This is a genomic window from Citrobacter sp. 172116965, assembly GCF_013458095.1.
Classification (GTDB): domain Bacteria; phylum Pseudomonadota; class Gammaproteobacteria; order Enterobacterales; family Enterobacteriaceae; genus Citrobacter; species Citrobacter braakii.
Genome location: NZ_CP046673.1, coordinates 3,094,415 through 3,152,085 on the forward strand (window position 1 = coordinate 3,094,415; position 57,671 = coordinate 3,152,085).

Here is a 57,671-nt window from a genome sequence, read left to right on the forward strand (position 1 = left end):
TGGCTGGCAGCTTGCCAATCGCCACTGCTGGTTGGCATTGGCTGCAGTCGCGAAAAACTGGTCGTGCACTATAAAAACTTACCCACATCAGCGCCACTATTTACGCTGACGTATCAACAAGATAACCATGCCCGACGCAGCATTGGTAATAACGCTGCGCGGCTGGTTAAAGGCATTCCGTTTCGGGAATGCCACTCATAACCCACAGGAGAAAAGCAGTATGAATAACGCACTGGGACTGGTTGAAACAAAAGGGCTCGTCGGCGCTATTGAAGCCGCTGATGCCATGGTGAAATCCGCAAATGTGCAGTTGGTTGGTTACGAAAAAATCGGCTCAGGCCTTATCACCGTTATGGTTCGCGGCGATGTCGGCGCAGTGAAAGCTGCCGTAGATGCAGGAAGCGCTGCAGCAAGCGCCGTTGGCGAGGTGAAATCCTGCCACGTTATCCCGCGTCCGCACAGCGACGTTGAAGCCATTTTACCTAAATCCGCATAAATCGTTGCAACCAAGGAGCACAGCGTGAAGCAATCACTGGGATTACTTGAAGTTAGTGGTCTGGCATTAGCCATCAGTTGCGCGGACGTCATGGCGAAAGCCGCCTCCATCACGCTGGTGGGCCTCGAAAAAACCAACGGTTCAGGCTGGATGGTGATCAAGATAATCGGGGATGTGGCCTCCGTCCAGGCGGCCATTTCCACCGGTGTCAGTTTCGCTGACCAGCGAGATGGACTGGTGGCTCACAAAGTCATATCCAGACCAGGGGATGGCATTCTGTCACATAGCGTCACCCCGGAGTCTGAGTCTGAGCCAGCGCCCGCCCCGACACCGGTCGTACCACATGAAGAGATCCCTGAGGACCATGCAGCGCCCGAAGCGCCACAAGATGCAGAGTTGATTAGCTGCAATCTGTGTCTTGACCCTGCCTGCCCCCGTCAAAAGGGCGAGCCGCGCTCTCTTTGTCTGCACTCAGGCAAACGAGGTGAAGCGTGATGGATAAACAGCAACTGGAGACAACGGTCACCAAAGTTCTGGATGAAATGCGTGAGCGCCCTATTCCGCTAGGGATCTCTAATCGTCATATTCATCTATGCGCTGAAGATTACGACCGCTTGTTTCCCAATCACCCTATTAGTGAGAAAAAAGAGCTGCTGCAGCCCGGACAATATGCAGCAGACCAGACCGTCACGCTGGTGGGACCAAAAGGTCAGTTAAAAAATGTGCGCTTACTCGGCCCACTGCGTAGCACCAGTCAGGTCGAAATTTCTCGTACCGACGCTCGTACGTTGGGAATTGCTGCTCCACTACGGATGTCAGGCAGTATCGAGGGCACGCCAGGCGTTCGCCTTATCAGTCCATTTGCTGAACTGGACTTAGCATCCGGGGTAATCGTCGCCCAACGCCATATCCATATGTCGCCGCTCGATGCCCTAATCCTGCGCGTTTCCCATGGCGATAAAGTCTCTGTTGCCATTAATGGCGATGAACGTCGACTGATTTTCGATAACGTCGCCGTACGCGTTTCGCCGGATATGCGCCTTGAGATGCATATCGATACCGACGAAGCCAATGCTGCGGGCGCAGATAATCCGCAGGCATTTGCCACACTGGTGAGCCCACGATGAACAACGAACTGCTGCAACGCATTATCGAGGAGGTTGTTTCCCGATTAAAAAAACGCGCGGAAAGCACGCTCTCGCTTAGCGTCGCGCAGTTACGAGAAATCGAACCACGGACATTGTGCTGCCAGTACTCGTCGCTCCACCTCCTGCAGGCGGACCTGCCATTGCTGGAGCAAATTGCCGAGGGCTGCGCAGACAACATATCGGTGGTAACGATCCACGAAGCGCTGGCATGCGGAGTCCGCGTGAAAATTTCACTACAACACCGATTGTTACCCGCAATCCCCGTTAGAAAACTTGCGCGTCTGCCTCTGGAGTTCAGCGACGAGCTGGGGCGAATCATCGTTTTGCATCCTGACAAACTTCTCAGCTATGCCGACGTCGCCCAACTGAAGGGGGGCGTTCTGGTGCTACGTCGTCGATGTGTCGTGACGGCTCTGGCTCAGGACGCCGTCGGTACGCGAAATGTCCAATTAATTAAGCAGGAGTGAGCTATGCATCTGGCACGGGTTACAGGCGTTGTGGTTTCCACGCAAAAATCTCCATCACTGGTGGGGAAGAAACTGTTGCTGGTACGTCGGGTGAGTGCGGACGGAGAACTTCCCGCGTCCCCTGTGAGTGGAGATGAAGTCGCAGTTGATTCTGTCGGCGCTGGAACTGGAGAACTGGTATTACTCAGCAGTGGCTCCAGCGCCAGACACGTTTTTTCCGGCCCTAATGAGGCCATCGATCTGGCTATCGTCGGCATTGTCGACACGCTTTCTCGTTAGGAGGAACTATGGCGATTTATACCCGCACTGGCGATGCTGGCACAACGGCCCTCTTTACCGGGCAACGCGTGAGCAAAACGCACCCGCGAGTCGAGGCTTACGGCACGCTGGACGAACTTAATGCGGCGCTTAGCCTGTGTGTTTGCGCAGCGAAAAACCCGCAGCACCGCCAGTTACTCGAAAACATTCAACTGCAGCTTTTTTGGTTCAGCGCCGAGCTGGCAAGCGAAAGCGAACAGCCAGCGCCAGAGCAGCGCTACATCAGCTCAGAAGAAATTGCCGCGCTGGAGGCCGCCATTGATACCGCGATGGGGAGAGTGCCCCCCCTACGCAGCTTTATTTTACCTGGCCGCAGCGAAGCCGCCAGCCGTCTGCACTTTGCCCGCACGCTGGCCCGCCGCGCAGAGAGGCGACTGGTCGAACTCTCCACCGAGATTTCCGTCAGACACGTGCTGATGCGTTATATCAATCGCCTCTCCGACTGCTTATATGCGCTTGCACGAGCAGAAGATCATGACGCCCATCAAAACAACATTATTCAGAAAGTGGCGGAGCGTTATCTCGCAGCCATCCGTACATCAGCCACCAGGGAGCCGGCTATGTCTCTGTCTTTTCAGGAACTCCACCAACTCACTCGCGCTGCGGTAACGAGAGCAGAAGAACTTCAGGTTCCGGTCGTCATCAGCATTGTTGATGCGAATGGGACCCAAACGGTGACCTGGCGCATGCCTGACGCATTACTCGTCAGTAGCGAACTGGCACCGAAAAAAGCCTGGACCGCCGTGGCAATGAAAACCGCCACGCACGAGCTGACATCGGCAGTGCAGCCAGGTGCCGCGCTTTACGGTCTGGAAAGCCATATGCAGGGAAAAGTCGTCACCTTCGGTGGCGGGTACGCATTATGGCGTGAGGGGTTACTCCTTGGGGGTCTTGGCATCAGCGGGGGAAGCGTTGAGCAGGATATGGACATTGCAGAAACGGCCATTGCGGCAATTAACGTGAGAACACATCAATGAACACTTCAGAACTTGAAACCCTTATTCGTAACATTTTGAGTGAGCAACTTGCCCCGGCAAAAACAGAAGTTAAGGGTAATGGTATTTTTCCGTCCGTTAGCGAAGCGATCGATGCCGCTCATCAGGCTTTTCTGCGTTTTCAGCAATGTCCATTGAAAACCCGCAGCGCCATCATTAACGCCCTGCGAGAAGAGCTGACGCCTCACCTTGCTTCATTGGCTGCTGAAAGCGCTGCCGAAACGGGAATGGGCAACAAAGAGGATAAGTTCCTTAAAAATAAAGCTGCGTTGGACAATACCCCGGGTATCGAAGATCTCACCACCACGGCGCTTACCGGCGACGGCGGCATGGTGTTATTCGAGTATTCACCCTTTGGCGTGATTGGTTCCGTCGCCCCCAGCACCAACCCGACGGAAACCATTATTAACAACAGCATCAGTATGCTGGCTGCGGGAAATAGCGTTTATTTTAGCCCACATCCAGGTGCAAAAGCGGTCTCACTGAAGCTGATTACCATGATTGAAGATATTGCTTTTCGCTGCTGCGGGATTCGGAATCTTGTCGTCACGGTCACAGAACCCACTTTTGAGGCTACCCAGCAGATGATGGCGCACCCTAAAATCGCAGTTCTGGCGATTACCGGTGGTCCAGGCATTGTTGCTATGGGCATGAAAAGCGGGAAAAAAGTCATTGGCGCAGGCGCAGGCAATCCTCCCTGCATTGTTGATGAAACAGCCGACCTGGTTAAGGCGGCGGAAGATATCATCAATGGCGCATCCTTTGATTACAACCTCCCCTGCATTGCTGAGAAGAGCCTGATTGTTGTTGATGTCGTTGCCGAACGACTGGTTCAACAAATGCAGTCTTTTGGCGCGATGCGACTCAATAGCGAAGAGACAGACAAACTGCGCGCAGTTTGTCTGCCAGAAGGAATAGCCAATAAACAACTGGTAGGGAAAAGCCCGGCAACCTTACTGGAAGCCGCGGGAATACCGGTTCCGGCAAAAGCACCTCGATTACTGATAGGTATCGTCAAGGCTGACGACCCATGGGTTACCAGCGAGCAACTGATGCCAATGCTCCCCATCGTAACGGTGAGCGATTTTGACAGCGCGTTAACGTTGGCCCTGAAGGTTGAAGAGGGATTGCATCACACCGCCATTATGCATTCGCAAAATGTGTCACGTCTGAACCTTGCCGCGCGCACGCTTCAGACCTCCATTTTTGTGAAAAATGGCCCCTCTTATGCTGGGATTGGCGTTGGTGGTGAAGGCTTTACCACCTTCACCATCGCAACGCCGACCGGCGAAGGAACGACATCTGCGCGCACTTTCGCACGCTCTCGTCGTTGCGTGCTGACAAACGGTTTTTCTATTCGCTAATGGGGCCGTTATGAAAAGCTTTTCACTGCAAACTCGATTGTACAGCGGCCAGGGAAGCCTGGATGTGCTTAAGCGCTTCACGAATAAGCATATCTGGATTATCTGCGATGGTTTTCTCGCGCGTTCTCCCCTGATTGAAAAGCTGCGCGACGCGCTGCCAGCGGATAACCGCATCAGCATTTTCAGCGATATCACCCCCGATCCCACCATTAGCACGGTAGTACAAGGGATTGCGCAAATGCAGTCCCTACGACCGGACGTCGTAATTGGTTTTGGCGGTGGCTCTGCACTGGACGCCGCAAAAGCCATCGTCTGGTTCAGCCGACAGTTCGGTATTGAGATTGAAACCTGCGTTGCAATTCCCACCACCAGCGGCACGGGATCGGAGGTGACCAGCGCCTGCGTGATTAGCGATCCGGATAAAGGCATTAAGTATCCATTATTTAATAATGCGCTTTATCCGGACATGGCCATCCTTGATCCGACGCTGGTCGTCAGCGTTCCGCCAGCCATAACCGCGAATACCGGCATGGACGTATTAACGCATGCGCTGGAGGCTTACGTATCCACGAAGGCCAGCGACTTCACCGATGCGCTGGCTGAAAAAGCGGCACAAATCGTCTTCCAGTACCTGCCTGTCGCCGTCAGCAAAGGCGACTGCCTGGCAACCAGAGGAAAAATGCACAACGCGTCAACGCTCGCGGGAATGGCATTCAGTCAGGCTGGTCTGGGTATCAATCATGCGATTGCCCATCAGTTAGGCGGCCAGTTTCATCTGCCCCACGGACTTGCCAATGCGCTGCTGCTGACCCATGTCATTCATTTTAATGCCCGCGATCCGCGGGCTGCGAAGCGCTACGCCCGTTTCGCTAAAGCCTGCCACCTATGCCCGGATAACGCGAACGATACGGCGGCACTGAATGCGCTAATTCGTCATATAGAGCTACTCAAAAAACAGTGTGCGTTACCTTCTTTTGCTGACGCGCTTAAAGACGGAAAGCAAGCCTGGTCACAACGTATACCGTCGATGGTTCAGGCCGCGCTGGCTGATGTCACGCTGCAAACCAATCCTCGTGTTGCCGACGCCAGCGCCATGCAGGAACTGCTTGAGGAATTATTATGAAGACAGCCATGACGGCAGAGTCCACGCTTTATGATGCGCAGACAATTCGCGAACGCGTTCGCGCAGCGGGTGTTGTCGGGGCCGGAGGCGCAGGCTTTCCTGCTCACGTAAAATTACAGGCGCAGGTCGATACGTTTCTGGTCAATGCGGCAGAATGTGAGCCGATGCTGAAAGTTGACCAGCAATTGATGGCCGTTCAGGCTGAGCGACTTATCCGCGGCGTTCAATATGCCATGACGGCTACCGGGGCCAGGGCCGGTATTATTGCGCTGAAAGAGAAATATCAAAGGGCTATCAATGCATTAACGCCCCTTTTACCTACCGGGATCCGCTTACATATTTTGCCTGATGTCTACCCGGCTGGTGACGAGGTTTTGACCATCTGGATGGCAACGGGCCGGAGAGTTCCGCCTGCCGCGCTGCCGGTCAGCGTCGGCGTGGTGGTCAATAACGTCCAGACGGTGCTCAACATCGCCAGAGCCGTTGAGCAGCAGTATCCGGTTACGCGTCGTACCCTGACCGTTAATGGCGCGGTCGCCAGACCAATCACTCTGACCGTCCCTATCGGAATGTCTTTACGTGAGGTTCTGGCGTTGGCAGGTGGTGCTACCGTTGACGAGCCCGCTTTTATTAACGGTGGTCCGATGATGGGCGGCCTGATTACCTCACTGGATACCCCAGTCAGCAAGACCACCGGGGGACTGCTGGTTTTACCAAAGTCTCATGCGTTGATTCAGCGGCGGATGCAGGATGAACGCACCGTGCTTTCCGTCGCAAAAACCGTTTGCGAGCAGTGTCGTTTGTGTACGGATTTGTGCCCAAGGCATTTGATCGGCCATGAATTATCGCCGCACCTGCTGGTTCGCGCGGTTAATTATCAGCAGGCGGCCACACCGCAGTTACTGCTCACGGCCCTGACCTGTTCAGAATGCAATGTATGTGAAAGCGTAGCCTGTCCGGTTGGGATTTCACCGATGCGAATTAACCGCATGCTTAAACGCGAGCTACGGGCGCTCAACCATCGTTATGAAGGGCCGTTAAATCCTGAGGATGAAATGGCGAAGTATCGGCTTATTCCGGTGAAGCGCCTTATTACCAAACTGGGCCTTAGCGACTGGTATCACGATGCGCCACTGACTGAGACTGATTATCCCACGGATAAAACGACGCTGTTGCTACGCCAGCATATTGGTGCCAGCGCCATCCCATGTGTACTGCAGGGCGAACACGTTGTTCGCGGTCAATGCGTTGCCGATGTGCCGTCCGGTGCATTAGGCGCACCTGTCCACGCCAGTATTGACGGTATTGTCAGCGAAATTACTGAGCAATCCATCACGGTAATAAGAGGTTAATCATGTCTCAGGCTATAGGGATTTTAGAACTCACCAGCATTGCCAAAGGAATGGAAGCGGGCGATGCCATGTTAAAAAGCGCGAATGTGAATTTACTGGTCAGCAAGACCATCTGCCCGGGCAAATTTCTGCTCATGCTCGGTGGTGACGTAGGCGCAGTACAACAGGCGATCGCCACCGGAACTTCTCTTGCTGGCGATATGCTCGTTGATAGTCTGGTACTACCCAACATTCACGCCAGCGTACTTCCTGCGATCAGTGGACTTAACAGCGTGGATAAGCGTCAGGCCGTTGGCATTGTTGAAACATGGAGCGTTGCGGCCTGCATCTGCGCCGCCGACCGTGCGGTTAAAGCCTCCAATGTCACGCTGGTACGCGTCCATATGGCATTTGGTATCGGTGGCAAGTGCTACATGGTTGTCGCTGGCGATGTGTCTGATGTGAATAACGCAGTGACAGTTGCCAGTGAAAGTGCGGGTGAAAAAGGTCTGTTGGTTTACCGTTCGGTCATCCCTCGTCCGCATGAAAGCATGTGGCGACAGATGGTGGAGGGATAATGGAAAGACAACCCACCACGGATCGTATGATTCAGGAATATGTTCCTGGCAAGCAGGTTACGCTGGCGCATCTTATCGCTAATCCAGGTAAAGATTTGTTCAAGAAACTGGGATTACCAGAGTCGGTTTCCGCAATCGGTATTCTGACGATTACCCCCAGCGAAGCCTCAATCATCGCCTGTGATATCGCCACGAAATCCGGGGCGGTAGAGATTGGTTTTCTCGACCGTTTTACCGGCGCAGTGGTACTGACAGGCGATGTTTCCGCTGTTGAGTACGCGCTGAAACAGGTAACCCGGACGCTGGGCGAAATGATGCGTTTTACCGCCTGTCCCATCACCCGGACATAATCTCATGAAACGCATAATGCTAATTGGCCCCAGCCAGTGCGGTAAAACGTCACTCACGCAGTGCATGCGGGGAGAGGCGCTTCACTATCAGAAGACCCAGGCCATTGTCTGGTCTCCCACAACGATAGACACACCGGGTGAATATCTCGAAAACCGCTGCCTGTACAGCGCGCTGCTGGCCAGCGCCTGTGAAGCAGACATCATCGCGCTGGTTCTCAATGCTGACGCGCCGTGGTCACCTTTTTCTCCAGGTTTTACTGGCCCGATGAACCGACCCGTTATCGGCCTCGTCACCAAAGCCGATTTAGCCATCCCGCAGCGTATTTCTCTCGTGGAGAGTTGGTTAGTTCAGGCTGGCGCGCAACAAGTATTTGTCACCAGCGCGCTGGAGAATACCGGGGTCGATGAGATGTTCATTTTTCTGAATGCAAAGGAATCTTCATGTCTCACAAAATAATGGCCATTAATGCAGGCAGTTCCTCGCTTAAGTTTCAGCTTCTGGCGATGCCGCAGGGTGAAATGATTTGCCAGGGACTGATCGAGCGTATCGGTATGTCTGATGCGCAAGTCTCCCTAAAAACACCAGCGCAAAAATGGCAGGAGACTTTGCCCGTAGCCGATCACCGTGAAGCAGTAACGCTGCTACTGGAAAAACTGCTCAGTCACAATATTATCAGCAGTCTGGAAGAGATCGACGGCGTAGGCCATCGAGTCGCACACGGTGGAGAATCCTTCAAAGATTCCGCACGGGTAACCGATGAAACACTGGCGGAAATCGAACGCCTTGCGGAACTGGCACCGCTTCATAACCCGGTTAATGCGTTGGGGATTGCGATATTTCGCCAGCTACTGCCGAAAACGCCAGCCGTTGCGGTTTTTGACACGGCTTTTCATCAGACCCTTGATGAGCCTTCTTTCATTTATCCCCTGCCCTGGCGCTACTACTCAGAGCTCGGTATTCGTCGTTATGGTTTTCATGGTACCAGCCACAAGTATGTCAGCGCTCAGCTTGCTGAAAAGCTGGGCGTGCCGCTCAGCGCCCTGCGGGTTGTTTGTTGTCATCTGGGCAACGGCAGCAGCATCTGCGCTATCAAAGGCGGACATTCGGTGAATACCTCCATGGGTTTTACGCCGCAGTCTGGCGTAATGATGGGCACGCGAAGTGGCGATATTGATCCATCCATTCTGCCGTGGATTGCCCTGCGTGAAGGCAAAACCCCGCAGCAGCTCAACCAATTGCTCAACAATGAGTCCGGATTACTCGGAGTTTCTGGTGTTTCACCCGACTACCGGGACGTTGAACATGCCGCAGATACGGGCAATCACCAGGCAGCACTGGCGTTGACGCTTTTTGCCGAGCGGATTCGCGCCACTATTGGCAGCTATATTATGCAGATGGGCGGTCTGGATGCGCTGGTGTTTACCGGGGGAATTGGTGAAAATTCAGCGCGTGCTCGCGCCGCGATTTGCCACAACCTGAATTTCTTAGGCCTGGCCGTTGATGAAGAAAAAAATCAGCGTAACGCCACCTTTATTCAGACGGAAAATGCGGTAGTTAAAGTGGCGGTGATTAATACCAATGAAGAGCTGATGATAGCCCAGGACGTTATGCGTTTAGCGATATCAGAAACTGTGACATTGGGCATTCCCGCCTGATATTGCCGAACCGCAAATTGCGGCAAATCATGGTAATAGCGCGATCGCCATGACACTATGCGCCGAGGATTGCTGAACACAAAGGTGAAGACGTGGCTGTTGCGCAATGTCCCGCATCGTGCGGAGAACTTATCCAGGGCTGGATTCTGGGGAGTGAGAAACTGGTCTCCTGCCCGGTCGAATGGTATAGCACCGTTGAGGTCACTTCAGGCTCACCGCTGACAGATGAACGTCCACTTTCTCGGGCAATGGTTAACAGGTTATTACAGCACTGGCAGTACCCGGCGCATCTCAGTCAGGATATCCGGATAGATGTTCAGTCAACCATTCCTATCGCGAAAGGAATGGCCAGCAGCACTGCGGATATTGCCGCCACGGCCATCGCCGCAGCGCATTATCTGGGCCATCAACTGGATGAGCCAACACTGGCACAGCTTTGCGTTTCTCTGGAGCCAACCGACAGCACCGTTTTTCGTAAGCTAACCCTTTTCGATCATAACAACGCTTCCACGCAAATAGGTTGTGAAGCTCAGCCTCAACTCGATCTGCTGGTTCTCGAAAGCCCTGAAACATTGCGTACCGCGGATTATCACCGTATTCCACGTCATTCCGGCTTGCAGGCGGGAGCTGCGGCCCTCCAACGGGCATGGGAAAAAGTACAGGAAGCCTGTATTAGCCAAAATCCTTACCGGTTGGGAGAAGCGGCTACGCTTAGCGCAATCGCCAGCCAACTGCTGTTACCAAAACCGGATTTTGATTCACTATTAGCACTGGTGGAAGAATGTGATTTATACGGCGTCAACGTCGCGCACAGCGGCAGCGTAGTCGGACTGATGCTGGACAGAAATCGTCATGATGTGGATTACATTAAATGGATGCTGACGCAGAAAAAACTTACGATTCACTGGCCGGAACAGCATTTGTTACGCATGGTGACGGGCGGGGTCGAACTGCAATAAGGGTCGCCGCACGGCAGCGACCCGGACAAGCATAAAATCGTTACTCGGCTTTCGCTTCGCCGTTTTTCACTTCGCCCATGGCTTTCAGCTTTTTAGAGATATCGCGGCGTTCTTTAGAGATCTCGGCGTTTTTGATGATGTAGTCATCAACACGATCTTCATAATCGCTTTTCATGCTGGCAATGATGCCCTGAATCGCTTCCACGCTCATACCAGGCTTGATGTAATCGCTCAGGTTGTCCAACAGCAGAACGCGTTTCTGGTTGTCACGGATCTTTTTCTCAACGTCCTGGATTTCACGTTGCAGTTTGTTTTTACGACGGAACAGACGAACAAATTCCAGCACGTCCTGGAAAGAAGGCTTGGTAGTTTCCATTTTTACACCCCTGATAATGTGAGATTCGGATTCGTTAAAACAACGGCTAAAGTGGGTCAACATTACTTTCATGCCCGCCATACTTCAAGTTGCATCTGCATCGACAATGCATGGTTGAAACCTGAGTTATCGAGGGTAAAGCCATTGCAGTTACCAATGGTTTTAGCCTTTTTCAGTATCATACCTCTAATCTTTGCTGAATCGAAGCAGCAGTAGAACCAATCCCCTCATCTGCTCTTTATTTGCGCAGTGCGCGACAGATTAAATGTGACAGTAACTCCAGCTGTCGAGCCATCTCCATGTTCAACCAAACGTAGCCGTGAATGGGCGTTTCTGCGACATTATCGCCTTTATGCTCAGCAATAAGCTGACGCAGCTCTGCTACGGTGTCATTGAGCTTTTCCGTATTGGCAAGCACCGGCTGCGGATTACCTTCATACAAGGCGTGGGTTATTGTCAGTAGTGCATGCTGGGTCCTGAGCTGAGTTTCACGCAGAGTATGCGCATTCAACATGACAAAGTGGCTGGTACGGCTGGCCCACAGCGCATTAATTTGCAGCTCGAGCATGCAGACCAGATTGCGATTCACCGTCTGAATAGCCTCAAAGATCGATTTTTGAATGCGGGTTTCCTTGCTGGCAGGAGCGATGAGCCCACGCATTTTGACAACGTCGCTCAACAGTTGTTGTAAATGTTTTTCCAGCCGCGGTTGCTCGAGCAGATTGGGGGATAGCGCGGCCTGATACACCCGATTGTACCCCGTGACACAATGCGCCAGTTGGATACGCCAGTGTATAAATGCCCGCTGCGGCCAGATGCCGGTAAACAGCATCGCCAGTAACGACCCCAGAATAACATCACCACCGCGCCATAACGCGGTGTTCATATCTCCGGCAGGCGCACCCACGACCACGGCAAGCGTTATGCCAATCAGCAGCGCCTGATACGGCCTTTTACCCAGCGCCAACCAGCCGCAGAGAAACATCGCTACCGCGCACCATATCAGCATTAACGGCAGCGAGAAGAGTTCCAGACGCAGGGCAACCAGTCCCAGGACCGAGCCCAGGATCGTGCCACCTATACGTTCAAAGGCCCTGGGAACAACGTTACCCCAAAAAGATATTGGCCCCATAATCACCACCAGCGTGATCAGAGGCCATGTACCTTCGGGAATGTTTAACAGGCGCACCAACAGAAAAGTAAGGAGAAACGCCAGCGCAATGCGAATACCATGCACCACACGATAATGACGATACAAACGAATTTCAAAAGGACTCAGCGATTTGTCTGCACGCACTCATGCACTCCGTCAGGGAATAGCAAAGAAGCGAATTGTACCTGTTTTTAGCGTGAAAAGATCATCCTGATTTACACCCCAAACAGTTACTTCGTCTGCACTGGCACGTACATTTCAATGTCCCAGTAACCGTCCTCCATGCCATTGTTCATATAAACTTCAAAGCAGGGTTTAGCGGCTATCGCATAAGTCGTATCCTGCAACAGGCGCTCAAAGAACTGATACCAAGGCGTCGCAAAATCGTGATTCTCAACGCGCGCAACGGCGACAGCATAGTCGCCACCCGCCAGTTCGGTGAGGATCACCCCTTCGCTATTTTCCGGGATTTCAAAACCTTCAGGCACAGAAACCACGGTATCACAGCGCAGTTTTTCCGCAGGAACAACATCAGGGTTGTCGTAATAAACAGCAATCCATTCCAACGGCACAATCTGTTTACCGTCGACCCACTTCATTAATTGCTCAAACCCCTGCTTCACCGTTTGTTCCCACGGTCCAACCATATGGAAACCGGCAATCATGCGTTTTTCGACCAGCTTTATCTCGTACTCCATACAACCTCCACGGTTACACTGTATTTATATACAGTGTAATTTCTGGCTATGTCGGCCACAAGGAAATAGTGATTATTATGTGAGCAGATTCGCACTCTTGCCAGTCAGACGCATCAGGAAAAACTACGCCTTGTGGTGGAAATAGTCGCTCAGGCGCGAGAAAACGCCGCCTTCGCCGACGGATTCCAGCGTAACCAGAGGCCAATGTGCCACCAGCTTATCCCGATCGTAGAGTTCAATTTCCCCCACACGTTGATGCGCAGCGATGGGAGCAACCAGCTCTTTCTTATCAAGGATATATTTTGCTTTGATGTTAGGGACTTCTGCTTTAGGCAGGGCCATCCAGAAATCCTGCTCGGTTCCGAGGCTGATTTTTTCTTTATCGCCATACCAGATCCGTTCAGTGCCAACCTGCTTACCGCTACGCAAAACCTGTACTGTATCGAAGTTGTGTTGCCCCCATTGCAGCAGTTTACGCGCCTGATCTTCGCGCCCTTTCGCACTCTCCGCGCCCATCACCACCGCAATCAGGCGGCGCTGACCATCGACGGCGGAAGCAATCAGGTTAAATCCGGCACCGGACGTATGCCCTGTCTTCAGGCCATCTACGTTCATGGTTTTATCCCACAACAAACCGTTACGGTTTTGCTGTGTGATGCCGTTCCAGGTAAGGCTTTTCTCACTGTACATATGGTAGAAATCCGGTTCTCCGTGGATGATAGCGCGGGACAGCACGGCCAGGTCGTACGCCGAGCTATGCTGACCCGGCGCATCCAGACCATGTACCGTTTCAAAATGGGTGTCCTGCAGGTTCAGCTTTTGCGCATAGTTGTTCATCATCGCGACAAACTGCGGCTGCCCTCCGGCGATGTAATCCGCCAGTGCCACGCAGGCATCATTACCGGAATCAACAATTAACCCACGGCTGAGGTCGCGTACCGAAACGCGATCCCCTTCTTTCAGGAACATCAAGGATGAACCGACAAATACCGGATTATCTTTTGCCCATGCATCGCGCCCGACGGTCACAATATCTGTCGGACTAATACGCTTGCTGTCAATTGCGCGATCGACAACATAGCCAGTCATCAGTTTCGTCAGGCTGGCAGGATTGCGCTGCTGGTGTTCATTACCGGCTGTCAGGATTTGGCCCGTGGTGTAATCCATTAACACCCATGCCCCGGCAGTAATCGCAGGAGGTTGTGGGGCGAAGCTCACGGCATCGCTCGCCCAGGCGGGCGAAAAACTCATCGTTAATAGTGAAGCGGCAATAAACAAACGGCGTTTCAACAGCATGTCTTCAGGAAAGGGAGAAATAGCCGTTCTTTTTACGGAAGTTCTGTCGAACAAACATGGATAAATTGCAAGAAAATGTGACATAAGGCACATTTTCTTGCTATCAGGAAAGGGTTTCAGAGACAAACCTCGCCGGAGCTACCCTTTACGCGGCGCGGTCTCTGCATGATGACTGCGATGGCGGTGATAACCATCGATCATACTGCGAAAAATTTGCCCCGGTGTGTCACCCAGCGTGCACAGGTAAATATGCGCGCAGATGAACAGTAAGCCCACAATCGCTAACGCCATATGCAGCACCAGCATCACCGGCCCCGCCCCTACCACCTGCGGGTAGAGACATAGCAACCCGGTGATGATCAGTAGTGGAACCAGTGCGTACATGATGGCCAGGTAGGCCAGCTGTTGCAGCGGGTTAAATTTGTCCTCTGCTGTTGCGGCAAACGGGTGCGGCTCACCTTTCATAATGCCATACAGATAAAAGCGTGTTTGCAGCAGGCAGCGTGATATCAACCCGCTAAATTTCACGCGATAATGGCAGCCGTTGCCGCTGGTTGCGTTTATTAACACAAAGCCAATCCAGAAGGCCAGCAATGCGAAGCCACACCAGGTATGTACCTGCACCATTAAGGCCACCGGTCCGACAGAAAAGTGGCCAAACAGGCCGCTCAGCAGAAGCAGGATAAAGAGCAGCGCATTACCCCAGTGCCAGCGGCGGACCGCCAGCGAATAAAGGTAGTCCCGATGCTCTTCGCCGGTTGCCGTTTTGGGCGCCAGCATCCGACGTAACAGCGCGTGCGTGACCAGGCCCGCAATCATCAGCACAATAATAACGCCTGCATAAATGAGCCACAGCGGCCAGTAGTCCGGCGCATAGTTAAGCTCTGCTCCCCAGATAGAATTCATACATTACCCTCCTGATGGATCTCTTTACGCCGATAGACACTTACCGGGCCGCTACGCGTATCCTGCTGGCGATAAACCTCTTTTTGATTAATCCAGTGCTGAATTTCCGGGTCATCGCGACGTCCAAACTTCAGCGCATCCGTCGGACAAACGGAAACGCAGGCTGGCGATTGTCCGACCTCCAGGCGAGTATCGGCGCAGAAGTTACATTTGTCGGCAATCCCCGTTTGTGGGTTGAGGTAGCGGACATGGAACGGGCAAGCGGCAACGCAGTAGTCACAACCAATACAGCGAGACTTATCCACTTGCACAATGCCATTTTCGTCACGAAATGAAGCGCCGGTAGGACAGACGCTGACGCACGGCGCATCTTCACAATGCTGACAGGAAACGCGAACAAACTGGAAGTGGGACAGCACCTCGGGTTCATGTTCGGGTGAACGGATCTGCACTTGTAGGCGACTAAATCCCTCCGGCACGTCATTCAGTACCTTGCAGGCAACCGTACACGCCTGACAGCCAATACAGCGTTTCTCGTCATGCAGCATGACATAAGGGTTTGTTGATTGATTCATGATGTTCTCCTTTCTCATGCCCGACGAAGCGTGACGCCAGCGGTGTGCACCACCGTACCGGAAACCGGACTGGTAACATGCGGAAGCAAATTACCGCAGTGAATACCGTGCGTCGTCGCCGCGGTTTTAGCTCCCGCCTTGGCGCCAAATCCCATATAAACGAACAGCGTATCGGGTCGTATTCCGGCAGTAACCAGCGCTTTGCCTTTTTCCTTACCGGTCGCATTTTCCAGCCAAATCTCATCGCCGTTTTTGATGCCTTTTTCACGGGCCGTTTGCGGGTGGATCCACACCGCGTTATCCCACATCAGCTCACTCAGCAGTGGTACATATTGCGTCGCGCCGTTGGTATGCACCGCCACTTTTCCCTGAATAAAATAGAGTTCATTGTCGCCTTTGAGGGCAAAATTGCGGGCGCGCGGAATACCGTAGCCAGGCAAAAGTGCTTCCAGCTCTTCAGAGTAGAGTTCAATTTTTCCAGACGGGGATTTAAAGCGCAGTTGCTCGCCATAGGTACCATCGCCGTCAACCGCCACTGCGCCCGGATAACGCGCCACAAACTGACGCACTACTTCAGGTTCCCGCAGCAGCAGCGGAATCCCCCACTCCCGATATCCTTTCTGACGCAGTTCAGCGGACAGCGCATGATCGCCATTAAGCTGGTACAGCTGCCGTGTCTGCATATCCTGCCAGGGGTAGAACTGCCCAAGGCCTAACTGCACGGCCAGCTCTTTCCAGATTTGCCAGCTCGGACGCGCATCCCCAATCGGCTCTACAACCTGCTGGCGCAGGGCATAGGCCGGATTCAGGCCCGACATGTCAGAGACTTCTTCATCACGTTCAAGGTAGGTGCATTCGGGTAACAGATAATCGGCATATGCCGCGCTTTCGCTTAAATAGACATCGCAACTGACCACCAGATCGAGTTGTTCGACGGTTTTGACCAGATCAGGCCGACAGGTCACTGTTTGGAAAGGATTGTGGCGGGACATAATCCATCCCTTCACCGGATACGGCGTCTGGTTTAACACGGCATCGATGATGCTTTGCACCACGCCGCCGCCCGCCGCGATGTACTTGAATTGTGGGGCAACCAAATCGATGCGCTGCGCCGTTGGCTTGGGCAATTTGGCATCAGGTTTTGCCAGCACCGGAGCGACCTTCTCTCCGGCCAGCTTATTGTAGGTTGCCGCGGCTTTTTTCTGGTACAAGCCCCCTTCACGCTCAATATTTCCCAGCAGCGCATTGAGGGTGAAAATCATACGCCGCATATCAATTTCTTCTTGCGAAAACGTCGCGCGATGGCCAGGGCTGACGATAGCATGAGGCGCACAGGCGGCCATTTCGCGGGTGACCCGAACAATAACATCAGCAGGCACGTCAGCCTGCTTTTGCGCCCATTCCGGCGTGGTCTCTTGTACCGCTTCGGCCAGTTGGTCAAACCCTGTGGTGTAGCGCGCTACGAAGTCCGCGTCATACAGATGTTCATTAATCATGACGTGACACATGGCCATTAACACCGGCAAGTCGCCGCCCGGCTTGAGCGCATGCCATTCATCCGCCTTGCTGGAGAAAACTGACAAACGGGGATCGAAGCTGACCATTTTTGCGCCCTTTTCCTGCGCGGTCATCAGTTCATGCGTTTCGGCAACCTCAATACCTTCATAGAGATTGTGGCCAAAAGAGACCATATAACGGGTATTGGCGATATCCATAGCCAAATCGCCACCCATCATCACTTTGGCGGCAATCGATTTTCCGGCAGGGCATGTCGACGCATGCGTAAAGGTGTTTGGCGATCCAAACGCCGTTGCCAGCTGAAATAAATGACCCGAAAGCGAACCGGATTTGGAAGAGAATACGACCCCCTGAGGACCATGCTGCGCTTTTATTGCCGTCATTTTTTCAGCAATTTCTTTGTAAGCCTGTTCCCAACTAATAACCTGCCATTCTCCGCTGCCGCGAGGCCCTGTGCGTTTCATGGGTTTGACAATACGGTGCGGGTCGTTGACCAGGCTAACACCACTGCCTCCGCGCGCGCAGACACGCGTGCCTTGTTGAGGCGCATTAGGGTTCCCCTGAATAAAAACCGTCTTGTTATTAATTACCTGTGCCTGTATTGGGCAACGATAAGAACACATTTCGCACAAGCTTGGCGTCAGGGATGTTTTCCCCTTAATGCTCTCTGGAGAATTTCGCGCCAGTGCGCCAGGCGGAAAACTGCCTATCGCGCAGGCCGAGCAACCGATACCCACTCCTCGCAAAAAATTACGCCGACTAATGCTCATATAACCTCCTGTTATTAGATATATCCAATTATTATATGGTGTTTAAATTATTAATTTTTAACCTCACTCACATTTCATTAGAATATAGAGCAGCTAACCGCCAAAATAAAAACCCATTGTTTATAAAAGAATTTTAAAATTTCCAGAACACAACAAATCAGCACCAAATAACAATAATGGTTCTCATTTATATTATTTATCAGCTCATAGATTTCAGAAAATTTATTCCAGTAATTTCCCTTAACAGTGCAAAATTTATTAATCAATTCTATTAAAGCCTGTTCATCTCAATTTTATTGCGTACATCATTCAGCATTGATAATCGCTTTGCTGATTACCTCGCTATTTTTTGGTATTCTTGGACGAGCGCTAAATTGATCCCGGACATAACTGAACAATGAATGACGGCAAGCAGCAACCTGGTTTTCTCTTTCACGATTACGAGACCTTTGGTACCCATCCGGCGCTGGACAGACCCGCGCAATTTGCGGCTATCCGCACAGATAGCGATTTCAACATCATCGGTGAACCTGAAGTCTTTTATTGCAAACCCGCAGACGACTATCTGCCGCAGCCTGAGGCGGTGCTGATAACCGGTATCACACCGCAGGAAGCGCGTGAAAAAGGAGAAAATGAAGCCGCCTTTGCTGCGCGCATCCACGCCCTGTTCACCGTGCCGAAAACCTGTATCCTGGGCTATAACAACGTGCGCTTCGATGATGAAGTGACGCGCAACATCCTGTATCGCAATTTCTACGATCCCTATGCCTGGAGCTGGCAGAACGATAATTCGCGCTGGGATCTGCTGGATGTGATGCGCGCCTGCTATGCCCTGCGTCCTGAAGGAATTAACTGGCCGGAAAACGACGACGGCTTACCCAGCTTTCGCCTGGAACATTTGACCAAAGCCAACGGTATTGAACATGCCAATGCCCACGATGCGATGGCCGATGTATACGCCACAATTGCCATGGCGCAATTAGTGAAGTCGCGCCAGCCGCGCCTGTTTGATTATCTCTACAGCCATCGCAATAAGCACAAGCTGGCCGCACTGATTGATGTCCCGCAAATGAAGCCGCTGGTCCATGTTTCGGGGATGTTCGGCGCATGGCGCGGCAACACCAGTTGGGTGGCGCCATTAGCCTGGCATCCTGAGAATCGCAACGCGGTGATTATGGTCGACTTAGCCGGTGATATTTCACCGCTGCTGGAACTGGACAGCGACGCGCTGCGTGAGCGGCTCTACACTGCTAAAGCTGATCTGGGAGATAACCCAGCCGTGCCGGTTAAACTGGTGCACATCAACAAATGCCCGGTACTGGCACAGGCGAATACCTTGCGCCCGGAAGATGCCGATCGCCTTGGCATTAACCGCCAGCATTGTCTGGATAATCTCAAAATACTGCGCGAAAACCCGCAGGTTCGCGACAAAGTGGTGGCCATCTTCGCCGATGCGGAACCCTTTACGCCATCAGATAACGTAGACGCACAGTTGTACAATGGTTTTTTCAGCGATGCCGACCGTGCCGCGATGAAAATCGTCCTGGAAACTGAGCCGCGCAATTTACCGGCGCTGGATATCTCCTTTGTCGATAAGCGCATTGAAAAGCTGCTGTTTAACTACCGCGCACGTAACTTCCCCGGAACGCTGGATGAAGCCGAACAGCAGCGCTGGCTGGACCATCGTCGTCAAATATTCACGCCGGAGTTTTTGCAAAATTACGCCAATGAATTGCAGATGCTGAGCCAGCAATATGCAGATAACAAAGAGAAACTGATGCTGCTGAAGTCACTCTGGCAGTATGCGCAAGAGATTGTATAACTCCCACGTATAAAAAAACCGGAGAACATGTCTCCGGTTTTTTTTATCTAAATACAGCTATTACGCGATATCTTCGTCGTACTGTGGCACCGGGTTACGGAAGCTTTTGGTCACGCAAGCCAGGTAAATCAGACCAATAGCGGCCCAGATCAGACCCAGAACCATTGAGCTCTCTTCCAGGTTCACCCACAGCGCACCAACGGTCAACGCACCGCACATTGGCAGGAACAGATACTGGAAGTGGTCTTTCAGCGTCTTGTTACGCTTCTCACGGATCCAGAACTGGGAGATCACCGACAGGTTAACGAAGGTAAACGCCACCAGCGCACCGAAGTTAATCAGCGCCGTCGCCATCACCAGGTCGAAGTTAATTGCCAGCAGAGCAATCGCACCAACCAGAATGATGTTCATGGACGGAGTACGCCATTTCGGGTGGACATAACCGAAGAAACTTTTCGGGAACACACCGTCACGCCCCATCACATACATCAGACGCGCTACGCCTGCATGCGCCGCCATACCTGACGCCAGTACGGTAATGGTAGAGAAAATCAGCGCGCCGACCTGGAAGAACTTACCAGCGACATACAGCATGATTTCCGGCTGCGAAGCGTCCGGATCCTTGAAGCGCGAGATATCCGGGAAGTACAGCTGCAACAGATAGGTGGAGACGATAAAGATCAGGCCACCAATCAGCGCGGTCAGGAAAATCGCCCGCGGGATCACACGTTCAGCGTCTTTGGTTTCTTCAGACAGGTTGCTGATACCGTCAAAACCGGTGAACGAGAAGCACAGGATAGTCGCTCCCGTGATCATCGGGATCACATGCGCATCACCTGACCAGAACGGACGGCTGCTCGCCAGTGTACCGGCACCTTCCCCTTCGAACACGCCATAAACGACCATGCCGAGGATCACTGCAATCAGCACCACCTGCAACAACACGATGACGGTGTTGAAATTCGCAACAGATTTCAGGCTTCGCAGGTTAAAGGCAGTCATAAAGGCCACCAGCGCCACCACGAATATCCATGACGGTATCGACGGCACCAGAGCTTCAAAATAAATTTTCGCCAACAGAATGTTGATCATCGGTGCGAACAGGTAGTCCAGCAGTGATGACCAACCCACCATAAAGCCAACGGTCGGGCTAATGGATTTCTGGGCGTAAGTGTAGGCAGAGCCTGCAGACGGATAGCGACGCACCAGTTTACCGTAGCTCAGTGCGGTAAAGAGGATGGCGATCAGTGCAAAGGCGTAAGCTGTCGGGACGTGACCATCGGTCATTCCTGATACGATACCGAATGTATCGAACAGCGTCATCGGCTGCATATAGGCAAGGCCCATCATGACAACCGGAACCAGCGTAAGCGTTTTACGTAATTCCACGCGAGAGGTGTTTGGAGTAGCGTTATGCGACATGGTTATCCCCCATTACGGCGAAAACCGTCGCGTAAGCAAAAAATTGCCCCATTTTTTGTTAATCCTCAGCGACAACAACTGTCGATTTTTAAGTAAGTATCTATCCGGTACGAAGCCCGGCCTCTTTTATGAATGATTGGTTTGATGCAAAAAAATAACCGACGCGTATTAAAACGTCGGTTAATGTCATTTTTTGCAAGCGGCGTATTTTGCACTAATTTAGAGAGAAATAACAAGAGATTGAAGCTACTACAAAAGAATATTTTTTCTTAACTGATTGATTTATCAGCAGCCGTTTTAACGTACACCCCCGCAATAGCACTATTTGCTAAAATCTCATCCCGCCACCAGGCACTGGCCAACCCGGCAGTCTGTTCATTCCAACCTATCCACACGGGTTCAAAGATAATTTGTGCGACCACCTTTTTCTCAATCAGAGCGCCGCTCTCCAGAAATCGCTGCGCCAGATAGCGCGGAATATAGCCGCATCCCAGACCACTGATTTGCAGTTCCAGCTTGGTTTTGAAGTCAAAAACGGTGATGGCTTCCTGATCGTCAAGCACCTGGGAGCCGGAGACGTTGGCATGCTGTGCATTGTCGCCCACCACAATCGCGCGAAAACGCCGAATAGTGCGACGATTCAACGGCTCCTGTTCCTGCGCCAGCGGATGATGCGACGCAACCACAAACACCTGCTCCAGAACCCCTAGCTGCGCAAAGCCAAATTCGCTCGCGGCAGGCGGCTCATGCGTGGCGCCGACAATAATATCCGCCCGCCCCTGAGTGAGGGCATCCCAGGAGCCGCCCAGCACGCCATTGATAAATTTCAGGCGCGTCACACTGTGGTGTTGATAGAAAGATTCGATGAGTGGGGCCAGCAGCGAAAAGGGAAACGTATCATCTACGCCAATAACCAGTTCATTCTCCCAACCTTCATGAAGTTTAATCGCCTGCTTTTCGAGTTCGCGGACGGTGTGCAACACCTCCCGCCCCTTTTCCAGCAGCATCTGTCCGGTACGGGTAAACTTAGCCCGATGTCCGCTGCGATCGAGTAGCTGAATATTAAGATCGCTTTCCAGCTTATGGACGGTGTAGCTAAGCGCAGACGGCGTCTTAAACAATTTTGCCGACGCCGCAGCGAAACTGCCCTCTTTTTCCAACGCATCGAGGATGATAAGAACGTCCAGCAGTGGTTTCATACTCGCCCCCTGGCGGTATCAGCGGCACTCTGCTGGTCTGTCACTCCATCGGCATCACCAGCGGGTCAGGATACTGGTACTCAAACCCAAGCTCGTTACAAATACGGTTGCCATCAATGACTTTACCTTTACCGTTATCCTCATTGCCACGAAATTCCGGCGGCTCCATCCCCAACTGGCGGGCCATCTGTGGATAGAACACATTGCGCGCCGGATGCATAGGCGCACATATATTATAGATGTGTCCCCCTTTTGGCGCTTGCAGCAGCAAAGAGATGGCGGAAACCACATCATCCAGATGCACCAGATTGACGCCATGGTGTCCATCTGGCGCCGTCTTGCCAGCGAAAAAACGACCGGGATGTCTTCCCGGGCCGACAAGTCCGGCCAGGCGCAAAATATCCACCGAAGTGCCGGGTAAATTGTGCAACCAGTCTTCAAGTTCTTTCAATACGCGACCACTTGCCGTGACCGGGTTACGCGGAGTCCCTTCTTTCACGATGCCTTGTGCATCGCCATAGACCGACGTCGAACTGGTAAAAATAATCCGCGGGATACGGTACGCCAGCGCACTGTCGACCAGCTCCTGCATAGCCTGCAGGTAAAATGTCTCCCCCGGACCGCTACGGCGCGCAGGTAGCGTAATAACCAGCGCGTCGGCGTCCATCAGTGCGTCGAGATCGTCTGTCTCACAGACCAGTTCAGGCTCCAGGCGCAGCGAGTAGCTCTCTATACCACTCATGCGGGCCGCTTCCACCCCATCCAATGTGGTTTTGCTGCCGGTAACCTGCCAGCCTCTCGCCGCCAGCGACATAGCTAACGGCATGCCTAACCAACCTAAACCGACAATTGCGACCTTTTTCATGCCTTCTCTCCTGACTTTTGGCGTATAACGCAAGGCTACGCTAGCCCACAGTGGCTGACAATTCATAGTATCAATATGAAATGAATTAATGATCAAAAAAAGCCCTTGCTTTCCGTAGCTAAAGTGGTTTAGGTTAAAAGACATCAAATGAATAAACATTCATCGAGAAAATTTATGACACGCGCTCAATTCAAACACCATCATCACCATCATCCTGACTAGTCTTTCAGGCGATGTGTGCTGGGAGACATTTAAATCTTCCAGCGGTGCGTGAGCGAATGAGAAAGCCCCCGGAAGATTTCTTCCGGGGGCTTTTTTTTGTGCGTGACCCAAACTGATTCAGACAGGATAACGAGGAATAAAGAATGTTAGATAACACCCGTTTACGCATAGCTATGCAGAAATCAGGTCGTTTAAGCGATGATTCACGCGAATTGCTGGCCCGTTGCGGCATTAAAATTAATCTTCACACCCAGCGCCTGATCGCGATGGCTGAGAATATGCCGATCGATATTCTGCGCGTGCGTGATGACGATATTCCGGGTCTGGTGATGGACGGCGTCGTAGATCTCGGCATCATCGGGGAAAACGTTCTCGAAGAGGAACTGCTCAACCGCCGGGCCCAGGGTGAAGATCCGCGCTATTTTACCCTGCGTCGTCTGGACTTCGGCGGCTGCCGTCTTTCGCTGGCTACCCCGGTTGATGAAGCCTGGGATGGCCCGGCAGCGCTGAACGGTAAGCGTATCGCTACCTCTTACCCACACCTGCTTAAACGTTATCTTGATCAAAAAGGGGTGTCGTTTAAATCCTGTCTGTTAAACGGCTCTGTAGAAGTCGCTCCCCGCGCAGGTCTGGCTGATGCGATTTGCGATCTGGTGTCAACCGGAGCCACGCTTGAAGCCAACGGTCTGCGTGAAGTAGAAGTGATTTACCGCTCTAAAGCCTGCCTGATTCAGCGCGACGGCGAAATGGCCGAAGCCAAGCAACAACTGATCGACAAACTGCTGACCCGTATTCAGGGGGTTATTCAGGCACGTGAATCAAAATACATCATGATGCACGCACCGAGCGAACGTCTGGACGAAGTCATCGCCCTACTGCCAGGCGCTGAGCGCCCTACCATTCTGCCACTGGCAGGTGACCAACAGCGCGTAGCCATGCACATGGTCAGCAGCGAAACCCTGTTCTGGGAAACGATGGAAAAACTGAAAGCGCTCGGCGCCAGCTCCATTCTGGTGCTGCCGATTGAGAAGATGATGGAGTGATAGCCATGAGCTTCAATACCCTGATCGACTGGAATAGCCGTAGTCCCGAGCAGCAGCGCGAACTGCTGATGCGCCCGGCGATATCCGCCTCTGAAAGCATCAGCCGCACGGTGGCCGAGATTCTTGAGAACGTCAAAAATAACGGCGACCGGGCGCTGCGTGAATACAGTGCAAAGTTTGACAAAACCGAGGTCGGCGCGCTGCGCGTCACCGAAGAAGAAATTCAGCAAGCCAGTAGCCGCCTGAGCGACGAGCTGAAACAAGCCATGCAGGCGGCGGTGCGTAATATTGATGCGTTCCACACCGCGCAAATCCTGCCGCCGGTGGATATTGAAACTCAGCCTGGCGTGCGCTGCCAGCAGGTTACTCGCCCTATCGCCTCCGTGGGGCTGTATATTCCAGGGGGTTCGGCACCGCTCTTCTCTACCGTATTAATGCTGGCGACCCCGGCGCGTATCGCTGGCTGCAAAAAAGTGGTGCTCTGCTCACCGCCGCCGATTGCCGATGAAATCCTCTACGCCGCGCAACTGTGTGGCGTAAAAGAGGTGTTCAACGTGGGCGGCGCGCAGGCAATTGCCGCGCTGGCGCTGGGTACCGAATCTATTCCTAAGGTCGATAAAATTTTCGGGCCAGGCAATGCGTATGTGACCGAAGCCAAACGTCAGGTCAGCCAACGTCTTGACGGCGCGGCTATCGACATGCCTGCGGGCCCGTCTGAAGTGCTGGTTATTGCCGACAGCGGCGCGACGCCTGACTTTGTTGCTTCCGACCTGCTTTCTCAGGCCGAACACGGCCCCGACTCGCAGGTTATCCTGCTGACGCCAGACGCTACGCTTGCCGAAGGCGTGGCCAAAGCCGTTGAACGCCAGCTTGCCGAGCTTTCCCGCGCCGACACCGCACGTCAGGCGCTCGCCGCCAGCCGACTGATCGTCGCCAAAGATCTTGAGCAATGCGTGGCCATCTCTAACGCCTACGGCCCGGAGCACCTGATTATTCAGACCCGTAACGCGCGTGAACTGGTTGACGATATCACCAGCGCTGGTTCGGTCTTCCTGGGTGACTGGTCTCCTGAGTCGGCTGGCGACTATGCTTCCGGCACCAACCACGTTCTTCCGACCTACGGCTATACCGCAACCTGCTCAAGCCTTGGGCTGGCTGATTTCCAGAAACGGATGACGGTACAGGAATTAACTCCCCAAGGTTTCTCTGCCCTGGCCTCCACCATTGAAACACTGGCCGCTGCTGAACGACTGACTGCCCACAAAAATGCCGTCACCCTGCGTGTTAACGCCCTGAAGGAGCAAGCATGAGCACTGACAACTTTCTCAGCGTCACTGATTTAGCCCGTAAGAATGTTCGCGAGTTAACGCCCTATCAGTCTGCCCGTCGTCTTGGCGGTAACGGGGACGTGTGGCTCAACGCGAATGAGTACCCAACCGCCGTTGAGTTCCAGCTACGCCAGCAGACGCTGAACCGCTATCCGGAGTGTCAGCCGAAAGCCGTAATTGATAATTACGCGCAATATGCTGGCGTCAAACCAGAGCAGGTGCTGGTCAGCCGCGGCGCAGATGAAGGGATCGAACTGCTGGTGCGCGCTTTTTGCGAACCCGGTAAAGATGCCATTCTCTACTGTCCGCCGACTTACGGCATGTACAGCGTCAGCGCCGAAACGATTGGCGTTGAATGCCGCACCGTCCCGACCCTGGATAACTGGCAACTGGATTTACAAGGCATCGCAGACAAGCTTGATGGCGTGAAAGTGGTCTACGTATGCAGCCCCAATAACCCAACCTGCCAGCTGATAAATCCGCAGGACCTACGTTCACTGCTCGAAATGACGCAGGGTAAAGCCATCGTGGTCGCTGATGAGGCCTATATTGAGTTTTGTCCGCAGGCTACGCTGGCAGGCTGGCTGTCTGAGTATCCGCATCTGGCAGTATTACGTACGCTGTCCAAAGCGTTTGCTCTCGCCGGTTTACGCTGCGGATTTACGCTGGCGAATGAAGAGGTTATCAATCTGCTGTTAAAGGTGATTGCTCCCTACCCGCTTTCTACCCCGGTAGCGGATATCGCCGCCCAGGCGCTGACGCCACAAGGGATTTCCGCCATGCGCCAACGCGTAGAGCAGATCCTTCAAGAGCGTCAGTATCTGGTGGAGAACCTGAAAACCATTCGCTGTGTAGAGCAGGTTTTTGACTCTGAAACCAACTATGTTCTGGCGCGCTTCACCGCATCAAGCAGCGTATTTAAATCTTTGTGGGATCAGGGCATTATCTTACGAGATCAGAATAAACAACCTTCATTAAGCGGCTGCCTGCGAATTACTGTCGGAACCCGCGAAGAGAGCCAGCGCGTCATTGACGCCTTACGTGCGGAGCAAGTATGAGCCAGAAGTATCTTTTTATTGACCGTGATGGAACCCTGATTTCAGAACCGCCAAGTGACTTTCAGGTCGATCGCTTTGACAAACTCGCCTTCGAGCCGGACGTCGTTCCCGTTTTGCTGAAGCTGCAAAAAGCCGGCTTTAAGCTGGTGATGATTACTAACCAGGATGGACTCGGTACGCAGAGCTTCCCGCAGGCCGATTTTGACGGTCCGCATAACCTGATGATGCAAATATTCACCTCTCAGGGCGTAGCATTCGATGAGGTGCTAATCTGCCCGCACCTGCCAGCGGACGCGTGTGATTGCCGTAAGCCAAAAGTGAAACTGGTTGAGCAGTATCTGGTTGAACAGGCCATGGATGTGGCAAACAGCTACGTCATTGGTGATCGGGCGACCGATATTCAGCTCGCAGAAAACATGGGCATTAGCGGATTACGCTACCACCGTGACACCCTGAACTGGGCGATGATCGGTGAGCAGTTGACCAAGCGAGACCGCTACGCGCACGTTGAGCGCAATACCAAAGAGACGCAGATTGACGTCAAAGTCTGGCTGGACCGCGAAGGCCGTAGCAAAATCAATACCGGCGTTGGCTTCTTTGACCACATGCTGGATCAAATCGCCACCCACGGCGGTTTTCGCATGGAGATTGCCGTCAAAGGCGATCTGTATATTGACGATCACCACACCGTTGAAGATACCGGTCTGGCGCTGGGTGAAGCCTTAAAGCTGGCATTAGGCGATAAACGCGGTATCAACCGTTTTGGTTTTGTGCTGCCGATGGACGAGTGCCTGGCACGTTGCGCGCTGGATATCTCGGGGCGTCCGCACCTGGAATACCGCGCGGAATTTACCTACCAGCGCGTTGGCGATCTGAGCACAGAGATGATTGAACACTTCTTCCGTTCACTCTCTTACACCATGGGTGTCACCTTGCACCTGAAAACCAAAGGGAAAAATGACCACCACCGTGTGGAGAGCCTGTTTAAAGCCTTTGGCCGTACGCTGCGTCAGGCTATTCGCGTAGAAGGCGATACGCTGCCCTCCTCGAAAGGAGTGCTGTAATGAACGTGGTGATCCTTGATACCGGCTGCGCCAACCTGCACTCGGTGAAATCCGCCGTCGCACGCCATGGATACGACCCGGTTGTCAGCCGTGACCCGGACGTAGTGCTGCGTGCCGATAAACTGTTTCTACCGGGCGTCGGTACCGCTCAGGCGGCTATGGACCAGTTGCACGAGCGTGAACTGATTGAACTGATTAAAGCTTGTACGCAACCGGTACTGGGGATCTGTTTAGGCATGCAACTGCTTGGCCGCCGCAGCGAAGAGAGTAACGGTGTCTCTCTGCTGGGCATTATTGAGCAGGACGTTCCGAAGATGACCGATTTCGGTCTGCCGCTGCCGCATATGGGCTGGAATCGCGTCTATCCGCAGGCGGGAAATCGTCTGTTCCAGGGCATTGAAGATGGCGCGTATTTCTACTTTGTACACAGCTATGCTATGCCGGTGAACCCGTGGACCATCGCCCAGTGCCATTACGGCGAACCATTTACCGCGGCAGTACAAAAGGACAATTTCTTTGGCGTGCAGTTTCACCCTGAACGCTCGGGCGCGGCTGGGGCGCAGTTGCTGAAAAACTTTCTGGAGATGTAATGATTATTCCGGCATTAGATTTAATCGACGGCACGGTGGTGCGTCTTCATCAGGGCGATTACGCAACGCAACGTGATTATGGCAACGATCCTCTCCCCCGTTTACAGGATTACGCAGCTCAGGGTGCCGAAGTACTGCACCTGGTTGATTTGACTGGCGCGAAAGACCCGGCGCAGCGGCAGATCCCACTGATTAAAACGCTGGTCGCTGGAGTCAATGTTCCGGTACAGGTTGGCGGTGGCGTGCGTACTGAATCGGACGTTGCGGCGCTGCTTGACGCAGGCGTGGCGCGCGTGGTGGTAGGTTCGACGGCAGTAAAATCCCCCGAGGTAGTCAAGAGCTGGTTTGCCCGTTTTGGCGCCGACGCGCTGGTACTGGCGCTGGACGTTCGTATTGACGAGCGCGGTAATAAACAGGTAGCGGTTAGCGGCTGGCAGGAAGATTCCGGGGTTTCTCTGGAAGAACTGGTTGAGACCTATCTCCCCGTCGGCCTGAAGCACGTGCTGTGCACCGATATCTCCCGCGACGGTACGCTGGCTGGCTCAAACGTCGCGCTTTATGAAGAAGTGTGCGCCAAATATCCGCAGGTAGCATTCCAGTCATCTGGCGGCATTGGCGGGATCGAGGACGTAGCAGCCCTGCGTGGAACCGGCGTACGCGGCGTGATCGTCGGACGCGCCCTGCTGGAAGGTAAGTTCACCGTTGAGGAGGCCATTCAATGCTGGCAAAACGCATAATTCCTTGTCTGGACGTTCGTGATGGGCAGGTGGTAAAAGGCGTCCAGTTTCGCAATCACGAGATTATTGGTGACATTGTCCCGCTGGCAAAACGCTATGCCGATGAAGGCGCAGATGAACTGGTGTTCTACGATATCACCGCCTCCAGCGATGGCCGCGTAGTGGATAAAAGCTGGGTATCTCGCGTGGCGGAAGTGATCGATATTCCGTTCTGCGTTGCCGGTGGCATTAAATCCATCGACGATGCGGCGCGCATCCTCTCCTTCGGGGCGGATAAAATCTCTATCAACTCCCCGGCGCTGGCCGAACCGGAGCTTATCACTCGTCTGGCTGACCGCTTTGGCGTGCAGTGTATCGTGGTAGGCATTGATACCTGGTATGACGCCGAAACCGGCAGATATCATGTTAATCAATATACCGGGGATGAAAGCCGTACCCGCGTCACGCAGTGGGAAATGCTGGACTGGGTGCAGGAAGTACAAAAACGCGGCGCAGGCGAAATCGTCCTGAACATGATGAACCAGGACGGCGTGCGTAACGGCTACGATCTGGAGCAACTGAAAAAAGTGCGCGACGTTTGCCATGTACCGCTGATTGCCTCCGGCGGCGCGGGCACCATGGAACACTTCCTTGAAGCATTCCGGGACGCCGACGTTGACGGCGCGCTTGCCGCCTCCGTCTTTCACAAGCAAATTATTAATATTGGCGAATTAAAAGCGTACCTGGCAACACAGGGCGTGGAGATCAGGATATGTTAACGAAGCAACAATGCCGCGAGCTGGACTGGGAAAAAACCGACGGACTGATGCCAGTCATCGTGCAGCATGCGGTTTCCGGTGAGGTACTAATGCTGGGTTATATGAACCCGGAAGCACTGGATAAAACGGTTGAAAGCGGCAAAGTGACCTTTTTCTCGCGGACCAAACAGCGCCTGTGGACCAAGGGTGAAACCTCCGGTCACTTCCTGAACGTGGTGAGCATCGCGCCCGACTGCGACAACGACACCCTGCTGGTGCTGGTTAACCCGATTGGCCCGACCTGCCATAAAGGCACCTCAAGCTGCTTTGGCGATGCCAGCCACCAGTGGCTGTTCCTGTATCAACTGGAGCAACTACTGGTCGAACGTAAAACCGCTGACCCGGCAAGCTCCTACACTGCGAAGCTGTATGCCAGCGGCACTAAACGTATTGCCCAGAAGGTAGGCGAAGAAGGCGTAGAGACCGCGCTGGCCGCAACCGTGAACGATCGTTTCGAACTGACCAATGAAGCCTCTGATCTGATGTATCACCTGCTGGTTCTGCTGCAGGATCAGGACCTCGACCTGACGACGGTGATTGAGAATTTACGCAAAAGACATCAGTAATAGACAGATACCGGCACTATGCCGGTATCTTTATTTAACTGAGCGTTTAATCATTTCCGAATAAATCTCTGGTATAGACTTTATCGGCTACATCCAACAGTTCTTCGGCCATCCGGTTAGAGATTATAACATCGGACTCGCTTTTAAATTTAGCCAGATCACGCTCAACCCGCGAATTGAAAAAACTATCATCTGGCAATACAGGCTCATAGATTATGACCGGGATACCTTTCGCTTTAATACGCTTCATAATACCCTGGATAGACGATGCCCGGAAATTATCTGAGCCACTTTTCATAATCAATCGATAAATACCGACGACCTTTGGCTTTCGTGAAATAATTGCATCAGCAATAAAGTCTTTTCGCGTCCGATTAGCATCAACGATTGCTGAAATAATATTATTTGGTACAGATTTATAGTTGGCGAGTAATTGCTTAGTGTCTTTTGGCAGACAGTATCCACCGTAACCGAATGAGGGATTGTTGTAATGGTTACCAATACGCGGGTCCAGACAAACCCCTTCGATGATCTGTCGAGCATTAAGCCCCAGAGTTTCTGCATAGCTATCAAGTTCGTTAAAATAGGCAACACGCATCGCCAGATAGGTATTTGCAAAGAGCTTGATAGCTTCGGCTTCGGTTGAGTCGGTAAATAGGGTCGGAATATCTTTCTTCAGAGCCCCTTCCTGTAGCAGTGCAGCAAACGTTTCTGCACGGGAAGATCGTTCACCAATTACAATGCGTGAAGGGTACAAATTGTCATATAGCGCTTTACCCTCTCGCAGGAATTCTGGGGAAAAGATGATATTGTCTGAGCTATACTTTTGACGCATCGATTGAGTAAAACCGACAGGAACAGTCGATTTTATTACCATTACTGCATCTGGATTTATTTTAATAACATCCTGTATAACTGACTCGACGCTGCTAGTATCGAAATAATTAGTTTTGGGATCGTAATCTGTTGGGGTAGCAATAATGACAAATTCTGCGTTCTGATAAGCTTTGTGCTTATCCAGGGTAGCGCTGAATGTTATATCTTTTGATTGCAGATACTGTTCAATTTCTTGATCAACTATCGGAGATATCCGATTATTTAGCATCTCGACACGGGAAGGAACTATGTCCAGAGCAATGACCTGATGATGTTGGGCGATAAGAAGACCATTTGACAGGCCAACATATCCGGTACCAGAAATGGTGATTTTCATTTCATGCTCTCAGTATTATCTTAATAATTAATCATGATGTCGTACATCCTGATAAGAGAATAATGTTTTAACGTTTTGTTGAATATTGTGTCAACGAAGGTTAAAACAATTCAGATTTTCTTTATCAGTGTACGCTAGAAATATTAAGTAAAGATTAAGCAATCAACTTAAATCAATAAGATTTGGGATAAAAAAAAGCCCGGTCAAAAAACCGGGCCAGTGAACGTCAGAAGACTTATTCCATCCATTCAGTATGGAAAACACCTTCTTTATCAGTACGTTTATAAGTATGCGCACCGAAGTAGTCACGCTGGGCCTGAATCAGATTTGCAGGGAGCACCTCTGCACGATAGCTGTCGTAATAAGCGACAGCAGCAGAGAATGTCGGTACCGGGATACCATTCTGCACAGCATACGCAACAACATCACGTAGCGCCTGTTGGTATTCATCGGCAATGTTCTTGAAGTACGGGTCGAGCAGCAGGTTTGCGATACCAGCGTTTTTAGCATAGGCATCGGTGATTTTCTGCAGGAACTGCGCGCGGATGATGCAGCCCGCACGGAAGATTTTTGCAATCTCGCCGTAGTTCAGATCCCAATTATGCTCGTCAGATGCGGCACGCAGCTGAGAAAAGCCCTGAGCATAAGACACGATCTTACCGAGGTACAGCGCACGACGTACTTTCTCAATAAATTCTGCCTTATCACCCGCAAGCTGAGTTTTAGGACCGGACAGGACTTTAGAGGCAGCAACACGCTGATCTTTCAGTGAAGAGATGTAACGTGCAAACACAGACTCAGTAATCAGAGACAGTGGTTCACCGAGATCCAGAGAGCTCTGGCTGGTCCATTTACCCGTCCCTTTATTCGCCGCTTCATCCAAGATGAAATCCACCAAATATTTACCATCTTCATCTTTTTTAGTGAAGATATCTTTGGTGATATCGATCAGGTAGCTACTCAGCTCGCCGTTATTCCACTCGGTGAAGGTGCTAGCCAGTTCTTCGTTGCTTAGGTTCAAACCACCTTTCAATAATGAGTAGGCTTCAGCAATCAGTTGCATATCACCGTACTCAATACCGTTGTGTACCATCTTCACATAGTGACCAGCACCGTCGGCACCGATATACGTCACACACGGTTCACCATCTTCTGCAACAGCGGCGATTTTGGTCAGGATTGGGGCAACCAGCTCGTAAGCTTCTTTCTGGCCACCAGGCATAATAGATGGTCCCTTCAGCGCACCTTCTTCGCCACCGGAGACGCCGGTACCGATGAAGTTAAATCCTTCAGCTGAGAGCTCACGGTTACGACGGATAGTGTCCTGGAAGAACGTATTACCGCCATCAATAATGATGTCACCTTTATCCAGATATGGCTTCAGGGAGTCGATAGCAGCATCAGTGCCAACGCCTGCTTTCACCATTAACAGGATACGACGAGGTGTTTCAAGGGATTCAACAAACTCTTTTACCGTATAGTAAGGAACCAGTTTTTTCCCCGGATTCTCGGCGATAACCTCTTCCGTTTTTTCACGCGAGCGGTTGAAAACGGACACGGTATAACCACGGCTTTCGATGTTGAGCGCCAGATTGCGCCCCATCACAGCCATACCAACGACGCCGATTTGTTGCTTAGACATTATGTGCTCCTAATACGCAGGGAAATTTTGCATCATGAATATATCATAGTTATATAAAACAAATTAGATAAAATTTAAAAAAACAAACTAAATATTATTAACAATTAATAGAAGCAAGAATACTTCGAAGCCTCGAAAAAAAATGACATTCCAAAAGAATTCATTAGATAAATAGAGTCTGGAATCGATCGTTCCAACGAGGTACACTTGGTGCTGGACTCATTGAAGAAAATGGAAAAAACAAAGAACCAGAAGGCAATTTATAATTGATAGTAACATCATTTTTCACATATGAATGATGATGATAATTCATTTCTCCGAACGCTGTTGAAACAATATCTTTTCGGGCCAATAAATATTCATAAAATTTTACAGGATCCACGCATTTTGTGATTTCATTGAGCATGAAAGGTATAATTGCAACATCGAATGTTGCAATCGTACTCATTACCTTACTATGTTCAATTGCCATCTCAAGCTTGATATTTTTGGGAAGATTAGTAGGAACACTTGTCTTTATTGGTCCAATAATTCTTATCAAAGAATCAGGATTTAGCTTAGATAATTCAACAACCCATGTCCAATCAAACCATTGAGCAATTGTACCGATATAGCCAAATACAAATTTATTATCCGTGTTAGAATCACTGGAGCGCTCAATTGTATCCGAGCAAGCATTCAATATAAGTTTTGTTTTATCAGGTAGAGAAAACTTCTCTAATAACGCATGGCTTGAGCAAATAATTTCATCAACAGAACATATGATTTTATTTTCGGTCTTTATCATATTAAATTTTGATAGTCCTACATAAAATTGAGGAAAATCATCCATTGCATCAAACCATTTTTTTTTCCATTTAAAACTATCTATTAACTTTAACGCGAGCAAACTCGGTTTACCAACAACTAATAAAGTATCAGAATCAATGAAATCACCTACATTCTGGAAAATTTTATTAATAGCACCAGAGTTAAGCAATTTGAATACTATAGGCAAGGGTTCACATGGCAAAATAAAATCAGGTTTTAATATATTAAGACCTTTAGGTAGCCCCATGCCCACAGGTTCCGGAGCATGCCGCCCCGGATGAAAATCTCCGATGTTAGGAAATCGAGTTGGGTATGGGTCTATCCAAAGAACAGATTCCACATCATTTCTTAAAGCAGCATCCACAAAAAAATGTGGACGCTGAGTAATGCTTGACCATGGAACCGGGGATAGATAGACCATTTTCATGATGTTAAACTTTGAAGTATTCTTTAATGATATTTAATATCCGGGAACTGGCTTTTCCATCACCATAAGGTGATGCGCCTTTAGCCATTTTGAAATATTCAATACTATCTGAAAGGAGAATAGAAGCTTCGCGTATAATATCAACTGTCTCTGTACCAACTAATTTGACAACCCCCTCAGTTACTGCCTCTGGTCTTTCAGTATCACGACGTAAGACTAAAACTGGTTTTCCTAACGCTGGAGCCTCTTCCTGCACTCCGCCTGAGTCTGTTAAAATCAGATATGATTTTTTGATAGCACTTACAAAAGGACCATAATCTAGTGGATCCACCAAAGCGATACGATTATGCCCCTTTAATACAGAATTAGTCACATTGCGAACGTTAGGATTAGGGTGAACAGGGAACAACACGTAAATATCAGGATATTTATTTACCAATTCTAGTAATGCGGCGCAAATATTCTCTATAGGCTTACCAAAATTTTCGCGGCGATGCGATGTAACAAGAACCAAGCGATGATTTGGTGGAATATCGATCCCAAAATCAAAGTCTTTCTTGGCTGTATCCAATAAAGCATCAATAACGGTATTTCCAGTAACAAATACTTTCTCTTCACCAATGTTTTCTTTTAGCAAATTATCCCGGGACACACTGGTAGGAGAAAAATGTAAAGCAGCCAAATGACCTGCTAAAATACGATTTGCTTCCTCCGGGAAAGGTGAATACAAGTCATTTGTCCTTAATCCTGCTTCTAAGTGAGCAAATGGTATTTTTTTATAGAAACATGCTAAAGCCGTAACGAAGACCGTTGTAGTATCACCTTGAGCAATAACCATATCTGGTTTTCTTTCCTCAAGAATCCTATCAACTCCAATCATTAACCTTGCTGTTAATTCCTGTAATGTCTGACCTGGGGTCATTACATTAAGATCATCATCAGCAGCAATTCCAAATAGCTCCAGAGCTTGATCTAAAAGGTCACGATGTTGAGCCGTGGCCAAAACAGTCACAGAAAATAACTCTGACTTTTTCAATTCTTGAATTAAAGGTGCCATTTTTATGGCTTCAGGTCTAGTGCCCACAACACAGATAATCTTTTTCATATTTTAGTTTCCTTTATAATCTACATAAAATTCTGGATAGGAAGACCATTTTTCTTTGAAATAATTAGCATTACGATTAAATAACTTTTCGTAATAATCACTGCCAGAATCAGCTTTAGTTGTTTGATGCGGTTGGTGTCTTATACCAGTTAGATCACGATAACAAACATCAAAGCCAAGAGCTTTAATTTGGAAACATAAATCTGTATCTTCATAACAAGTGGGATCATAAAAAGTATCAAATCCCTTAGATGCTTCAAATATAGTACGCGACATAAATACCCCGCACGTACCAAGATAACCAATATCACTTCTGTAACCTTTATGTATAGCTTCAGCGTTCATCCCTCTATTAGGACAATAATCAGAAATCATACCACCTAAATCAGAACGATTTACATCAAACCAACCAGCACCCCATCCAATAATGCCAATATTTGCATTTTTTTCTAAGAGATTTAAAGCTTCAGTAAAACTGGAGAATGATGTAAACCACTGGTCAGAATCAAAAAATGCCAAATATTGGCCCGTAGCATACTTAGCACCTAAGTTACGGCCTGATGAGCAGCCATTAACATCATTTTTTATAATCTTAACGTTTGGGAATTGAGAGGCAACTAACTCAGCACCACCATCAATACTCATATTATCCACAACAATTATTTCCTTGAGGAAATAATCACAATGATGGATCAATGATTGCAAGTTACGGATAATAATATTTGCATTATTGTGTATTAAGATAACAGCACTAGTTTTCTTGTGGAATCTCTCATAAGTTTTACTGGTCAAAATATTATCCAGACGACTAAACCATGAGTTTTCCGATATAAAGATATCATTTTTACTGATTAATTCAGCTGTAACTTCAACCTTTTTACATAATGTTGCAAATTCAACAGGATCATTTGCAATGAAAACCCCGGGGTAATCCACAATCTCTGGCATTTGGGTAGCAATTACCGGTTTACCCAAGAAAAGATATTCAAATATTTTGATAGGAGATACTGCGTCTGAAATTTTACCTGGAACAAAAGGCAACAAGGTTATATCAGAATGAGCCAGGTATGCTGGTAATTCAGTTATATCCTTGGCACCTAAAAAGAAGACATTATCTGAAATATTTCTATCAGTTGGTTTATCACCTATCAGTACAAAGGCAATTTTTGGATTTGCCTTTGCAGCTGCGGTAATATAATCCCATCCAAACCACTCACCGTATAATGAACCAAAATAAAGAGCTATTCGATTATATCCAGAAGGCATATCAAATGGCTTGGAGTATTTCCTGTACTTGTCGAAAATATACTCATTTGCAGCATTTGGTAGATAGATGGCATCCTCTCTGCCTAAATCTTCTAATCGTTTTACTAGCAATTTCGCAGTTCCCACAACTACGGTTGATTCTCTAACAAAACGTTGGTAATTTTCCAAATTAAACCAGTCCCCACCAAGACTAGTTTCCCAATCATCAATAAGCTCAAACACAGTCTTTAAACCACGATTATTAAAAAACTCCAGATAAGGAAGCGCATCTGGATGGGGATGTTCAATGACTAATGTAGCATTGGCGGATACTATCTTAGAAATAATATTAGGGGTAGTATTTCCTATATATATATGCTGCAAACCATGAATAGAAACATCTGATTCAACGTGTATATTTTTTTCAAAATCATATTTTTTATAAATGTATAAATAAACTACTTTCTTACCGGTTTTCAGAGCACACCTAGCAAGCTGAGCAGCACGTTGGCCACCTCCGATATCATCATAAGGAACGCCAGAGATAATGATTAGCTCACCTTCCATGAAATTACTGTCATTCAGATAATTATCAGAGGAGTGAATGGTAGGAAATTGCTGTATCAAATTATAGCCGTTCAGCCTTCGATCGACTTTAGCGACTGCAACCTTAATAAATACCTTAAACCCTTTATCTCTTATCAACTTAATAGATTTCTTCGCATAGAAAGAAATACTCTGCAAATTCATTTTTACCTCTGTTAACTAAAAATTAGCATTTAAAATTATCTATCTTTTGAGATATACCAATAATTTATTTTTCACGATGAGTTAGTCGATATAAAAACCCCTTGGAATTTTCCATATGTTCATCATTCTTCCGATCCATTTCTGATATCTTACGCTCAAGGAGTAGTATTTTTTCCTCTAATCCTAAAACAAGAGTTTTAGTATTAGATATCTGAGCATTTGCTTTATCAATAACTCCAATTAACTCATCATTATACGTAATAAGTTTATTGATCCGCTTTTCAAAATCACCATATAACCTATCAGCATTAATAGAGATATTTTTTTGGCTTAACTCAATAATACTTTGAATTTCAGCTATACTAATATTATTTTGTTTTAATTGTTCACAATTTCTCTTCTGCTCTAAGAGACAAAAATGTTGCCGAACACTTTCATTATTAATATTAAATATGATTTGAGATATCAGTGCATAAATTGCATCTGAAAAATATAAATTCTCATATCTGGGAAAATAAACATCTCCTGTTGTAATAAGACTGTAAATTTTTCTCAAAAATGAATCGGTACTTGAAAAAGGATTGTTTAAAATACAGGCTACAGAAGATGAGAAATGCAACCAAATATTATCTACATTATAACCATCATTGATAATGTCATAACAAGAGTCTAAATCTTTATCAGAAATAGATGATAATTCACATTTTAACTGTTCAGTAGTAATAGTATCGAAATTTCTCCCTGAGAAATTACACCATGCAGCTTTTTCAAAAGTTTCCGGATTCAATACGGCTTTAACACCATCATACCCAACTAAAATAACACGTCGTTTCGCTGCAATACCTTCAAGAACAACTCTCCCCATTCCAGCCACTCCAGAATATGAAGTAATAGCTGTTCTGACATCTGATTCGTATCCGGCAAACTCAACATAATTTGATAGATTATTCGCAGATATCTCTTGCTCTAATGTTCCTTTAGCGTGTCCATCTCCCATGATGACAACACCAGGTAACCCAATAGCTTTTGCATACTTTATAAATTCAAGAACGCCGACAATCTTTTGTTCATCCAAACGACTAACGCAAACCCAGCGTTCATCCTTGATTGAACGTTCATCATGCTGCGTTAATTCAATACCATTCGGTAATATCTGCACGTTACTTTCTGATGAAAAGGCCAAACTTAATTCTTTCATCTCAGCAGAAACTACATATGCAATGTTGACATTTGGAAGAATAATATCTGTTAGTAAAAATTTAAAAATTGGACTCAAATAATTAGCAAACGACACAGGACCATGTAAAGTCAATACTAATGCCTTATTCTCTAACTCGGCAACAATAGCAGAGATTATTATAGAATAGAAAGGTTGAGCATGCAGCAGTTCAATATTGTTATGTCTAATATACTTGCGTAAGCTATTTATAGTGTTTGAAAACTCTTCCGACCCTATATTATGGTTCAAGTCTAAGTTTGAGATAATGCCAGTAACTTCTGAAGGAATTAAACTTGTATCGAACTCTTTACCAACAGCCAAGTAAACTGAATGACCTTGTTTAATAAGGGAGCGAATTTCTCCAGCAATATTAGTTTCAAGTCCACCAATAAGAAAGACTTCAGTAACAACTAGTATATTCATACTTATCCTTTCTGTTTTAATACCTCAACTTGAGTTTCTAATGAAGCAATGCCGCTAGCTTTAAGAGTTCGTTGATTAACTTTTATGACCATAACGTCAGTTTTACGATCCAAGTATGCCATGCCAGATTGTTCCAATACCTCCGCTATTGCAAGAGTGATAAAATATGAGCCAGGACATAAATCTAATTTTATATTAAATGAGCAATTCCAAACATCACCACATTTGACGCTAATTAAATTACTGTCGTGATAGCGGGTACTAGTTCCATAAACGCTTACCCCCTCAACCGTCCTTAGTAAAAGTCCAGCCTGAATCTCGTTAATGTTTGATAAAGATTCAATTTGCATAGTGACAGTGATGCATTCACCTGTATTAAAAAGCTCGCACTGTTTCCCATTTGAATCAAATATTCCCCATTTAACAATTTGCGCACTCAATCCTCGAGTAATACTCTGCTTTTTACTCGAACCATCACTATCACTATCACCATAAACTATGTCAGTGGTTTCTGTTTTAAATGTTTCTGCTGTTTGATCTTCTAAAGAACTTTGAGATTCTCTCTCTTTTTGCGAGTTGACAAAACGAATATAAGCTTGTTCATCTGAATATAGTAATGCATGGTACTGATCGATCACATCTTTTGCCGACCCTATTGCATGCATTTCTCCTTTATGCAACAGAACAGCTCTTTGGCAAAACTTTTCAATTGTACCTGTTGAATGCGTAACTAATAAAATACTACAACCTTTTTTCCTTAATTTTTCAATATAGTCATAGCATTTACGCTGAAATTTCTCATCACCTACAGCCAGTGCTTCATCTACAATAAAAATTTGAGGTTCAATACAAGCCTGTACTGCAAATGCTAACCTAACGGCCATACCACTAGAATAAGTTTTTACCGGTTGATCTAAGTGTTGACCAATATCAGCAAAGGCTATTATCTCATCTATTCGGTTATCCATTTGCTCACGAGAAAAACCTAAAATAGATCCATTTAGATAAATATTTTCACGACCGGTAAAATCTGGATTAAAACCCGACCCCAACTCCAATAATGCAGCAACAACCCCACTGGTAGTGACGCAACCCTGAGTAGCCTCTAAAGTTCCGGCGATTATCTGTAGTAGTGTACTTTTACCACTACCATTTCGTCCCAGAATACCGACTGTTTCTCCCTTGCGTAAGTGGAAATTTATATTTTTTAGAGCCCAAAATTCTTTGTAATATTTCTTTGAAGAAGAAAATAGCTGAAGTAATCTTTCGCGAGGATTATCATACATCTCATAAACTTTTGAGACATTTTCAATTGAAATAGAAATTTCAGAGGACATCAGAGAATCCTCCTCTTGTTTTTTGGAACCACGCGAATCCAAGGCATGTAACAATCATTGAAACAATTGTCCATACACCCCATTTTTGCCATTGAATACTATTGCCGAATATTATCACTGCCCGAACCTGTTCTATAATGAATGTTAGTGGATTAAATTCCATGATAATCTTAAAGTTATCAGGCAAGGCTTGTATAGGATAAAATATTGGTGACATGAACATAAGTACTGTTGTTAATAATAATATTATTTGTCCGATATCTCGTAAGTATACACCAAGCGCTGACAGGAATAATGAAAGACCAATTATCAAAAAAATAAGCGGGATCAAAGTTAGCGGAAATAAAAATATCGTAATGTGAGGTATACCAAAGAATATTAAATAAAAAACAACCCAAACGACAAAGCTAATTAGCATATGAAAAAAAGCAGTACCTAATACAACAAAAGGTAATATCTCCAATGGAAATATTACTTTCTTCACATAATTCACATTTGAAAGAATAAGCCCAGGAGATTTATTCAGACACTCTGAAAACAAATTATAAACTAACAACCCTGAGAATAATATCAATGCAAATTCAGTTTTACTTCCTGTACTATCTGCAGACCAACGAGCCTTAAACACAACACTAAATACAAAAGTGTATACAGACAACATAATTATTGGATTTATAAATGACCACATAAAACCGATAACTGAACCTTGATATCTACTTGCAATATCTCGCTTAATTAATTCATAGATCAGTTCTCTATTGTTTTTAACTGTCTTCAGAAACACTATAGGATTCTTAGATTTCTTTGTTGCTAAACTCATTTTCCCCTCGATGGACACATTCAATATAATCTTCTTTCTTAACATAAATAACTGATCAAATCATTTAGATACGCTTCAAAAATAAAGCAACCGCAAACAAGAGAGACTCAATATTACTTTGCCTGTATAATCGAAGTTGTATAATTTGTTTTATTCTGCTAAGAAAACTTACCTTCCTAAGGCAAAAAAATCGCTGCGCTGTAATTTTATTCTCTTGGCTAAGTATTTCATGCATATGATTAAGTAAAATAAGGTTAGCATCAACGCTTTTCTTAAATTCGCCATTAAATAAAATTTTAACTCGCTTAAATTTAGCTGATAATGTTTTGTTTTCACCAACTAAGTTATTGTAATGCTGCCTGTATTTTAATGTGGGATCGGGATCATATATAACTTTTCCATCACATGCTGTAATTAAGATATATACCCACCAATCATGGGATGGAATAATTTTATCTTCAGGTGTTTTATCAATGATTAACTTAGCCGATAAATTGAACAGCATAGTGTTTCCACCAGCTACACATTGAATTAAGGAATTTTTAAAAGATAAAGGTTTCGTTATTTTTGAGGATGGACCGATATAGTTTTCATTCTCATCCACTAATAATGTGCTAGAGCAATATACGGCCGGTATGTTTGCTATGATACAAGAGAGATTTGCAATACTTTTCTCTATTTTATTATTTAGCCATATATCATCTTGATCACAAAAAGCATAATATCGGTATTTTTTTGGGATCAACTTTATCCCATTAATAAAATTCCTAGCAAATCCCTTACGTGGTCCTTCAATTAATTTACATCTTTCAGTACCAATCTCACTTATGCAATCTTCTATTATTTTTCTAGTATTATCCGTTGAGCCATCGTCAGAAATATATATAACCCAATCATTGTGAGTTTGAGCACGGATAGAATCAATTTGTGATTTTAAATATTTTTCACCATTATATGTGCAAACTAAAATAGCAACACTACTGTTCATCATACAACTCCGATAATTTCAGAGAAACGCCTAATAAATCTTTCTCTGAGATTATCTTATGTTCCATTTCTGGCCAAGCAACATTGATATCAGTATCATTCCAAATAATAATTCTTTCGGAATTTGGATTGTAAAAATCAGTAACTTTATAACAAACTTTTGCTAAATCTGACATTGTTAAAAAACCATGGGCAAACCCTTTTGGGATCCATATACTCTTTTTGTTAATGTCGTTGAGAATTACGCCAATCCACTTTTTAAATGTTGGTGAGTTTCTTCTTATATCTACAACCACATCGAAAATCTCACCTTCCAGACAACTTAAAAGCTTACCTTGCGAATACGGTGATGCTTGATAATGTAATCCCCTCAATACCCCTTTCTGTGACAATGAAATGTTGTCTTGAACAAATATAATATCTTCACCAATTGCATTATCAAATTTTTGTTTATTATAGCTCTCATAAAAATACCCACGTTCATCCCCAAAAATGCTAGGTTCAATAATTACTACATCATTCAATTCCGTTTTTGTAATTTTCATTATTTGCCTTCTTTACAAGCTTTTTCAATTTCAGAAAGTGTTCTTTTAACACCAAACTGCCAATCGGGAAGAAGTAAGTTAAACTGTTCTTGGAATTTTCTGTTATTTAATCTAGAGTTTAATGGTCTTCTCGCTAACATATTATATTCACTTGAAGTAATGTTATTTATTTTATTCAGTAGATAATTTGCACTATCAATATGATTCATAATAAACTGAGCATAATCAAACCATGTTGTATATCCACTCGACACCAAATGGTATATCCCATAGTGATTATTATCTGGTAACACTTTACGAATAACATGTGCAGTGCAATCTGCAATTAATTCAGCAGAAGTTGGAGAACCAAATTGATCATCAACAACTGATATTTCTTTTTTACTTTTAGCAATATTTAATATCGTTTTAATAAAATTAGCACCGCGCGAGCTATGAACCCAACTTGTTCGAAATATTAGACTTTTTGGGTTAAATTTAGTAATTACCTCTTCACTGGCTAGTTTAGCCAAACCATAGTGATTTATTGGCGCAGCAATATCTTCTTCTTTTTGCCATGAACTCCCATCACCCGAAAAAACATAATCAGATGAATAGTGTATCAATAATGCGCCTAACTTTTTCGACTCGATTGCCATTACTTCTACGGCCCGAACATTTATCAACCAGCTTAAATCTTGCTCTTGTTCGGCTTTATCGACAGCTGTATATGCGGCAGCATTAACAATAACATCTGGGCGAAATCGTTGTATCGTATCAGCTATGCCTTTCAAATTGCTCAAATCACCGCACGGAAAATAGTCACTTCGGCCTAATGCTAATACTTCACCCAATAAAGCAAGTGAGCGCTGCAGTTCCCATCCTACTTGACCATTTTTCCCAAATAGTAAAATTCTCATTTCTATCCCATCAATACAACCAGATGAAAAGCTTTTAATACCAAGATACAGCTTCATATAATCAAGGCTATTGAAAAGTCAACCAATCAATTCCAATGCTTTTCATATGTTGAATAAACTATGGCATTTGATAACGCTACCGCCCCTGGCTCAACAGCTACCAGTGCACTACGTATAAACAAATTGGACGTTAGCTTCTGCAAATACTCGCAGAAAACCTAAAAATCAATCGCTAATTGTCTTACCAAATGTAGTCAGAAACAAGAAAAAATCCGACAACAGCAAGATTAAACTTAGTAGGTTAAAGCTATATTGTTAGCTTGTTCTAAGTAAAAAGCGGCACTAACGCCCAACCTTATCAAATGTCGATATGAGGTAGTCAGTTACCGCGACTTTCCTTCCAATGTCGTTGCTGCAGCCTGTTTCTATTCTCCGAGCAACTTCTCAATGCTCTTACGGAACTTCGGCCCTTCTTTCAGGTTACGCAGGCCGTACTTAACAAACGCCTGCATATAGCCCATTTTCTTCCCGCAGTCGTAGCTGTCACCCGTCATCAGCATGGCGTCAACAGACTGTTTTTTCGCCAGCTCAGCAATAGCATCCGTCAACTGAATACGCCCCCAGGCACCTGGCTGGGTATGCTCCAGTTCTGCCCAGATATCAGCAGAAAGCACGTAGCGCCCTACTGCCATCAGATCGGAATCCAGAGTCTGCGGCTGGTCTGGTTTTTCAATGAATTCAACAATACGGCTGACTTTGCCTTCATTATCTAAAGGCTCTTTGGTCTGAATAACAGAGTACTCAGACAGATCGCCTTCCATACGCTTAGCCAGCACCTGACTACGCCCGGTTTCATTAAAACGAGCAACCATGGCAGCCAAGTTGTAGCGCAGCGGATCCGCGCTCGCTGTATCAAGAACAACGTCAGGTAATACGACGACAAACGGGTTATCCCCAACAATTGGGCGAGCACAAAGAATTGAATGACCCAGGCCCAGTAACTGAGCCTGACGAACGTTCATAATAGTCACGCCTGGAGGACAGATAGACTGCACCTCGGCTAATAGCTGGCGCTTAACACGCTGCTCAAGCAACGATTCGAGTTCGTAAGAGGTGTCGAAGTGGTTCTCAACCGCGTTCTTAGACGCATGAGTCACCAGCACGATTTCTTTGATACCTGCAGCTACAATTTCGTCGACAATGTATTGAATCATCGGCTTGTCTACGATCGGTAGCATCTCTTTAGGGATTGCCTTCGTGGCAGGCAACATGTGCATCCCCAGACCTGCTACCGGAATAACTGCTTTCAAATTAATCATTAAGTCATTCACCTATTCAATTGTTGCTGAATTATAGCTTTTTAGCTTGTTTTAGCCAGTATGAATTACATTACTCCGATGCAGCGTATGTTACGCCGCTTAACTTCGCAATGCAGTAATCTTAATCCCAGGGAGTGTCACTTTAGCCAGGAATGGTCGCAAAGTTACCGCTCCCGTCCCGGGAGTCGAAAATTCACCGCTTCGACATTCACCACCTGATGGTTTACCCGGTCGATGTCAACTGAGCTTTGCCCGGTTTCGTTTACCGCATGGACATTCGCCAGCGAGAGTAATGTGTCCTGTTTAGCCATAAACTTGCCGCGCACATCCTTACGGAGATCGAAGTGCATCTTGAGTGCGGGTCCCGTCGCGGATTGCTGCATAACCCTGATGTTACGTAAAAAAAGGTGCTGTGGTTGGTTATGCAACTCAAGCGTGGCACGTTTCATCTCCACATTGGTAATCGCCACAAATGAAGTCGCATTACCAGAGGAGATCTGAATACCGCGCAATTTGTATTCACGTTTCGTATTATCCAGATGGATATTATTTAACTTAAAGTTTTGTGGAATGGATAAATAACGCCCTTTGATTACGCCGTAACCAATGAGCATACCTGCGCTATTCTCCATATTGATATTATCAATTACGAAATTATCACATCCGTAAATAGCGACCGTCGCATTATCAATGCCCGCTTTCTTACTATAATTCAGGATGATATTTCGCGCGGTAATATTACGAATAATAAAGTGTTTGCCGTTCTCCACATGCACTAACTGTCGGCAGTCGCTACCGGTGATGTTCGCTACCACAAAGTTTTTTACCGCCAGTTCATCGGGATAGGTATTGTCATAGGTACTCCCCGCCAGACCGATGCCAATGCCCCAGTTCACGTTGCCGTTGGTACAGTTGATACGTTCAATGACATGGTCAGAAATGAGGATATTGCTGTCGTTTATCGCCACATTCCACTCAATTGCATCACCCTGTAAATCGCTAAAACGGCTGTTCGTGATCTTTACGCCGTCCATTCGGTTATGAAAACCCTGACGCAAAATGCCATAGTTAGCGCGCGTGACGGTAATATCATCGATAGTCAGATTACGCATCAGCCTCGAGGTTTTACCGCCGATATAGATTTGCGTCACCGGACCGAAACCGCTCATGGCAATCCCTTTTATCACACAGTCCGAACCCCGCACATCGAGGGTAACGTTCCTCAGGCTCCCGCCCTGCTCGCCCATCACCTTGCATCCATCCTGCAGAACAAAGCGCCCACGGCCATTGCCGCTGATTCTGCCTTGCAGGTGTAGCGTTTTGCCAGGCGGGATAACAACTGCGGTATTGAGATCCTTACATTCCAGTCCATTTGGTACGACGACCGTTTGTCCTTCTTTGAACGCCTGCCTGAAAGAAGCGACCCAATCCTTTGGGTTGTAATCCTGAATGTTGACGCTGCCCGATGATTCAAGCGCCCGGACAACGGGAGTATGCAGTACGACAAGCGCAGAGCCTGCCGTCAGAAAAGTACGGCGTGAGAGTTTGTTCTCTGACATACAACCTCGATTTACATCGTTTGCAGCAGACTGGCTAACTGTTTATTGATCGCTAACTGATTAAATTCAGTTGCAATTTTTTCTCGCGCGCACTGCACAATCGGCTGCACCTGCTCACTGTCGAGCAGGCTAAATGCCGCTAATCGCTCTGCCAGCGCCTGCGCATCGTTTTCCGGTGCCAGCCAGCCAGACTTGCCCGACTCGACCAGTTCAGGGATCCCACTATGGACGGTGGAAATCACCGGGATGCCCACCGCCATCGCCTCCATCAGCGCCACCGGGATCCCCTCCATATCGCCATCCCTTCCGGTAATTGAGGGCAGCAAAAAGACATCGGCCTGCTCAAGCATTTCCTTCACCTGATGACTGGGTTTAAAGCCTGGCATCTCAATCACATCATCAAGTTGATATTGCTCGATTAGCGTACGCAGACGACGCTCCCAGGGGCCAATGCCAAGGATGCGATAACGGAATGCGACGCCCTGCTCTTTCAACTGACGACAGGCTTCGATGGCAACGTGCAGTCCTTTTTTCTCAGTTAACCGGGCGACAGAGATAATCTCCAGCGGGGCGGCAGGCGATTTCAACTGGCGTGGCGTAAAGCGCGTCATATCGATTCCCATGCGCGAGACCGCAATTTTCTGCGGCGGGCACCCCATATTTTTTAAACGTCCGGCCCAGAGGTTGCTGATAGGTAACATCAAATCCCCACGTTCAAACAGTTGCTGATATTCAGGGGTGTAGTGGGCAAGCACATCCCGATGCGAAACATCAATGCCGTGAAATACCGTGGCGATTTTGCCGCGGATCATCCCTAGCTCACGCAGCTTGGCGGCCGTTACGCCTGCGGGTCCAAAATGAGCGATAAACACATCCGCTTCAAACGCCCGCGGGTTCGCGCCACAAATGGCCGCCAAAATCAGATTGCGCGCCTCATCGCCATAGCGTGAAACATTCAGCGCTTTCCAGGTGGCTGAGCGGGTAATACCGCGCAGGGCCGCCACTGCCCTATACTTAAGCTTCGCCAGTTTGCTGTTCGGCTCATTCAGTAACCAGCGCGTTTTTTCACCCAGACGGTAGGTATTAAATGAAGCATGGGTATTTTCAAGATCGCCCTTGTGCAACGCGACAATTTCCACGTCGTAGCCCATGTCGATAAATGCGGTAATCTGATTGAGTACAAAGGTCTCGGAGGAGAGCGGAAATTTAAGCAGGAAAAAGCCAACCTTCATTTTTCCCCCTCAATACGCGTTAAAACCGATTGCACCATGTTCACCCCACGTTCACGCTCACGCCTAACCGCGTCGCCGAGACGTATGTTCAGCTCAGGTAGCTGTCCGAGAGCATCGGCGACCTTTCCTTCCAGGCTGCCATCGAGCAGATGGCGAATATCGACGGCCATCTCTGCTAACCCCAGTTGTTGCATGATCCCTGCCGATTTATGCTCATAATTAATGGCGATGGCTGGCGTCATAAAATTCATCGAGATGATGGCCGAGTGTAAACGAGTCCCCACAGTCAGATCGCATGCAGCCAAAATTTTCCCCATCTCCAGGTCGTTGAGTTCATCCATCACCACGTGATAACGGCCCGGGTCGTTAATATACTGGCGCAGGTTCAACGCCACCATGCGGTCATCTTTGTTGTAACTATCAATACCGGTACAGGTTGACAGCGCTATCACCTGGTAACCTTCATCAAGGATGCGGTTCACTACCCCGGCAAAGGCTTGCTCATAGGCCTGCTGCGTTGTCCCCAGACGCTTATCAAAAGGAGCCAGCTCACGCAGAGTAATGGCAACGGTCTTCTGTTTTGCCGCCATGTGTAACCAGTGCTGTACGGCATAACCAGGCTCATAATCCTCATCATGGTTATTTACCAGCCAGGCGGTATCTACCCCGGTTTCGACTTTATCCGTGTTTATTGCACTGCGCTTCATCAGATCCAGACTGACGGATTCACGCAAAATCAACGCATTACAGTGTCCAAAAACGTAGTTCGCCAGTTGATTAAACTGTTCATCCTGGAATGGCCCCACGCTGTGGCCAATCATGTACAGCGGTTTTTTCGCCATAAACGTACACAGGGCATGTTCAAACTGCGGTACGCCATACAGATCGACAAAAAACGATCCGCCGACCTGGATAATGGCGTCGTAGTGCGACAGCAGACGAACAAAATCGGTAAACCCCTGGGCGATCGCGATATTGCGCAGATTACCGGAATCGGTGACACGCGAGAGCAGCACCTGATGCTGATAGCGACGACGCAGCACTTTCTTCACGCGTCCCATAACGCCCGCAGCATTATTGTGTTGCTTCATCTGCGAATACAGCGGATCGCCCATCACCGGGCGGTTCAGCAACCACGAAGAACTCACCGGATAACGGCTCATAACATCCACTTCAGTCTCAGGACGCAACGCGTTAATGGCATCCAGCAAACCGCGCAGAATCGCGCTATCCCCACGGTTCCCACAGGTATGGTTGCCTAAAATTAATAGTTTCATTATGACCTCTTAAAGCGTTGTTCTTATCCTGCACGAAGCAAGGTTTTCATTTTTTCACTGCGGCAGAGCTGGCGTTTTATTTCCACCACTAACGGATGGCGCGACACCACAATCATCGCCGCAAACGCCAGCGCTCCTGCCGCTACCTGGATCCCCAGCAACGCACCTGGCGACAGTTGGCTGCGCAGCATTACGTCCAGCGCATAGCTCACCACAAGGGTCGGTAAAGAGAGATACAATGGCAGCCACAGACTGAGCATGTACTGGCGGTAGCTGGAGCCAAGAACAGGTTTGATCATCACGAAGTAACTGAGGATCGTGTTAATCACCTGGACCAGCAAAAAGCCCAGCGTCACGCCAATCGCCCCGGCCTGATGACCACCGATGAAAATGGCGGGAATAAACAGAAAGGTTTTGAACACATTGAATTTGAAGCTGATGTCGACCCGTGCTTTCGCCATCAGCAGTGAACCGATCGGATTCCCCACAGAGCGCAGCAGTCCAACAATGCACAGCAGTTGCAAGACGGGAATAATACCGTTCCACTTCTCGCCAAATACCAGCGGCACCACATTGTTCGACACCACCATCAATCCCAGGAGTACCGGGAAGTTGATGATCCCAACCACCGACAGCAGCTTGTAAAAATTCACCCGTAGCTTTTCACTGTCGTCCTGAATTTTGGCAAACGCCGGAAACAGGACACGGGTAATAATCGGGTTCAGTTTGATCGGGGGAACAACCGCCACGTTCCAGGCGAGATTGAATCCGCCCGCCACACCTGCGCCCAACGTTCTGGCTAAAACCAACGTGGAAAGGTTGGTATTGAGGTAATTGATAATGCTGTCTGCCGTCAGCCACGCACCAAAACGCAGGTTCGACGAAACGGATGCCAGCGAAAAATGCAGCCCCGGACGGTAAATCCGGCGACCAAAATAGCCGAACAGCAGCGTTCGTAGCGTACTGTTCACCAGATACCCGAGAATGGCCGTCAGCGCGAGCGGCCAGAAATGGGCGCTGACCACGGTAAAGGTAAAACCGGCCAACACCGAACTGGTTTCAATCATGCCAATTTTGTTGAAGGCCAGCTCTTTTTGCATCAGCGCGCGAAACTGCTGCCCGTGCGGTATCACCACAAACGCCAGCGATAAGGTTTTGATGAGTGGCGCCAGTTCGGGATTATTGAGCACGCTGGCAATCGTCCCGCTAAGCAGAAACATCACCACACATACCACCATACCCAGCCCAACGTTGAGCCAGTACAGCGTCGTCAGCTCAAGATAACCGATGTCTTTGCGCTGAATAATTGAATTGGCGATACCGAAATCCGACAGCGTATCGGCCAGCGCAATGATCACCAGCGACACGGTTAGCAACCCAAACTGGTGGTTATCAATAATCCGCGCCAGGACGGTCATCTGGATAAGTCCCAGACCAATAATGATCACCGTGGCAATCGCCGACCACTTTGCGCCATTAAGCGTTTTTTCTCGTAAGCTCATGTTAATACGCCGCTTTGTTCACAAAGCCTTTGAATACCGTCAGAAAAACAATTTTGATATCGAACCACACGCTCCACTCGCGAATGTATTCGAGGTCAAACTCCACACGTTTTTCCATTTTTTCCAGCGTATCGGTTTCACCGCGCCAGCCGTTGATTTGCGCCCAGCCGGTAATGCCCGGTTTCACCTTATGGCGTAACATGTACCCCTCGATCAGTTGGCGGTACTGTTCGTTATGCGCCACCGCATGCGGACGTGGGCCGACGATAGACATCCCCCCGGTCAGGACGTTAATAAACTGCGGCAGTTCATCGAGCGACGTCCGGCGCAGGAAATTTCCCACAGGAGTAACGCGCGGATCGTTTTGGGTCGCCTGCGTCACCACCGCGTCGTTCTCCATCACTTTCATCGAGCGAAACTTCCAGACTTTGATCGGCTTCCCGTCCATGCCATAGCGGGTCTGGCGGAAAATCACCGGACCTTTGGAGGTCAGTTTTACCAGCAGCGCAATACCACACAGCACCGGGGAAATAAGCAGCAGGATCAGTGAAGCCAGCACGATATCTTCCGTGCGCTTTAACAGGCGATTAATCCCCGAAAGCGGCGTGTCATACAGCGGCACAACCGGAACGCCGTTCATCTCTTCAATCCGTGAATGCAGAATATTGAAGGTAAAGACATCAGGAATGAGGATCACCGAGCAGGTAGTGTCGGCCAACTCACGCACCAGTTTTTTTACGCTGGCGCCATCGCTCATCGACATGGCGATATAAACGTTATGAATGCGTGAAGCTTTGGCGTCGTCCACCAGTTGTTGCAGATTACCGGCCCAGTCGCGGGAGTTTTTTCCAGGGATTGGGTCGTGATAGACCCCCGCCACTTCAAATCCCAGCCACGGTTCATGGCGAAAACTGTCCAGCAGCATTTGTCCGGCGGGCAGGTCGCCAGCCACCGCCACCCGGCGGGTGTTGTAACCACGATTACGCAGCCACCCCGCACCGTAGCGAATAAACGAACGACTCAACACCAGGCCGACGCTTGATAGGAGATACCATGCCAGCCAGACGGCGAGACGGTTATCGAAATCGTTATTAAAGGCGATCAGACCTGCGCTAAAAATCAGGCTCAGCGTCCAGTTTTGTAGTAACAGCACCAGCTCAGTGGAAATTTTGACGCCGCGCCAGGAGCGATAAAAATCCGTTATGCCACCGAGCATCTGAAAAACGACCAGCGTGATCAGCGCCACCAGCAGGTGCATATACAGGAAAGGCAAACCGCTTAATTCGCAGATCACCCACAACCCGCCAAACATGATGGTGATATCTGAAAAGCGTTGCACCATCGAAATTAACGACGCATTGGTTTTGGCGCGTTCGCGCTTTTTTAGATGTGTCATCGTGGTTCCTGTTAGTCACCCTTTGCCCATAAGCGGGCAAAGGAAGCACCGGCATTACTGATTCAGTAACGCCAGAAGAGTGCGCGTTCGCGCTTCCATCAACGGAATATTTCCGCGCGATTCCACGTTAAGGCGCACCACCGGTTCGGTATTGGAAGAGCGTAAATTGAAGCGCCAGTCGACAAACGCCATGCTGATACCGTCCGTTCTGTCCACCGTCAGCGCCTCACGGGAAAAGTGCTGCTCCACACGCGCAATCGCTGCCGCCGGCTCTGCCAGCGTGCTGTTGATTTCCCCACTCGCCGGATAGGCCACCATCCGGTCACGGACCAGTTCACCCAGCGACTGTCCTTTCAGACTCAGCAGTTCCGCCACCAGCAGCCACGGGATCATTCCGCTGTCGCAGTAAGCAAAATCACGGAAATAGTGATGCGCGCTCATTTCACCACCATAAATGGCATCTTCATGGCGCATGCGCTCTTTGATAAACGCGTGCCCGGTTTTTGACATCACCGGTTTACCGCCTGCCGCCGTCACCACGTCCACAGTGTTCCAGGACAGGCGCGGGTCGTGGATAATTTTCGCCCCCGGATTCTTCTCCAGAAACGCTTCCGCCAGCAGGCCCACAATGTAATAGCCCTCAATGAACTGACCTTTTTCATCGAACAAGAAGCAGCGGTCAAAATCACCGTCGAAGGCAATCCCCATATCCGCACCGTGTTCAATCACCGCATTGCGCGTGTCGGCCCGGCATTCCGGCAGCAGAGGATTGGGGATACCGTTGGGGAAGTTGCCATCCGGCGTATTGTGAATTTTGATGAACTCGACCGGCACCCCCAGCGCCTTAAAACGGGCTTCAATGGCGTCAACCACCGGACCTGCCGCACCGTTGCCGGAGTTAAGCACCAGCTTCATCGGTTTCAGGCTGCCGGGATTGATGTAACCCAGCAGGTGGTCGATGTAGGCATCGCGGGTAGTAATACGCTGGTAGTGGCCACGTTTTGTCGCATCAACCGCCGAGAAGTCGTTGGCTTCCGCCAGGCGCTGCACGTCGCGCAGACCGGTATCACCGCTGATGGGCCGCGCCCCTTCCCGCACCAGCTTCATACCGTTGTAATCCATCGGATTATGGCTGGCGGTCACTTCAATACCGCCGTCAATGCCAAGGTGGAAGGTGGCGAAGTAAATCTCTTCGGTGCCCGACATGCCAATATCCAGCACATTCACCCCCGCATCCTGCAGCCCTTTCGCCAGCGCCAGCTTTAGCGTCTCGCTGGTCAGACGCACATCGCCGCCCAGAACAATAGATTTTGGCTTCAGGAACTCGCCGTAAGCGCGGCCAATTCGCCACGCGATCTCTTCATTCAGCTCTTCGCCCAGCCTGCCGCGAATATCGTAGGCTTTGAAACAGGTTAATTTCGTCATGATTTACCCTTCTTCAGGCAACAGTTAGCCCTCTCCTGACTGGAGATATTTTTCACAAAATGACTAGCCGTTAGTTTTTAGGCCGGATAAGGTGTTCACGCCGCCATCCGGCAACGATGATGTTGTGTTACGCGCGCCCGTAGCGATCCGCAAACCGCACCACATCATCCTCATCGAGGTAAGATCCGGAGCGCACTTCAATCAGATCGAGCGGGATTTTCCCGGGGTTCTCCAGACAATGGGTCGCCCCCAGCGGAATATAGACAGACTCGTTTTCAGCAAGCAGTTTGATATCATCATTGATTGTCACCTTCGCGGTACCGGCAACCACAACCCAGTGTTCAGCCCGGTGATGATGCATCTGCACAGACAATCCCTCACCAGGCTTGACGGTAATTCGCTTCACCTGGTAACGCTCTCCGGCATCAATTGAGTCGTACTTGCCCCACGGACGATAAACTTCGCGGTGAATATGATGCTCATGACGCCCGTCAGCCTTAATTTGCTCTACCACTTTTTTGACGTCCTGCACCGCGTTGCGATCGGCTATCAGCACCGCGTCTTTGGTCTGCACCACCACCAGATCTTTCACCCCGACGGTCGTCACCAGGCCTGATTCGGCATACACGTAACTGTTTTCCGTTTTGTGGCTTATGACATCGCCGTGATGCACATTGCCTTCAGCGGTATGGGCACTAATTTCCCACAGCGATGACCAGGAGCCAACATCGCTCCAGCCTGCGTTCATTGGCATCACCACCGCATCGGCGGTACGTTCCATTACCGCATAGTCCACAGACTCTTCCGGGCAGGCGAGAAACGCCTGTTCATCAACGCGGATAAAATCGAGATCGGGGTCGACCGTACTCATAGCGTTCTCACAGGCTTCAAGAATGTCGGGACGATACTTTTTCAGTTCTTCCAGGTAACGTCCGGCCCGGAACAAGAACATGCCGCTGTTCCAGTAGTAGTCGCCGCTCGTCACGTAAGCCTGCGCGGTTTCCAGATTAGGCTTTTCAACAAACTGTGCCACTTCAAAAGCCACGGCGTCGGTATTCGTCGGCGAGACCTCCCCCCGGCGGATATAGCCATAGCCGGTTTCCGGCTGGTCCGGCACGATACCGAACGTCACCAGCTTACCCGCTCCGGCATAGGGCATCGCATTGCGAACCGCCTCGCGGAATGCCTCTTCGTCGGCAATCATGTGATCGGCCGCCAAGACCAGCAGCAGCGGATCCTCACCCGGACTTTGACGTTTTGCCGCCAGCGCGGCCAGCGCTATCGCCGGTGCCGTATTACGCCCGGCAGGTTCGAGAATGATGTTCTCAGTCAGCTTGTGCAGCTGTCGTAACTGTTCCGCTACGATAAAACGGTGTTGTTCATTACAGATAACCACCGGGCTTTCGCACTCCACGCCGTTCAGACGGCAAATCGTCGTCTGCAGCATGGTGAGATCGCCTTTCAGGCACAGGAACTGCTTTGGGTACAGCACGCGGGACAGTGGCCATAAACGGCTCCCCGAGCCACCGGCCATCACCACCGGAAAGAGTTTGCTTTGACTCATCATGTACCCCGTATATCTGCAAGAAATTGACTCAGCACGTTTTCTTTATCCAGCGTGCGTTCGGCATAATCACGTGCCACCGTGTTTACTTTTGGCATCATCAATGCCCGTTTAATACCGCAAACCAGCGCGTTTACCGACTCCGGCTCCACGCACACCGCAATGCCAGGGTGAGCGTCACAAAGCTGACCCAGCTCGGTTTCAGGTTCGGCAGTAATAACTGCGTTACCACCAACAGCGAGGATATTGGTCAATTTGGAGGGCAGTACGGCATCAGCCGCACCACGCTTTTGCACGACCAGATGACAATCCGCAATCTTGAGCAACGCTGGCAGCGCGTCATATGATTGCAGCGGAAAGAACATCACGTTATTCAGGCCGCGTTCGCAGGCCATGCTCTCCAGCCGCGCTTTACCACCGCCCTGCCCGACAATCACAAACAGCCAGGGGTGTTCGCTCAACTCGACCGCTGCGTCTATCACGCTCTCCAGCCCCTGCTTTTCACCGATATTGCCTGAGTAAAGAACGATCTTTTGATCGGCAGGCAATCCCAGTTGCCTAGACAACGCCAGGGCATCGGCGTCGCTCACATCACGAAAGCGCGTCACTTCTGACCAGTTCGGAAAGAAAATAACCTTGTGCGGCGCAACGCCTTTTTCCATGGCTTTGTGCATCATGGAACGGGAAATCGTCGAAATATGGTCCATATTCAACAGCCCACTGCGCTCAAAGGCGCTGGCCAGTTTTGCCACCATACCGCACGTGCCTTTGCCCGCCATTCCTAGCCCCAACATGGCATCGACTTCGTAATCCTGAACGTGCAATAGCGTACGTGCGCCACAAAGCTTTGCCAGCAGGCGCATGCCCGGCGTGCAAAACAGCGTCGGCACCACGCCGATAATGCGATCCGGCTTCCAGCGACGTTGCGCCAGTAGCGGGAGAAAACTGCTCAGGGCGAAACTGCCCAAATGCAGCAGGCGCTTGAGCGTTGAGGGTTGCTCAGGCACATACAGCGGACAACGCCAGACGAGGGCGTCGCCCTCTTCGCGACGGTAGCGCCAGGATGAATAACTGCCGTTTACCTTCCACTGGGGATAATAAGGCGGCGCGGTGATCACCCGAACGTCATGCCCCTGCTGCGCCATCCACTCCACCATTTCACCGGTGTATTTGCCGATACCGGTCAACTCCGGCGAATAGTTGATGCCATACACGAGGATCTTCATAGCCCGGGTACTCCGGCCTGACTTGTTTTACAGAAGTAAGCCCGACTGTTGTCGTGCACGTGGTCACTGGCCAGAATCTGTGTAGACGCCATCCATCGGTACGCATCATGTTGGACATTGGGCAGTAGCAAGTCGTTTTCCGACACCCGCAGACGAAATCCCAGCACGATGTAATGCGTTGAGAAATCATCCCCAGAAAAGTTGTCGTCATAGAAGTGCTGCCAGACACCGTAAAACTCCGCAGCGGACAGCGGTAAACGTAACCCCAGCTCCGTTTCGGTAAGCCGCTCAAAGGCCACGTGCAGCGGTTCATCTTTTTGCACCCGACCGCCGGGCACAAACCAGTAACCCTGCGCCGGACGATTGAGACGCTTACCGAGCAGAAATTCACCGTGGGTGTTTTCCACGATCAAATCGATGGAAATCAGCGGAGTTGAACGTACTACGGTGGCAAAATCCTCATGACGTAAAAACATGCTTACCCCCGGTAGCGCTGCTGGTTTTCAAGGAACCACTGCCAGGTACTGGCAAGCCCCGCTTCCAGTGATATCTCGTGATACCAGCCCAACTGATGCAGACGCGTAACATCGAGCAATTTGCGCGGCGTTCCATCCGGTTTGCTGGCGTCGAACACCACGCGCCCCTTGTAACCCACGACCTGCGCGATAGTTTGCGCCAGTTCGCGGATAGTGCAGTCCACGCCGGTCCCCACATTGATATGCGACAGCATCGGCTGGGTATATTCCTGCAAGACTTCCTGAGCCAGCTCCATCACGTGGATACTGGCCGCTGCCATATCGTCAACATGCAGAAATTCACGCATTGGCGTCCCGCTTCCCCACACCACCACATCCGGCGTATTGTGCTCGCGAGCGTCATGAAAGCGGCGCAGCAGCGCCGGGATCACATGCGAATTACTCGGGTGGAAGTTGTCATGCGGCCCATACAGATTGGTCGGC

General features: G+C 49.2%; 57 protein-coding genes, 1 pseudogene and 1 other annotated feature (2 of these 59 running past the window's edge). Of the genes and pseudogenes, 25 read left to right on the forward strand and 33 right to left on the reverse strand.

The window, feature by feature from the left end:
• From GPJ68_RS15125 to GPJ68_RS15195, 15 genes are all read left to right on the forward strand, one after another.
• Window positions 1–201: the 3' portion of a glycerol dehydratase reactivase beta/small subunit family protein gene (locus GPJ68_RS15125; RefSeq protein ID WP_016156873.1), read on the forward strand. The gene continues 150 nt to the left of window position 1, outside the view; the window shows 201 of its 351 coding nt (coding positions 151–351); its start codon lies beyond the left edge, outside the window; the stop codon is at window positions 199–201.
• Window positions 202–220: 19 nt separating this feature from the next.
• A complete protein-coding gene (gene pduJ, locus GPJ68_RS15130; RefSeq protein WP_001057752.1) occupies window positions 221–496 on the forward strand; it encodes a propanediol utilization microcompartment protein PduJ in 276 nt (91 codons plus the stop codon).
• Window positions 497–991, forward strand: a complete 495-nt coding sequence (locus GPJ68_RS15135) for a BMC domain-containing protein (RefSeq protein ID WP_370461224.1) — start codon at window positions 497–499, stop codon at window positions 989–991.
• Window positions 991–1,623, forward strand: a complete 633-nt coding sequence (locus tag GPJ68_RS15140) for a phosphate propanoyltransferase (RefSeq protein ID WP_016153533.1) — start codon at window positions 991–993, stop codon at window positions 1,621–1,623. The genes GPJ68_RS15135 and GPJ68_RS15140 overlap by 1 nt, the downstream gene beginning before the upstream one ends.
• Window positions 1,620–2,111 (forward strand): microcompartment protein PduM, encoded by a 492-nt coding sequence (gene pduM / locus GPJ68_RS15145; RefSeq protein WP_016156875.1) that lies wholly within the window; start codon window positions 1,620–1,622, stop codon window positions 2,109–2,111. Before GPJ68_RS15140 ends, pduM begins: the two co-directional genes overlap by 4 nt.
• Window positions 2,112–2,114: 3 nt before the next feature.
• Window positions 2,115–2,390 carry a EutN/CcmL family microcompartment protein gene (locus GPJ68_RS15150; protein ID WP_003030211.1) on the forward strand — a complete coding sequence of 92 codons (276 nt, stop codon included), beginning with the start codon at window positions 2,115–2,117 and terminating at the stop codon, window positions 2,388–2,390.
• Between the two features lie 8 nt (window positions 2,391–2,398).
• Window positions 2,399–3,406 (forward strand): two-domain cob(I)yrinic acid a,c-diamide adenosyltransferase PduO, encoded by a 1,008-nt coding sequence (gene pduO / locus GPJ68_RS15155; protein ID WP_016153535.1) that lies wholly within the window; start codon window positions 2,399–2,401, stop codon window positions 3,404–3,406.
• Window positions 3,403–4,788 (forward strand): CoA-acylating propionaldehyde dehydrogenase PduP, encoded by a 1,386-nt coding sequence (pduP, locus tag GPJ68_RS15160; RefSeq protein WP_104651492.1) that lies wholly within the window; start codon window positions 3,403–3,405, stop codon window positions 4,786–4,788. The genes pduO and pduP overlap by 4 nt, the downstream gene beginning before the upstream one ends.
• Window positions 4,789–4,798: 10 nt before the next feature.
• On the forward strand, window positions 4,799–5,911 hold the full coding sequence (locus tag GPJ68_RS15165) for a 1-propanol dehydrogenase PduQ (RefSeq protein WP_016156879.1): 1,113 nt from the start codon (window positions 4,799–4,801) through the stop codon (window positions 5,909–5,911).
• On the forward strand, window positions 5,908–7,263 hold the full coding sequence (gene pduS / locus GPJ68_RS15170) for a cobalamin reductase PduS (RefSeq protein WP_104651491.1): 1,356 nt from the start codon (window positions 5,908–5,910) through the stop codon (window positions 7,261–7,263). Before GPJ68_RS15165 ends, pduS begins: the two co-directional genes overlap by 4 nt.
• Window positions 7,264–7,265: 2 nt before the next feature.
• A complete protein-coding gene (pduT, locus tag GPJ68_RS15175) occupies window positions 7,266–7,820 on the forward strand; it encodes a propanediol utilization microcompartment protein PduT (protein ID WP_003030201.1) in 555 nt (184 codons plus the stop codon).
• On the forward strand, window positions 7,820–8,170 hold the full coding sequence (pduU, locus tag GPJ68_RS15180; RefSeq protein ID WP_016156881.1) for a propanediol utilization microcompartment protein PduU: 351 nt from the start codon (window positions 7,820–7,822) through the stop codon (window positions 8,168–8,170). Before pduT ends, pduU begins: the two co-directional genes overlap by 1 nt.
• Before the next feature lie 4 nt (window positions 8,171–8,174).
• The gene (gene pduV, locus GPJ68_RS15185) at window positions 8,175–8,627 is read left to right on the forward strand and encodes a propanediol utilization protein PduV (RefSeq protein ID WP_104651490.1); all 453 of its coding nucleotides are present in this window, start codon (window positions 8,175–8,177) and stop codon (window positions 8,625–8,627) included.
• Window positions 8,612–9,826, forward strand: a complete 1,215-nt coding sequence (locus tag GPJ68_RS15190; protein WP_104651489.1) for an acetate/propionate family kinase — start codon at window positions 8,612–8,614, stop codon at window positions 9,824–9,826. Before pduV ends, GPJ68_RS15190 begins: the two co-directional genes overlap by 16 nt.
• A gap of 92 nt (window positions 9,827–9,918) precedes the next feature.
• Window positions 9,919–10,785 (forward strand): L-threonine kinase, encoded by an 867-nt coding sequence (locus tag GPJ68_RS15195; RefSeq protein ID WP_104651488.1) that lies wholly within the window; start codon window positions 9,919–9,921, stop codon window positions 10,783–10,785.
• 40 nt (window positions 10,786–10,825) lie between these two features.
• Here the strand turns inward: GPJ68_RS15195 and GPJ68_RS15200 are convergent, their stop codons facing one another.
• The 7 genes from GPJ68_RS15200 to phsA form a co-directional block, all read right to left on the reverse strand.
• Window positions 10,826–11,161: a DUF496 family protein gene (locus GPJ68_RS15200; protein ID WP_003834176.1), complete on the reverse strand. Its 336-nt coding sequence runs from the start codon at window positions 11,159–11,161 to the stop codon at window positions 10,826–10,828.
• A gap of 238 nt (window positions 11,162–11,399) precedes the next feature.
• A complete protein-coding gene (locus tag GPJ68_RS15205; RefSeq protein WP_104651487.1) occupies window positions 11,400–12,458 on the reverse strand; it encodes an FUSC family protein in 1,059 nt (352 codons plus the stop codon).
• 86 nt (window positions 12,459–12,544) lie between these two features.
• The gene (gene sbmC / locus GPJ68_RS15210; RefSeq protein ID WP_016153545.1) at window positions 12,545–13,012 is read right to left on the reverse strand and encodes a DNA gyrase inhibitor SbmC; all 468 of its coding nucleotides are present in this window, start codon (window positions 13,010–13,012) and stop codon (window positions 12,545–12,547) included.
• A 123-nt stretch (window positions 13,013–13,135) separates the two neighbouring features.
• A complete protein-coding gene (gene dacD / locus GPJ68_RS15215; RefSeq protein ID WP_047415460.1) occupies window positions 13,136–14,308 on the reverse strand; it encodes a serine-type D-Ala-D-Ala carboxypeptidase DacD in 1,173 nt (390 codons plus the stop codon).
• A gap of 138 nt (window positions 14,309–14,446) precedes the next feature.
• Window positions 14,447–15,214, reverse strand: coding sequence for a thiosulfate reductase cytochrome B subunit (phsC, locus tag GPJ68_RS15220; protein WP_032319018.1), 768 nt, complete (start codon window positions 15,212–15,214; stop codon window positions 14,447–14,449).
• Complete coding sequence (gene phsB, locus GPJ68_RS15225) at window positions 15,211–15,789, reverse strand: thiosulfate reductase electron transport protein PhsB (protein ID WP_016153548.1); 579 nt, start codon at window positions 15,787–15,789, stop codon at window positions 15,211–15,213. The genes phsC and phsB overlap by 4 nt, the downstream gene beginning before the upstream one ends.
• 14 nt (window positions 15,790–15,803) lie before the next feature.
• Window positions 15,804–18,077, reverse strand: coding sequence for a thiosulfate reductase PhsA (gene phsA, locus GPJ68_RS15230; protein ID WP_104651486.1), 2,274 nt, complete (start codon window positions 18,075–18,077; stop codon window positions 15,804–15,806).
• A 397-nt stretch (window positions 18,078–18,474) separates the two neighbouring features.
• On the opposite strand from phsA, the gene sbcB reads away from it, so the two are divergent.
• On the forward strand, window positions 18,475–19,899 hold the full coding sequence (gene sbcB, locus GPJ68_RS15235) for an exodeoxyribonuclease I (RefSeq protein WP_016153550.1): 1,425 nt from the start codon (window positions 18,475–18,477) through the stop codon (window positions 19,897–19,899).
• Window positions 19,900–19,959: 60 nt separating this feature from the next.
• Here sbcB and plaP read toward each other — a convergent pair whose 3' ends face one another.
• The 4 genes and pseudogenes from plaP to GPJ68_RS15255 form a co-directional block, all read right to left on the reverse strand.
• Window positions 19,960–21,321 (reverse strand): putrescine/proton symporter PlaP, encoded by a 1,362-nt coding sequence (plaP, locus tag GPJ68_RS15240; protein WP_016153551.1) that lies wholly within the window; start codon window positions 21,319–21,321, stop codon window positions 19,960–19,962.
• Window positions 21,311–21,373 carry a membrane protein YoeI gene (gene yoeI / locus GPJ68_RS25400; protein ID WP_099045591.1) on the reverse strand — a complete coding sequence of 21 codons (63 nt, stop codon included), beginning with the start codon at window positions 21,371–21,373 and terminating at the stop codon, window positions 21,311–21,313. The genes plaP and yoeI overlap by 11 nt, the downstream gene beginning before the upstream one ends.
• A gap of 162 nt (window positions 21,374–21,535) precedes the next feature.
• A pseudogene (locus GPJ68_RS15250) lies at window positions 21,536–22,520 on the reverse strand (LysR substrate-binding domain-containing protein).
• Between the two features lie 40 nt (window positions 22,521–22,560).
• Window positions 22,561–23,385: an SDR family oxidoreductase gene (locus GPJ68_RS15255; protein WP_016156891.1), complete on the reverse strand. Its 825-nt coding sequence runs from the start codon at window positions 23,383–23,385 to the stop codon at window positions 22,561–22,563.
• Window positions 23,386–23,559: 174 nt separating this feature from the next.
• Here GPJ68_RS15255 and hisL point away from each other — a divergent pair, with 174 nt between their 5' ends.
• The 9 genes from hisL to hisIE all read left to right on the forward strand — a co-directional run bounded on the left by hisL (window position 23,560) and on the right by hisIE (window position 30,790).
• The gene (gene hisL / locus GPJ68_RS15260; RefSeq protein ID WP_100250077.1) at window positions 23,560–23,607 is read left to right on the forward strand and encodes a his operon leader peptide; all 48 of its coding nucleotides are present in this window, start codon (window positions 23,560–23,562) and stop codon (window positions 23,605–23,607) included.
• Window positions 23,583–23,705 (forward strand) — a sequence feature (His leader region). (Overlaps the previous gene by 25 nt.)
• Before the next feature lie 45 nt (window positions 23,706–23,750).
• Window positions 23,751–24,650 carry an ATP phosphoribosyltransferase gene (gene hisG / locus GPJ68_RS15265; RefSeq protein WP_003834191.1) on the forward strand — a complete coding sequence of 300 codons (900 nt, stop codon included), beginning with the start codon at window positions 23,751–23,753 and terminating at the stop codon, window positions 24,648–24,650.
• 5 nt (window positions 24,651–24,655) lie between these two features.
• A complete protein-coding gene (hisD, locus tag GPJ68_RS15270; protein ID WP_104651484.1) occupies window positions 24,656–25,960 on the forward strand; it encodes a histidinol dehydrogenase in 1,305 nt (434 codons plus the stop codon).
• Window positions 25,957–27,036 (forward strand): histidinol-phosphate transaminase, encoded by a 1,080-nt coding sequence (gene hisC / locus GPJ68_RS15275; protein WP_104651483.1) that lies wholly within the window; start codon window positions 25,957–25,959, stop codon window positions 27,034–27,036. The genes hisD and hisC overlap by 4 nt, the downstream gene beginning before the upstream one ends.
• Window positions 27,033–28,100 (forward strand): bifunctional histidinol-phosphatase/imidazoleglycerol-phosphate dehydratase HisB, encoded by a 1,068-nt coding sequence (gene hisB / locus GPJ68_RS15280; RefSeq protein WP_016153556.1) that lies wholly within the window; start codon window positions 27,033–27,035, stop codon window positions 28,098–28,100. Before hisC ends, hisB begins: the two co-directional genes overlap by 4 nt.
• Entirely contained in the window at window positions 28,100–28,690 is a 591-nt protein-coding gene (hisH, locus tag GPJ68_RS15285; protein ID WP_003030129.1) for an imidazole glycerol phosphate synthase subunit HisH, read from the forward strand. The genes hisB and hisH overlap by 1 nt, the downstream gene beginning before the upstream one ends.
• Window positions 28,690–29,427, forward strand: a complete 738-nt coding sequence (gene hisA, locus GPJ68_RS15290) for a 1-(5-phosphoribosyl)-5-[(5-phosphoribosylamino)methylideneamino]imidazole-4-carboxamide isomerase (RefSeq protein WP_019077115.1) — start codon at window positions 28,690–28,692, stop codon at window positions 29,425–29,427. Before hisH ends, hisA begins: the two co-directional genes overlap by 1 nt.
• Window positions 29,409–30,185 carry an imidazole glycerol phosphate synthase subunit HisF gene (gene hisF / locus GPJ68_RS15295; protein ID WP_104651482.1) on the forward strand — a complete coding sequence of 259 codons (777 nt, stop codon included), beginning with the start codon at window positions 29,409–29,411 and terminating at the stop codon, window positions 30,183–30,185. Before hisA ends, hisF begins: the two co-directional genes overlap by 19 nt.
• Window positions 30,179–30,790, forward strand: coding sequence for a bifunctional phosphoribosyl-AMP cyclohydrolase/phosphoribosyl-ATP diphosphatase HisIE (hisIE, locus tag GPJ68_RS15300; protein WP_104651481.1), 612 nt, complete (start codon window positions 30,179–30,181; stop codon window positions 30,788–30,790). The genes hisF and hisIE overlap by 7 nt, the downstream gene beginning before the upstream one ends.
• A gap of 46 nt (window positions 30,791–30,836) precedes the next feature.
• On the opposite strand, the gene ugd is transcribed toward hisIE, so the two are convergent.
• The 22 genes from ugd to GPJ68_RS15410 all read right to left on the reverse strand — a co-directional run.
• Window positions 30,837–32,003 carry a UDP-glucose 6-dehydrogenase gene (gene ugd / locus GPJ68_RS15305; RefSeq protein ID WP_104651480.1) on the reverse strand — a complete coding sequence of 389 codons (1,167 nt, stop codon included), beginning with the start codon at window positions 32,001–32,003 and terminating at the stop codon, window positions 30,837–30,839.
• A 235-nt stretch (window positions 32,004–32,238) separates the two neighbouring features.
• Complete coding sequence (gene gndA, locus GPJ68_RS15310) at window positions 32,239–33,645, reverse strand: NADP-dependent phosphogluconate dehydrogenase (protein ID WP_104651479.1); 1,407 nt, start codon at window positions 33,643–33,645, stop codon at window positions 32,239–32,241.
• Between the two features lie 163 nt (window positions 33,646–33,808).
• On the reverse strand, window positions 33,809–34,882 hold the full coding sequence (locus tag GPJ68_RS15315) for a glycosyl transferase (RefSeq protein ID WP_029139588.1): 1,074 nt from the start codon (window positions 34,880–34,882) through the stop codon (window positions 33,809–33,811).
• Between the two features lie 4 nt (window positions 34,883–34,886).
• Window positions 34,887–35,987: a non-hydrolyzing UDP-N-acetylglucosamine 2-epimerase gene (wecB, locus tag GPJ68_RS15320; RefSeq protein WP_019077119.1), complete on the reverse strand. Its 1,101-nt coding sequence runs from the start codon at window positions 35,985–35,987 to the stop codon at window positions 34,887–34,889.
• Window positions 35,988–35,990: 3 nt separating this feature from the next.
• Entirely contained in the window at window positions 35,991–37,982 is a 1,992-nt protein-coding gene (locus GPJ68_RS15325) for a glycosyltransferase (RefSeq protein ID WP_180836789.1), read from the reverse strand.
• A gap of 64 nt (window positions 37,983–38,046) precedes the next feature.
• A complete protein-coding gene (locus GPJ68_RS15330) occupies window positions 38,047–39,624 on the reverse strand; it encodes a glycosyltransferase (RefSeq protein ID WP_104651478.1) in 1,578 nt (525 codons plus the stop codon).
• Window positions 39,625–39,626: 2 nt separating this feature from the next.
• The gene (locus GPJ68_RS15335) at window positions 39,627–40,961 is read right to left on the reverse strand and encodes an ABC transporter ATP-binding protein (RefSeq protein WP_104651477.1); all 1,335 of its coding nucleotides are present in this window, start codon (window positions 40,959–40,961) and stop codon (window positions 39,627–39,629) included.
• Window positions 40,951–41,781 carry an ABC transporter permease gene (locus GPJ68_RS15340; protein WP_029139589.1) on the reverse strand — a complete coding sequence of 277 codons (831 nt, stop codon included), beginning with the start codon at window positions 41,779–41,781 and terminating at the stop codon, window positions 40,951–40,953. Before GPJ68_RS15340 ends, GPJ68_RS15335 begins: the two co-directional genes overlap by 11 nt.
• A 64-nt stretch (window positions 41,782–41,845) precedes the next feature.
• Window positions 41,846–42,772, reverse strand: a complete 927-nt coding sequence (locus GPJ68_RS15345; protein WP_104651476.1) for a glycosyltransferase family 2 protein — start codon at window positions 42,770–42,772, stop codon at window positions 41,846–41,848.
• Window positions 42,759–43,313 (reverse strand): dTDP-4-dehydrorhamnose 3,5-epimerase, encoded by a 555-nt coding sequence (rfbC, locus tag GPJ68_RS15350; RefSeq protein WP_019077125.1) that lies wholly within the window; start codon window positions 43,311–43,313, stop codon window positions 42,759–42,761. Before rfbC ends, GPJ68_RS15345 begins: the two co-directional genes overlap by 14 nt.
• Window positions 43,313–44,212, reverse strand: coding sequence for a dTDP-4-dehydrorhamnose reductase (gene rfbD / locus GPJ68_RS15355; protein WP_019077126.1), 900 nt, complete (start codon window positions 44,210–44,212; stop codon window positions 43,313–43,315). Before rfbD ends, rfbC begins: the two co-directional genes overlap by 1 nt.
• A 425-nt stretch (window positions 44,213–44,637) precedes the next feature.
• Entirely contained in the window at window positions 44,638–45,531 is an 894-nt protein-coding gene (gene galF, locus GPJ68_RS15360) for a GalU regulator GalF (protein ID WP_000609089.1), read from the reverse strand.
• Between the two features lie 164 nt (window positions 45,532–45,695).
• Complete coding sequence (gene wcaM, locus GPJ68_RS15365) at window positions 45,696–47,090, reverse strand: colanic acid biosynthesis protein WcaM (protein WP_180836791.1); 1,395 nt, start codon at window positions 47,088–47,090, stop codon at window positions 45,696–45,698.
• A gap of 11 nt (window positions 47,091–47,101) precedes the next feature.
• Complete coding sequence (gene wcaL / locus GPJ68_RS15370) at window positions 47,102–48,322, reverse strand: colanic acid biosynthesis glycosyltransferase WcaL (RefSeq protein WP_019077128.1); 1,221 nt, start codon at window positions 48,320–48,322, stop codon at window positions 47,102–47,104.
• Window positions 48,319–49,599: a colanic acid biosynthesis pyruvyl transferase WcaK gene (gene wcaK, locus GPJ68_RS15375; protein ID WP_075848357.1), complete on the reverse strand. Its 1,281-nt coding sequence runs from the start codon at window positions 49,597–49,599 to the stop codon at window positions 48,319–48,321. The genes wcaL and wcaK overlap by 4 nt, the downstream gene beginning before the upstream one ends.
• Window positions 49,600–49,622: 23 nt before the next feature.
• Window positions 49,623–51,101 carry a colanic acid undecaprenyl disphosphate flippase WzxC gene (wzxC, locus tag GPJ68_RS15380; RefSeq protein ID WP_019077129.1) on the reverse strand — a complete coding sequence of 493 codons (1,479 nt, stop codon included), beginning with the start codon at window positions 51,099–51,101 and terminating at the stop codon, window positions 49,623–49,625.
• Window position 51,102: 1 nt separating this feature from the next.
• Window positions 51,103–52,497, reverse strand: coding sequence for an undecaprenyl-phosphate glucose phosphotransferase (gene wcaJ / locus GPJ68_RS15385; RefSeq protein WP_047413985.1), 1,395 nt, complete (start codon window positions 52,495–52,497; stop codon window positions 51,103–51,105).
• A gap of 54 nt (window positions 52,498–52,551) precedes the next feature.
• The gene (gene cpsG / locus GPJ68_RS15390; RefSeq protein WP_104651473.1) at window positions 52,552–53,922 is read right to left on the reverse strand and encodes a colanic acid biosynthesis phosphomannomutase CpsG; all 1,371 of its coding nucleotides are present in this window, start codon (window positions 53,920–53,922) and stop codon (window positions 52,552–52,554) included.
• A gap of 127 nt (window positions 53,923–54,049) precedes the next feature.
• Window positions 54,050–55,486, reverse strand: coding sequence for a mannose-1-phosphate guanyltransferase (gene cpsB, locus GPJ68_RS15395; RefSeq protein WP_019077131.1), 1,437 nt, complete (start codon window positions 55,484–55,486; stop codon window positions 54,050–54,052).
• Window positions 55,486–56,712 carry a colanic acid biosynthesis fucosyltransferase WcaI gene (gene wcaI, locus GPJ68_RS15400; RefSeq protein ID WP_104651472.1) on the reverse strand — a complete coding sequence of 409 codons (1,227 nt, stop codon included), beginning with the start codon at window positions 56,710–56,712 and terminating at the stop codon, window positions 55,486–55,488. Before wcaI ends, cpsB begins: the two co-directional genes overlap by 1 nt.
• A complete protein-coding gene (locus tag GPJ68_RS15405) occupies window positions 56,709–57,188 on the reverse strand; it encodes a GDP-mannose mannosyl hydrolase (RefSeq protein WP_047359124.1) in 480 nt (159 codons plus the stop codon). The genes wcaI and GPJ68_RS15405 overlap by 4 nt, the downstream gene beginning before the upstream one ends.
• Before the next feature lie 2 nt (window positions 57,189–57,190).
• A protein-coding gene (locus tag GPJ68_RS15410) for a GDP-L-fucose synthase (RefSeq protein ID WP_172860503.1) crosses the window boundary here: on the reverse strand, window positions 57,191–57,671 show its 3' portion. Its footprint extends 485 nt past the window's final position; only the last 481 of its 966 coding nucleotides appear in the window; its start codon lies off the right edge, out of view — the gene reads right to left on this strand; the stop codon is at window positions 57,191–57,193.

What these genes read in the sequence shown, in the direction of transcription:
- pduJ (WP_001057752.1), top strand. Translation starts at nt 221, where the DNA reads ATGAATAACGCACTGGGACTGGTTGAAACAAAAGGGCTCGTCGGCGCT.
- GPJ68_RS15140 (WP_016153533.1), top strand. Translation starts at nt 991, where the DNA reads ATGGATAAACAGCAACTGGAGACAACGGTCACCAAAGTTCTGGATGAA.
- pduM (WP_016156875.1), top strand. Translation starts at nt 1,620, where the DNA reads ATGAACAACGAACTGCTGCAACGCATTATCGAGGAGGTTGTTTCCCGA.
- GPJ68_RS15150 (WP_003030211.1), top strand. Translation starts at nt 2,115, where the DNA reads ATGCATCTGGCACGGGTTACAGGCGTTGTGGTTTCCACGCAAAAATCT.
- pduO (WP_016153535.1), top strand. Translation starts at nt 2,399, where the DNA reads ATGGCGATTTATACCCGCACTGGCGATGCTGGCACAACGGCCCTCTTT.
- pduP (WP_104651492.1), top strand. Translation starts at nt 3,403, where the DNA reads ATGAACACTTCAGAACTTGAAACCCTTATTCGTAACATTTTGAGTGAG.
- GPJ68_RS15165 (WP_016156879.1), top strand. Translation starts at nt 4,799, where the DNA reads ATGAAAAGCTTTTCACTGCAAACTCGATTGTACAGCGGCCAGGGAAGC.
- pduS (WP_104651491.1), top strand. Translation starts at nt 5,908, where the DNA reads ATGAAGACAGCCATGACGGCAGAGTCCACGCTTTATGATGCGCAGACA.
- pduT (WP_003030201.1), top strand. Translation starts at nt 7,266, where the DNA reads ATGTCTCAGGCTATAGGGATTTTAGAACTCACCAGCATTGCCAAAGGA.
- pduU (WP_016156881.1), top strand. Translation starts at nt 7,820, where the DNA reads ATGGAAAGACAACCCACCACGGATCGTATGATTCAGGAATATGTTCCT.
- pduV (WP_104651490.1), top strand. Translation starts at nt 8,175, where the DNA reads ATGAAACGCATAATGCTAATTGGCCCCAGCCAGTGCGGTAAAACGTCA.
- GPJ68_RS15190 (WP_104651489.1), top strand. Translation starts at nt 8,612, where the DNA reads ATGTCTCACAAAATAATGGCCATTAATGCAGGCAGTTCCTCGCTTAAG.
- GPJ68_RS15200 (WP_003834176.1), bottom strand. Translation starts at nt 11,161, where the DNA reads ATGGAAACTACCAAGCCTTCTTTCCAGGACGTGCTGGAATTTGTTCGT.
- sbmC (WP_016153545.1), bottom strand. Translation starts at nt 13,012, where the DNA reads ATGGAGTACGAGATAAAGCTGGTCGAAAAACGCATGATTGCCGGTTTC.
- dacD (WP_047415460.1), bottom strand. Translation starts at nt 14,308, where the DNA reads ATGCTGTTGAAACGCCGTTTGTTTATTGCCGCTTCACTATTAACGATG.
- phsC (WP_032319018.1), bottom strand. Translation starts at nt 15,214, where the DNA reads ATGAATTCTATCTGGGGAGCAGAGCTTAACTATGCGCCGGACTACTGG.
- phsB (WP_016153548.1), bottom strand. Translation starts at nt 15,789, where the DNA reads ATGAATCAATCAACAAACCCTTATGTCATGCTGCATGACGAGAAACGC.
- phsA (WP_104651486.1), bottom strand. Translation starts at nt 18,077, where the DNA reads ATGAGCATTAGTCGGCGTAATTTTTTGCGAGGAGTGGGTATCGGTTGC.
- sbcB (WP_016153550.1), top strand. Translation starts at nt 18,475, where the DNA reads ATGAATGACGGCAAGCAGCAACCTGGTTTTCTCTTTCACGATTACGAG.
- plaP (WP_016153551.1), bottom strand. Translation starts at nt 21,321, where the DNA reads ATGTCGCATAACGCTACTCCAAACACCTCTCGCGTGGAATTACGTAAA.
- GPJ68_RS15255 (WP_016156891.1), bottom strand. Translation starts at nt 23,385, where the DNA reads ATGAAAAAGGTCGCAATTGTCGGTTTAGGTTGGTTAGGCATGCCGTTA.
- hisG (WP_003834191.1), top strand. Translation starts at nt 23,751, where the DNA reads ATGTTAGATAACACCCGTTTACGCATAGCTATGCAGAAATCAGGTCGT.
- hisD (WP_104651484.1), top strand. Translation starts at nt 24,656, where the DNA reads ATGAGCTTCAATACCCTGATCGACTGGAATAGCCGTAGTCCCGAGCAG.
- hisC (WP_104651483.1), top strand. Translation starts at nt 25,957, where the DNA reads ATGAGCACTGACAACTTTCTCAGCGTCACTGATTTAGCCCGTAAGAAT.
- hisB (WP_016153556.1), top strand. Translation starts at nt 27,033, where the DNA reads ATGAGCCAGAAGTATCTTTTTATTGACCGTGATGGAACCCTGATTTCA.
- hisH (WP_003030129.1), top strand. Translation starts at nt 28,100, where the DNA reads ATGAACGTGGTGATCCTTGATACCGGCTGCGCCAACCTGCACTCGGTG.
- hisA (WP_019077115.1), top strand. Translation starts at nt 28,690, where the DNA reads ATGATTATTCCGGCATTAGATTTAATCGACGGCACGGTGGTGCGTCTT.
- hisF (WP_104651482.1), top strand. Translation starts at nt 29,409, where the DNA reads ATGCTGGCAAAACGCATAATTCCTTGTCTGGACGTTCGTGATGGGCAG.
- hisIE (WP_104651481.1), top strand. Translation starts at nt 30,179, where the DNA reads ATGTTAACGAAGCAACAATGCCGCGAGCTGGACTGGGAAAAAACCGAC.
- ugd (WP_104651480.1), bottom strand. Translation starts at nt 32,003, where the DNA reads ATGAAAATCACCATTTCTGGTACCGGATATGTTGGCCTGTCAAATGGT.
- gndA (WP_104651479.1), bottom strand. Translation starts at nt 33,645, where the DNA reads ATGTCTAAGCAACAAATCGGCGTCGTTGGTATGGCTGTGATGGGGCGC.
- GPJ68_RS15315 (WP_029139588.1), bottom strand. Translation starts at nt 34,882, where the DNA reads ATGAAAATGGTCTATCTATCCCCGGTTCCATGGTCAAGCATTACTCAG.
- wecB (WP_019077119.1), bottom strand. Translation starts at nt 35,987, where the DNA reads ATGAAAAAGATTATCTGTGTTGTGGGCACTAGACCTGAAGCCATAAAA.
- GPJ68_RS15325 (WP_180836789.1), bottom strand. Translation starts at nt 37,982, where the DNA reads ATGAATTTGCAGAGTATTTCTTTCTATGCGAAGAAATCTATTAAGTTG.
- GPJ68_RS15330 (WP_104651478.1), bottom strand. Translation starts at nt 39,624, where the DNA reads ATGAATATACTAGTTGTTACTGAAGTCTTTCTTATTGGTGGACTTGAA.
- GPJ68_RS15335 (WP_104651477.1), bottom strand. Translation starts at nt 40,961, where the DNA reads ATGTCCTCTGAAATTTCTATTTCAATTGAAAATGTCTCAAAAGTTTAT.
- GPJ68_RS15340 (WP_029139589.1), bottom strand. Translation starts at nt 41,781, where the DNA reads ATGAGTTTAGCAACAAAGAAATCTAAGAATCCTATAGTGTTTCTGAAG.
- GPJ68_RS15345 (WP_104651476.1), bottom strand. Translation starts at nt 42,772, where the DNA reads ATGATGAACAGTAGTGTTGCTATTTTAGTTTGCACATATAATGGTGAA.
- rfbC (WP_019077125.1), bottom strand. Translation starts at nt 43,313, where the DNA reads ATGAAAATTACAAAAACGGAATTGAATGATGTAGTAATTATTGAACCT.
- rfbD (WP_019077126.1), bottom strand. Translation starts at nt 44,212, where the DNA reads ATGAGAATTTTACTATTTGGGAAAAATGGTCAAGTAGGATGGGAACTG.
- galF (WP_000609089.1), bottom strand. Translation starts at nt 45,531, where the DNA reads ATGATTAATTTGAAAGCAGTTATTCCGGTAGCAGGTCTGGGGATGCAC.
- wcaM (WP_180836791.1), bottom strand. Translation starts at nt 47,090, where the DNA reads ATGTCAGAGAACAAACTCTCACGCCGTACTTTTCTGACGGCAGGCTCT.
- wcaL (WP_019077128.1), bottom strand. Translation starts at nt 48,322, where the DNA reads ATGAAGGTTGGCTTTTTCCTGCTTAAATTTCCGCTCTCCTCCGAGACC.
- wcaK (WP_075848357.1), bottom strand. Translation starts at nt 49,599, where the DNA reads ATGAAACTATTAATTTTAGGCAACCATACCTGTGGGAACCGTGGGGAT.
- wzxC (WP_019077129.1), bottom strand. Translation starts at nt 51,101, where the DNA reads ATGAGCTTACGAGAAAAAACGCTTAATGGCGCAAAGTGGTCGGCGATT.
- wcaJ (WP_047413985.1), bottom strand. Translation starts at nt 52,497, where the DNA reads ATGACACATCTAAAAAAGCGCGAACGCGCCAAAACCAATGCGTCGTTA.
- cpsG (WP_104651473.1), bottom strand. Translation starts at nt 53,922, where the DNA reads ATGACGAAATTAACCTGTTTCAAAGCCTACGATATTCGCGGCAGGCTG.
- cpsB (WP_019077131.1), bottom strand. Translation starts at nt 55,486, where the DNA reads ATGAGTCAAAGCAAACTCTTTCCGGTGGTGATGGCCGGTGGCTCGGGG.
- wcaI (WP_104651472.1), bottom strand. Translation starts at nt 56,712, where the DNA reads ATGAAGATCCTCGTGTATGGCATCAACTATTCGCCGGAGTTGACCGGT.
- GPJ68_RS15405 (WP_047359124.1), bottom strand. Translation starts at nt 57,188, where the DNA reads ATGTTTTTACGTCATGAGGATTTTGCCACCGTAGTACGTTCAACTCCG.